Raw genomic sequence first — 57,671 nt, forward strand, 5'->3', positions numbered from 1 at the left:
TCATGTTTTCGAGCAGGACGACCGGCCTGGTGGGCATGCAAGTACAGTGGTCGTTTCCGATCCATTGGGTGATGTCGGCGTAGATACGGGCTTTATGGTATTTAATCCGCCCAATTATCCGAAGCTTACCAAGTTTTTTGCTGAGCTGAATGTGCCGCTGACCGAGCATTTCGGTGGTTTCAATTTCTTCGATGTCGATGCTGGTACCTATTACGGCACGGAGGAATTTGAGAAGGATGAGGCTTATGTTCGGGCGAATTATGGGCCGGAATTCATTTCCGTCTGGGAGCAGGCGGATCGCTTGCTGAGAGAGGCGCCTCGCCATATCATGGAAGGCAAGTGTCAAATTCCATTGGAAGAATATCTCCGTACCTATGGGTATACTGACGACTTTATCAATGGTTACATGATCCAGATTTCCTGCTCGTACTGGTCTGTGCCTGTTGAAGTTACATTGAATTCTCCCGCGGTCATGGTCATCGGTATGTTCCTCAATCATGGCAAGGACGGCCTTGGGGGCAAGGGTGTGAAGTGGCTGGCTGTCAAGGGTGGCGCCAAGGGCTATCTTGATATCCTGATTGGTGGCCTCAAGCGTCCACCAAGGTTGAATGCGGTGGTAACGTCCGTGCGTGCTGTTGCAGGTGGTGTAGAGGTTGAAACCGGCGGAAGCTGGGAAAAATTCGACTATGCCATTGTCGCCACTCATGCCGATCAGGCTTTGAAATTACTCGACAATCCAAGCGCCAAACAGCGCGAAATTCTTGAGACGTTTCGTTACAATCGTTGCCGCACAGTTCTCCATACCGATTCATCCGTGATACCTGTGCCGCCGGACAGGTGGAAAAGTTGGAACTACGGTTGTCTGACGGTGAATGGCAGACGGCAGCCCTATCTCATCTATCATATGAATTCGATTCAAGGGTTTAAGGCGGAGCGGGACTATTTCGTATCGTTGGATAGTCCGCTGCCGATCGATCCTGCCAAGGTGATCAAGACGTTCGATTACGAGCATCCGATCATTACCATTGAAAGCAGCAAAATGCAGGAGCGCCTGCCGTCAATCAATGACGATGGTCCGATTTATTTTGCAGGTTCATACTTCTCTGTCAGAGATCTCGGTCCGGATTTCGTCGGCTTCCACGAAAGTGGCGTCTATTCCGGCACACGGGCGGCGCGCATTGTGAAGCGCCATGCCTCAGCTCCAACAGGAGCGACGGCGTAATCCATCGAGGCGCATAGTCTGCAGGACTTCGCCTTTTTCGCCGAGACAGGATTTTCACCATGAGACGCAGACCTGAGGGGGTGCGTCTTGCGAGAGGTCATGTATCGTCAAGTGGTAGACAGTATGTCATTTTTATATCTTAAGATATTGATATAATGAGATATTTTGGTCCTTTAAAATGATGCTCTAACGGCATTGAACGCCCTCAGCCTGTTTTCGGGAATGGAAAACTATGCCGTTAGGGTCGTCCGCCAGGGGCGGCAAAACAATAGTCACGTTGCGACAGTTGAAAGCTGGCATGTAGCCGGATGTCGCAATCATTTCGGGTGCCGGACGCTGACTTGCGTCTGGCAATGGTATTGCAGGATGAGCCATGTCGGAAGTGCTCCTGTTCACTCATGTTTTTGCCGCAACAATGTTCCTCGGTAATATTGTTGTAACAGCCGTATGGAAAATGATTGCAGATCGAAGCAGTGATCTTGCTATACTGAGATATGCGATAAAATTGGTTTTTTTGACCGATTATGTATTTACATTTGGCGGCGCTGTACTCTTGTCTGCGACTGGCGGATACATGGCTCGCAGCTACGGTATGAGTTTCCTCGACACGCCGTGGTTGCTGTATGGGGTGGGCTGTTTTCTCCTGTCGGGCCTGTCCTGGATGTTGGGGCTGATCCCCAACCAGATCCGCCAGCGAAGGCTTCTCAACCAGGCATCGGATTTCGATGCGATTGCCAAGCCGTTCCGCGCCTTGGCCAGGCGTTGGTATTTCTGGGGAACCCTCGCCAATCTTTTCGCGATCTGTGCCTTGTTTTTCATGGTCACGCGGTGACGTGGCCGATTTTTAAAAATGCATTTCAACGCAACAAAGGGTGACGAATAATGTCTGACGTTCAAACCAAGTTCAGCTACGCAGAAGCCAAGACCTGGCTGGTCGAAAAATTCGCCTACAAGCTCTCTGTGCCTGCATCGGAAATCGATGTGAACAAGATCTTCACCGATTTCGGCCTGGATTCCACCGAGACATTGGTGCTCGCAGGGGAAATGGAACAGTGGCTCGGCTTCGAATTGCCGCCGACGGCCATGTGGTACCACCCGACAATCGAGAAACTGGCCCATTACCTCGTCGAGGCGAAGGATCTCTTCGAAAAAGGCGAACTCTGAAGCCCAGAAGCCACAATCCAGCGAGGTATGGCCAGCGAGGTATGGCGAATGGATATGCCGAAGTCTGCAAGTGAACTTGCCCATCGTGACAATGCCGGGATGACAGTGGTTTGCGTCCATCCCGGCGGAATGCCCATCCGCAGTTACATACAGCTTGCAGAGCGGATGACCGGTTATTCCTGGCACCTGGTCGAGCTCTCTCTCAACAAGCGCTACGCCTCGGCGCTGGGCAAGACCGATCTTCCCGAAGGCATTCTCGGGGAGATCGCCGATGAGGCAATCGCCGATTTGGGAGAGGTTTGGAACACCGAGCGGCTCTGTCTGCTGGGTTGGTCTTTCGGAGGCGTGCTGGCTTGCGAGATGGCAAGCCGGCGTACGGACGGTGCTTGCGGCGCAGTCCTGCTCGACAGCATCGCGCCACGCTTGTTCAATGGCGTGATGGATGGGACGCAGACAGAGCGGTTGATAACCCTCAGCCGTTCACAAGTGGTCAGGGTCCGCTGGTTCACGGACTATATGCGGGCGCTGAAACGGGTCGTCTGGGAAGTGGCAGGCAGCGATGCCCATCGCCTGGCGGAAGACGATCTGATCGAGCTGATGCGTCTTCAATTGATCGCCAATGGCGGCCTGCCCGAAACCACCAGCTTTGTCGGATTTTCCAAAGTCTACCGGGAATTTTCGCGGGGGATGAACCGCAATATCGCGATCATTCTTGCCCATAAGCCGCAATCCTACGGTTTTCCCGTGCATCTGGTGCGGTCGGATTACCCATTATACGAAATATTTCATCTGCATGAAGACATGGGATGGGGGCAATTGGCGCCCAATCTCTCGGTCTCGAACCTGCCGCTGGGCCATTACGAAATGTTGCTGGAGCAACAGGCCCTGGATCACATTTCAACACATATTGAAAATATATCGCACCGTTTGATTTGAAATATATTGACGTAAACCTTTTGGAAGGGGCCGAATAATGGACGGGTTCTCGCAGCGCGTATACGATGTCTTTTCTCCTATCGCTATTGTTGGCGTAGGAGCTTTATTTCCGGAAGCTAAAAACGCTGATGAATACTGGACCAATATTGTCAAAGGCAAGGATTGCCTGAAGGATGTGCCGGAGACCCATTGGAAGATCTCCGATTATTACGATCCAAATCCTTCAACGCCTGACAAGACCTATGCGCGCCGCGGCGGTTTCATTCCTGAAACGGCCTTCAATCCTGTCGAGTTCGGTCTGCCGCCGTCTCAGCTCGATGTCACCGATATTCTACAAATCCTCAGCCTCAGCGTCGCCAAGCAGACCTTTTTGGATGCGGGTTATGACCATGCCAAGCTGAACCGGGAAAAGACCGGCGTCGTGCTCGGCATTACCGGCGCCAATTCGCTGGTGACACCGCTGACCTCGCGCCTGCAATATCCGCTGTGGCAGAAGGTTCTGGAGAGCCGGGGCCTTCCCAAGGCTCAGGTTGACGATATCGTCGAGACGTTGAAGCTTGCCTATGCGCCTTGGGAAGAAAACTCCTTCCCTGGCATGTTGGGCAATGTCGTGGCGGGGCGCATCGCCAACCGCTTCGACCTTGGCGGCATCAATTGCACGGTGGATGCGGCCTGCGCCAGCTCGCTGGCGGCTATGCGCATGGCCATCGATGAGCTGCACAGCGGTCGCGCCGACATGATGCTGACTGGCGGCTGCGACGCCGAAAACACCATCCTGATGTATATGTGCTTTTCCAAGACGCCCGCCTTCAGCAAGAAGGGGGTGATTTCGCCGTTTGATGAGAATTCCGACGGCACGTTGATTGGCGAAGGCATCGGCATGATGCTGCTGAAGCGGCTGGAAGATGCCGAACGCGATGGCGACCAGGTCTATGCTGTCATCAAGGGTCTCGGTTCGGCCAGCGATGGCAAGTTCAAGAGCATTTACGCACCGCGCGCCGCCGGACAGGTCAAGGCATTGCAACGCGCCTATCAGCAGGCGGGCATCTCTCCCCATGATGTTGACCTGTGGGAGGCCCATGGCACCGGCACGGCGGTGGGCGATGCAACCGAAGTGGATGGTCTCAAGACCTTCCTGAAGAGCTGGGACAATGACGGGTCTTCTTCGCCGATCGCGCTCGGCTCGGTCAAATCGCAGATCGGTCATACCAAGGCAGCCGCAGGTGCCGCTTCCGCCATCAAGGCAGCTCTTGCCTTGCAGCACGGCGTTCTGCCCCCGACCATCAATGTTAACAGGCCGGACCCGAAGCTGGGTCTGGAAGAGACATCGCTCTATCTGAATTCCACGGCGCGTCCGTGGTTCCGCGATCCCAAGACCGCCAAGCGTCGGGTTGGTGTCAGCGCCTTCGGCTTCGGCGGTACGAACTTCCATCTGGTCCTTGAGGAAGCCCCGCAGACAGCGAAGGCACCGAAGCTCCGCAGCGTCTTGCCGCGCCCCATCGTCGTTGCAGCCCCCACGGTCGCTGCTCTGCGCAAGCGTTGTGAAGAGCTTCTCACCGCCACAGGCGAGGGTGCCTGGCCTTTCGATGTTTCGATCCCGGAAAACCATCCGCGCCTTGGCCTGGTGGCCGCAGACGAGACCAGCCGCCGCGCTTTGTTGAGTGAAGCGATCCAATTGCTCGACAGCCGTCCGGCCACATCCGAATGGCGCCATCCAAAGGGTATCACCTTCCGCCCCGGCGCATTTGCAAATGCCAAGCTGGGCGGCCTGTTTGCCGGGCAGGGGTCGCAGCACCCCAATATGGGCCGCATGGCGGCGGTCGCCATTCCAGCGCTCGGCGATTTCGTCGGTGCTGCCGACACTTTGTTTGCCAAGGATGGTGCTCAGCCGCTCAGCCAGGTGATGTTCCCGATCCCGGCCTTTGACGATGCGGATCGCAAGGCACAGGAACAGGCATTGCGTCGCACGCAATATGCCCAGACGGCAATCGGCGCATTGTCGGCAGGTCATTATCGCTGGCTGCAAAATCTCGGCCTCAAGCTGGAAGCGGTGGCAGGCCACAGCTTCGGCGAATTGACAGCGCTCTGGGCCTCCGGGGCCTTGAGTGATGCTGATTTCTCAAGCCTGGCCAAGGCGCGTGGCGATGCCATGGCTGATGTGACCGGCGACGGCGCTGGCACGATGACGGCTGTCAAAGCCGGTCGTGAACAATTGGAAAGCCTGATTGCCGCCACCAAGGGCAGCGTTCATTTCTGCAATCTGAATACGCCGAAGCAGACCGTGGTTGGCGGAGCAGTCGAGGCCATCGAAAAATTCGAGGCCGATCTCAAGGCCGCCTCCATCGGCTTTGTCCGGTTGAATGTTGCCGGGGCGTTTCATACGCCGCAGGTCGAAGGCGCTGTTACCGCATTTGCCAAGCGGATCGACCAGACCAGTTTTGCCGTGCCGCAGATCCCGGTTTATGCCAATCGCAACGGCAAGCCCTATGCCGCTTCGGCTGCGGATGTTGCGGCCCAGCTCAAGGGGCAATTGCGCGAACCGGTCGAGTTCATCAAGATCATTGAACAAATGTACGCCGATGGCATCAGGGTGTTCATCGAGTTCGGCCCGCGCTCGACGCTGTCGAAAATGACCGCCGATATTCTCGGTGACCGGCCCCATCTGGCAATTGCGCTTGACCATGGTCAGCCCGACAAGGCGGATGCAGGTCTTATCGAAGCGGTGGTGGATCTGGCGGTCGCGGGTATTGCGCTTGAAAACCCGGTCGGGACCGCAGGCCTTGCAGAGGCTCCGGCCAAGAAGGGCGAGATCAACCTCAATGGCATGAACTACGTGTCACCGTCCCGCAAGGAGGCCTTTGCCAAGGCGCTGGCCAATCCGGTCGTGGTGGCGCCCAAGCCGGTTCCCACGCCGCCGCAGCCTGTCGCTGCAAAGCCGCTGGCTGCGAGCCCAGCGCCGGTCCGGTCTGAACCACCAAAGCCAGTGGCGGCAAATGTCGCGTTCGGCGCTCCACCACCATCCCAGCCGCCATCAATCAAAGCGGCATCCGTGGAAAAGCCAGCCGAGCCTTTGGCACAAAAGCAAGCCGTTGCCCTGACGGCGCCTGCCTCCAGATCTTCATTTGCGGAGAAACCCATGTCCTTCCTGAAGAATGAATCCTCGTCCGAGCCAGCCGTGGCTTTCGGTGGCGGCGATCTCGTCGCTGAATTGGCGCGGTCCAACGGCGAGCTGCATCGCGAATATCTCAAATTCGAGCAAAGCGCCTTGCAAGCCCTGGTGCATAATGCCGGGGAGTTGAGCGCTGCCCATGTCGATATGCTCTGCGAGATCCACGAGGAAACCAACCTTACCCACCGTGAATTCATGCGCAGCCTGCCGGGCCTGTTTCTTGGTCAGGGCGAACTGCCAGCCGCGCGGGTCAGGACGGTCGAGCATGAGCCTGCAAGGCATGAACCGGTCAAGCGGATGATCGAAACCGCTGTCGCCCATGCCGCACCTGTTGCCGCCGCTAAACCTGCGGTCGCCGCCCCGGCATTGGAGCCTGTCGCCGCTCCGGTTCAGCCCCCAGCCGCCAAACCGGTTTCCGCAGCCCCGCCCGCGCCCGTAGCTGCAAAGCCTGTTGTTGCGCAGGCCGCGGCTCCTGCTGCCGCACCCGCTGCGCCAGCAGCGGTTGTCCGCGATACCTTATTGGCGGTCGTCAGCGAAAAGACCGGCTATCCCGCAGAAGTCATTGACCTCGACATGGATCTCGAAGCCGATCTCGGCATCGACTCGATCAAGCGTGTGGAAATCCTCGGCTCCCTGAAAGAGCGGCTGCCGCAGATGGCGGAGCTCTCCCCTGATCGTATGGGTGAGCTGCGCACACTGGCCCAAATTCTCGAACTGGCAGGCTCTGCGTCCCCGGCGCTTCAAGCCTCTGCCACTCCGGCCGCGCAGCACGCTGCTGCGTCCATCGTCGCCCCGACACCAGCGGCATTCGCCCCGGCTGTCGCGGCCGGAGCCATCCGGGAAACCTTGCTGGCGGTTGTCAGTGAAAAGACCGGTTATCCCGCCGATGTCATTGATCTCGAGATGGATCTCGAAGCCGATCTCGGTATCGACTCGATCAAGCGCGTCGAAATCCTTGGCTCGCTGAAAGAGCGTCTGCCGCAAATGGCCGAACTTTCTCCTGATCGCATGGGTGAGCTGCGCACGCTGGCCCAAATCCTGGAACTGGCTGGTTCCGCCGCTCCTGCTCCGGTCGCACAGCCCGCCGCCGTCTCTATCGCTACTCCCGTATCGGCGGCGACCTCTCCTGCTGTTGCGGCCGGAGCTGTGCGGGAAGCCCTGCTGTCGGTTGTCAGCGAAAAGACCGGTTATCCTTCGGATGTGATTGACCTGGACATGGACCTCGAGGCCGATCTCGGTATCGACTCGATCAAGCGTGTGGAAATCCTTGGCTCTCTGAAAGAACGCCTGCCGCAAATGGCAGAACTTTCGCCTGACCGTATGGGTGAATTGCGCACGCTGGCCCAAATTCTGGCGCTGGCCACCGAGGGTGCCGTCACGGATGTGCCTGCTGCTTCTGTGGCTGCACCGGTCCCGGCATCTGTCGTCGTCCCGGCGCTCGCTCCGACACAGGCACTTGTTCCTGAACCTGCCGGGTTGCCCGTGGGCGCTGTCCGCGAAGCACTGCTTGCCGTCGTCAGTGAAAAAACCGGTTATCCAACCGATGTCATCGATCTCGATATGGACCTCGAGGCTGATCTCGGCATCGACTCGATCAAGCGGGTGGAAATCCTCGGCGCCTTGAAGGAGCGCCTGCCGCAAATGGCGGAGCTTTCCCCGGATCGTATGGGTGAATTGCGCACCCTGGCCCAAATCCTGACCCTGGCCGAAGGTGAGGCTTCAAACGCTGGGGAACCCCAGCAGAAAGAGGCAGCTCTCGCTTCTTTTAAGGATGGTGACGATCTGATCGGGCGCGGTGTCGTCACCCTTTTGCCAGCTCCGCTCGATCTGGTGACGCAACAGGCTTTTCAGAAGGGGGCAAAATTTCTACTGACCGGTACCGATGACGCCCTGATCCTTGCCCTTCAGAAGGGTTTGAAAAGCAAGGGTATCGAGGCTGTCTGGCTGCGGTTCGAAGGCAAGGTTTCCTCGAAGGCTGGTCCGCAATTGGCGGCTGGCAAGGACGAGGCCGAGCTGAAACAGCAATTCGAAGCTCAGGGTCCTTGGGATGGGGTGATCTATGTTCACCCCAAGACAATCGACAACGCGCTTCCCGGCGCTGAAAGTGATGCCTCGGTCCTCTGGCTGAAACGAGCCCTGCTGCTTGCCAAGCTGTCGATCACGCCGCTCACGGCGCGGGCTGCCCAGGGTCGCACGGTGTTCATGACGCTGTCGCGGATGGATGGAGCCCTCGGCTACCGGGATGGCAGCCTTGCAACGGTCGCGGCTGGTGCCTTGTCCGGCCTGGTCAAGACCTATGCCGCCGAAGCACCGCATATCTTTGCCCGCGCCGTCGATATTGCGCCGCAGATCGAAGATGCTGCCGCTGCCGATCTGCTGGTGCAGGAAGTGTTCGATGCTCGCCACAGCATTACCGAAATCGGTCTTGACGGGCAGGGGCGCTGGAAGCCTTCCATTGAGGCGATTTCCTCCAGCGATGCCGTGACCGTTGCCGATCCTGATGAGTTGTTCATCGTCACCGGTGGTGCGCGGGGCGTGACGGCCGATTGCGTGCTGGCCCTGGCTTCTGCCGCTCCTCGTCGCTTCCTCCTGCTCGGTCGCTCCGCGCTTGAAGCCGAACCGGCTTGGGCCACGGGTCTCGAAACCGACGCGCAATTGAAGGGTGCAGCCCTTGCCGCACTGCGCGAAGGAAAAGCGCCGGTGACACCGAAGCTGATCGATCAGACCGTGCGTGGCGTTCTGGCGGGCCGTGAAATCCGCCAATTGCTGGCAGCCCTGGAAAAGCTTGGCAGCCATGCCAGCTATCTGTCGCTCGATATTTCCTCCCCGGCGATTTCCAGCCTCGGCGATCACCCCGAAATTCAGAAGGCCGCGAAAATCAGCCTTGTACATGGGGCTGGTGCGCTTGCCGATGCGGCCATTGCCCAGAAGAAAATCAGTGAAATGGACCGTGTCTTCACGCCGAAAATTTTCGGTCTGGCCGGTCTGATCAAGGCGCTGACGGGCAAGCCCTTCCACCGCGTCCTGCTGTTTTCCTCGGTAGCCGGTCTGTTTGGCAATCCGGGTCAGGCCGATTACGCCATGGCCAATGAAATGCTCAACCGTTTCGCCGCCAGCCAGTCGGTGAAGGGCGCGGATGTCCGGGCGATCAATTGGGGCCCGTGGCTTGGCGGCATGGTGACACCCGAAATCCGCGAGATCTTCATGAAACGCGGCGTTCCGATCATCCCACGCGATATCGGTGGCCAGTTCTTTGCCCGGGAAACCGCCATGCCTCTGCCAGCAACCGGCGCAGTGCTGGTGGGTGGGTTGACGCCGATCAATGCCCGCTTCGTCCCCTTTGCCGAATTGCCGCAGGCACCGAGGCGGCTTGCCCTGAGCGGTCACGACTGGACGAAGTCCTTGCTCCTGGCCGATCATCAGATCAAGGGACGTCCCGTCGTACCCGCAGCCTTCGTGCTTGGCCTGGTGGCGGATGGATTGGAAAGCCTGCTTCCAGGCTGGACATTCTCGGGCTTTGATCAGTTCAACGTGTTGAATGGCCTTGTCATCAACAAGGATTGGCGCGGTGATTTCGAACTGTCGCTCAGCGCTCTCCGCGCCGAGACAGCAGAAACCATCCGGCTGGATGTGATGTTGGCCGACGGCTCCGGACGTCCACGTTATAAGGCGGATAATATTCTGCTGCGCAAGGCCGCCTTCATGCCGCCACAGCCGGGCAAAGCTCTGCCTTCGCTGGAACCCTCGACGCCTGCCAATGGCTTCTATACGGACGGCACGCTGTTCCATGGCGAGAGCCTGCAAATGCTCAAGACCTACAGGAAGCTGGAAACTGCGAGCTATCTGTTCCGCATCGCCCAGCCCGCGGCCATCCATAGTGCGGCACTGAACGGATTTGCAGACAGCACATTGCTCGATGCCGTCTCCGTCGATGCGGTGCTGCAAGCAGCGCTGGCCGCAACGCGGCTGGAAGCCGATAGCCCGAGCCTGCCGATGCGGCTTGGATCGGCGACGCTGACGAGCCGGCCTGAGCCGGGCTCCGATTGGCTGATTGCCGCCCGCCTCAAGGCCAGCCGCGCCCAGGAACTGGATTGGGAACTGACCGGCTATGACCTCGATGGTCGCCTGCAGATGCAATTGGTCGCCACCACGGTCAAGCGGGACGAGGCACCGTCTGGCTCGCAAGGCACAAAATCCGTCGAGGCCGTCAAATGAGCCGCATCGCGATCACCGCCCTGTCGCTCTGCTTTCCAGGCGCCAACGACCTGGACAGTTACTGGCGCAACCTCCTTGCAAAAAACGACTCCCGCTCGACGGGCGGGGTCAAGGACTTCCGGATCGACCCTTTCTATCTCAGGGATAGTCAGGAGGATGTCGATCAAGTCCGCTGGCTCCGTGGCGGCTTCGTCGATCTGGACGAGGTGACCAAGGAGCTTGCAGAAGACGCTGGCAACGGCCTCGATCTGCCTTGGAAATTGGCCCGGCGCGTCGCCGAAGAGGCCTTGCAGACCAGCAGGCTTGGTGAGCGCGTGGATCTGGGCCGGGTTGGCATGGTGCTCGGTAATTATACCTTCCCGACCTTTGCCTCCAACAATGCCGTTGTGCCGGTCTGGGAGCGGGAAATTGCCGCAGGGCTGGAAGAGGGGCTAGGAATTGCTCCGGGAACGCTTTCCGACCAGCCCTTGACGGCGCCGCCCGCCGAACATGGTGTGCTCAGCGCCGATGGCATCTATGCCGTAACACGAGGCTTGAGCCTCGGCGGCCCGAGCTTCAGCCTCGACGCCGCCTGCTCTTCCTCCCTCTACGCCATCGAACTTGCATCCAGTTATCTGCGAAGCGGACATGCGGATGCCATGCTGGCGGGCGGTGTTTGCCTGCCGGATCCCTGGCTGATCCATGTCTCCTTCGGCGATCTCGGCGCTTTCCCGGATAATGGCGTCAGCCAGCCCTTCGATAGCACGTCGGATGGCATCGTCACGGGCCAGGGCGCCAGCGTCGTCGTGTTGCGGCGGCTGGAAGATGCGCTGCGCGACAATGACATCATCCTCGCTGTCATCGAAAGTGTCGGCCTCTCCAATGACGGCACCGGCCAGCATATGCTTGTCCCCAACGCCGATGGCCAGCGGCTGGCCTATCAGCGCGCCTATGCCCGGACCGGCGTGCAGCCTGAAGAGATCGATTACGTCGAATGCCATGCCACGGGCACGCCGCTTGGCGACCGCACCGAACTGACATCGCTGCAACGCTTTTTTGGCGCGGATAAGCAGCATTTCCCACTGATCGGTTCGGTCAAGGCCAATGTCGGCCATCTTCTGACAGTGGCAGGCATGAGCAGTCTGGCCAAGGTTATCCTGGCCATGCAGGAAGGCACTATTCCGGCTACGCCCGGCATTGGAAAATTGCAAAAAAGCATGGACGCGCCGGGCATGGAGCAGCGGCTGGTTGTCGAAAACCAGAGCTGGCCGACACCGGCCGGCAAGCGTCACGCGGCCATTTCCGCCTTCGGCTTTGGCGGCACCAATGCGCATATGATCGTCTCCGATGACCGGACGCTGTTAGCCGAGCGGGCGAAGGAGGATAACGGCGCGGCAAAAACCCTCCAACCACCGCCGCTGGAAATCCGGGGCATGGCCGCTCATTACGGCAATGCCGCCAGCCTCCAGGCCTTTGAAGCGGCGTCTTCCGGCGGCGAACCTGTCTGGGCGGAACCGTCCAGCCGCCGCTGGCGCGGCGCGGCGATGACTGCCGATGCATCGCCTCAGGCTGCGATCAATGCCTATGATATCGATTTTCTACGCAATCGTATCCCGCCTGCGGAAACGGAAGCCTTCAACGCCCAGCAGGGACTGGTGCTGAAAGTGGCCAATGAGGCACTGTCCGACGCTGGATACGGTCGTATCGGCGAAAAGCGCTCCGCTCGCCCGGTGGCGGTACTTGTGGTGCTGGAACTGGATCTCAGCGCCCATCTGCGCCGGGGCCGCACGCTGGTGCCGGATTGGATCGATCAGGCGCTGGCCCGGCAAGGTCTTCACCTTAGTGAGGAAGAGCGCCAAGGCCTGATCGAGGCCTGCAAACGCGCTGTTTTGGGGCCGCTGCGCTCCACGGAAATCACCAGTTATATCGGCAATATCTGCGCCAGCCGTATTGCCTCGCAATGGAATTTCACCGGACCGGTCTTCACGCTTTCTGCCGGTATGCTCGGCGTTGCCTATGCCATGGAACAGGCCGGGTTGATGATTGCCGATGACAAGGCGGAGGCGGCGCTGATTGTCGCGGTCGATCTCAATGCCGGGCTGGAAGCCTATGCGCTGGAACAGGTCAGCTCTCCGGCTGCTAAATCCCAAGCTTCTAAATCTTTGGGTGATGGCGCAGGCGCGATCCTGCTGGCTCCTGCCGGTTTGGGTGCAGGCGCTGCACCCTATGCGGTTCTTGATCACATCTCCATCCGTCATGTGGGTAATGGTGAGGACAGTGCCGTTGCGGTTGCCCTGGCGACCATTGCCGATGGATACAGCCTTGATCTGATGGACATGGCCGGACAGGTCGGCGGCAATGGTGGAGAACTGGCGGCGGTTGCCGCCCATGCGCCCGGTGCCATCGTCTCCGGCGTTGAACATTTGAGCGGCCATTGCAAGGTTGCTCAACCGATGGCGGCTTTGATCCGGGCGGCGCTATGCCTGTCGGGCCGCTATCTTCCTGCCACGCCATCGGCCTGGCTGAATGCGGCGGCAAACCAGCCTCTGGCTGAGGCTGTCGAACAGGCCGGGCTCGGGCTTCTGGCTGAAAGCGTACCGTGGACACGCCAGGAAAGAAGCCGTCCGCTTGTGGCGGGCGTGGGCGCTGCTGGACCGTTCGGCAGCTACGCCGCCTTCCGTCTCAGCGAGGCGGTGGTGGAAACCCTGCGCCAGCCGGAAGCTGATTATCCACCCTTCCTGCCGGTCGCAGCCGAGAGCCGAGAAGTCCTGGTGGGTGTTCTGGCTACGGTCATCGCGGCACTTGAACAGGGAACGCCATGGCAGGCATTGCAAACCGAAGCCTTGGCCAATCTTCGTGAAAGGCCCAGTGAACGGGTGTTGGTCCTGTCCGGTCGAGATACGGCGCAATTACTGACCGAAGCGCGTCAGGCGCAGAAATTCCTGGGTGAAGGCCAGGGCGTCGAGTTCCAGACACCGGCTGGTAGCTATTTTACCGACCGGCCCCAGGGCGCAGATGGCAAGATCGCCTTCATGTATCCCGGCGGCTTCAACAGCTATCCGCATCTGGGACGGACGCTATTGCGCCGTTACCCGGACAGCCTGCGCGCTTTCGAGCAATTCGTCGATGATCCGGCGGCAACGCTCTGCCATGACCAGCTCTATCCGCGCCACAAGCCCGGGCAGGATGCGACCGTGCGACTGATGCAGACCGAAGCCGGGATGCAACAGGATATCGCGGCGATGATGAAAACCGGTGTCGGTTTTGCCCTGATGTATACCGCCTTGCTGCGGGACCAGTTCGGTGTGCAGGCCCATGGTGCGCTTGGCTATTCCATGGGCGAAGTCAGCATGTTGTTTGCCAATGGCATTTGGCCAATAGACCAGCATGGCTTGCGCAACGACCTGCCACTGTTTGAAACCTCGATTGGCGGTCCCCGTCAGGCGGTGCGTGACACATTCGATATTGGGCCTGATATCCGCGACAATCAGGTCTGGTCGAGTTATGTGCTGCTCGCCCCCGTGGAGACGGTGCGCGATGCGATTGCCCCCCGTGCCGATGTGTTCATCACCCATGTGAATGGCCCCAAGGAAGTGGTGATTGCCGGTCTGCCCGCAGCGGTAACAGCAGTGGTCAAGCAATTGGATGGCTATTCCGCCTATCGCAGCCCGGTCTCGCATGTCCTGCATGTGCCGTTGCTGCAAAGGGTCGCGCATCAGATTTCAGCCCTGCACGATCATCCGACCACAGCGCCACCGGACAATCTGCATCTTTATACCACCTCGACCTATGGGCGGATGACGGATTTCAGCCGTGAAGGCCTGTCACGCACCATTACCGATGTGATGTGTTCCGAGGTGGATTTCGTGCGGCTGGTCGATAAGGCCTATGACGATGGCTACCGGATCTTCATCGAATGCGGTCCTTCCGCCACATGCAGCCGCTGGGTGAATTCATGCCTTGCAGGTAGGGATTATCTGTCTGTTAACCTCAACCAGCGTGGCGCTGACGATGGGCGCAGCCTGCTTGCAGCTCTTGCTCGGCTGGTTTCTCACGGTGTCAGGGTCGATCTCTCCAGCCTTGTGCCTGGGGTGAAGGCCGAACGCTCCAAAACGGTTATCAGCCTGCAACCGGGCGGTGCCGCTCTGAGGGCGACGGCCAGCGATACGATCAGGCCGCTTGAAACCAAACCCGCTGTGGCGCAGCCATTTAAGCCCAGCACTGTAGCAAAGTCTGTTGCTTGGGGACCGACGGCAGCCTTCATCCTCGAAGGCAATAGCCTGGTCCACGAATTGTTGGATGACGACACCCAGGACGAAATCCAGCCGGACTATCAGCCAGCAAGACCAAGTCCCGGTCTTGCCTCTCTTTCCCCGAAACATGTCGAAGCGGATCAACCAGTCATGGCCAAGAATATGACCATCAGCCAGGATAAGTCTCAGCGCATCGCCCAGGCTGTCGAAGCCTTTTTGCAGCGCCAGCGCCTCGGCCATCAAACGTTCCTGCAAACCCAGTCCGACCTCGTGCAGATCTGGCGCGAGCATGCCGGAAATGGGGCAAATGGTGTACGGCCAGCTCAGCGCAGTCTGCCCCAACCGACAACCATCGATGCCGGGTCTGCCGTATTGGAGATCGATAGGCACCAGCCAGCGACCGTTGCGCCTGCGCCCGTGCGCATACCAGCGCCAGCACCCGTTGCCGCAGCCCCCGTGCTGCCCGCCAGCGCCCGTGAAAAACAGGAAAAGGGCTGGTTTCTGGATGAACAGGATCTATTGACCTTTGCCAGCGGCAAGGTCGCCGATGCCTTGGGCGCGCAATTTGCGCCCATCGATGATTATCCGGTCCGGGTTCGTCTGCCGGCGCCGCCCTATTTCTTCGTGTCGCGCGTCACCAAGGTTGATGCCAAGTTCGGGGAATACAAGCCTTGCTCGCTGACAACAGAATATGATGTTCCAGCCGACGCCTGGTATCTGATTGACGGTCAGATGCCGCCGGGCATTGCCGTGGAATCTGGCCAGTCCGATTTGCTGCTGGTCGCGTTGCTGGGCATTGATTTCAAGAACAAGGGTGTCCGCAAATACCGGCTTCTGGATGGGCGGTTGAGCTTTTACGGTCGCCTGCCGCAGGTAGGCAGCACGCTGCGCTTTGACATCACCATCGACCGGTTCGTCTGGCAGGGCGATGGCCTGCTGTTCTTCTTCCGCTATGACGGCTATGTCGATGGCGAACTGGCTCTGCAATTGCACAGCGGTTGCGCCGGTTTCTTCACCGAGGACGAGCTGAATGCCGGTGGTGGCGTTGTCATCAAACAGCCGCCCGCAGCCCCGCTCACCCTGGTCAAACCCCTTCTGCCACGGGTGCGTGACACGCTGGAAAAATCCGATCTGGTGGCACTGTCCGAGGGCCGGATCGGCGAGATTTTCGGCCCCGGTTCGCAGCATCCGGAAAGCGGCAGCTCCATTCGCCTGCCGCCCGAAATGCTGCTGATGATCGACCGCGTCACCGATATCGGCTCCTGGCAGGGCGAACACTATGTCATGGAGGCCGAAAAGAGCTTTGATGCCGATGGCTGGTATTATACCTCGCATTTCGTCGATGATCCGGTTCTGCCGGGGTCGCTGATTGCAGAAGGCGCAACGCAACTGCTCAAGGTCTATCTGATCGCCAATGGCATGCATCAATGCTTTGCCGATGGGGTGTTCGAGCCGGTCACCCACCGTGAAATGCAGATCACGGTCCGTGGCCAGATCACCCCTGACGTGAAAAAGGTCCATTACAAGCTGTTCATTCAGGAAAGCGCTCTGCTGCCGCGCCCCTATGTGATTGCCGATGTGCTGATCTATGATGAGCATGGCAAGCCGCTGGTGCGGGTCTCCAATCTGGGCTTGCAGGTGGTGGAAAAGCCTGGGGTCTCGGTCGAGCCGCGCTTTGGCGATCCGACCTGGTTCAGCGGACGCAAAACCAAGAGCGGTGAAAAGGTCGTGCTCAATGAAATGAGCATGCACCACGCCGCCAAGGGCGAATTGCGCATCGGTCTTGGCCCGGAATTCAGCATTTACGGCGAGGAATTGCGGGCACCGCATATTCCCAACGGTTGCTTCCAGTTTGTTGACCGCTGCCTGGAAACAACAGGCACGCGTGGCAAATTGGTGCCCGGTGCCGTGATGGATACTGAATATGATGCGGCTGCCGACAGCTGGTATTTCCAGGAAAACAGCCATCCGCATATCCCGAATTTCGTGGTGCTGGAATCGGCGCTTCAGGCCGCCATTCTCAATGGTTATGCGCTGGGGCCAACCCTGAAATACCCCGACAAGGAATATTCGATCCGCAATCTGGATGGTACGGCGGTCTATCTGTCCGACCCGGATGTGCGCGGCACGACGATCCGCCACAGCCAGAAACTGCTCAGCAATGCCATGGTGACGGATTCGATCCTGCAAAACTTCGACTTCAACCTGAAGGTCGATGGCCAGCCTTTCTACCAGGGCCAGTCTTCTTTCGGCTACTTCACCAAGCGGGCGCTGGAAAACCAGCTTGGCCTTGACCAGGGCAAGCTCAGCAAATTCTGGCTGGAGGAAAACAGCGCAAAAGCCGAGGACATCGACCTTTTGAGCCCGGCCTCCGCCCATCTGTTCGCCGGCACAGCGGACAAGCCCCATTGGCGTCTGCCGCCCGGCCATCGGTTCCGGCTGCTGCATCAGGCCAGCCTGGTACGCGAGGGCGGAAAGTTCGGCCTCGGCTATGTCAAGGGCGAGCGGACGATTGATGCGGGCGAATGGTATTTCACCAACCATTTCCACCGCGATCCGGTCATGCCCGGCTCGCTGGGATTGGAGGCGATCCTGCAAGCCATGCAGCTCTTTGCCATCCGCACCGGTCTGGATGCGGGGATTGCCAATCCGCGCTTCGGCATCGCGGTCGGCGTGCCGGTCAACTGGCGCTATCGCGGCCAATTGCTGCGCACCGACAAGCGCATGGGCCTGGAAGTGCATATCAAGGAAATCCGCCGGGAAGGCGGGGGTCTGGTGGTGATTGCCGATACCGATTTGTTCAATGACCGGCTGCGTATCTATGAAGCGCTGTCGATGAGCATTTCCATTAAACCGGCTTAATCCAAGGAGGATATCATGACAATCAATGCACGATTTGAAGACGCCTCCGCAACGCCCGATATTGTCTGGGATACCCCGTCAATCCGTCGGCAATTGCAGAACCTGGACCAGCCCGGCTCGGTGGTCAGCGATGGCACCCGGCTTGGGGTGACCTCGGAACTGGAGCCGTTGGAAGCCGGTTTCAAAGTGGTCTGCCGCTATCCCGCCCTGACGCCGGGTGCGCTGGGGGACCCGGATTTCCTGGCGCGCTACAATCTGCGCTTCCCCTATATGGCAGGCGCGATGGCCAATGGCATCGCCTCGCCGGATCTGGTTATTGCGCTGGCACACCAGGGCTTTCTGGCAAGCTATGGCGCAGGCGGTGTTCGGCTGGAGCAGGTCGATCAGGCACTGGCCAAGATTACCTCGGCGCTCCAGGGTGCGCCGTTTTCAGTCAATCTCATCCATAGCCCCAGCGAACCGGCCATGGAAAACGGCCTGATCGATATTCTGCTGCGCTATGGTGTCACCATTGTCGAAGCCTCCGCTTTCATGGGGTTGACGCCTGCACTGGTGCGTTACCGGGCGCTTGGCCTGCGCCGCCGGGAGGATGGCGGCATCGATATCCGCCATCGGCTGATCGCCAAGGTTTCTCGCTCGGAAGTGGCCTCGGTCTTCATGGAGCCAGCGCCGGAAAACATCTTGAAAAAGCTGCTGGCCCAAGGTGCGCTCAGCGAGGAACAGGCCGCATTGGCTGCCCAGGTGCCGATTGCCGACGACATTACGGCTGAAGCCGATTCCGGTGGGCATACCGACCGCAGACCGCTGGTCGTGCTGCTGCCGATCCTGCTGCGGCAGGCGCAGAAAGTGGCCGAGAAAAACGGGTATGCCAAGCCGATCCGCATCGGTGTCGGCGGCGGGCTTGGCTCGCCCAAGGCAATTGCCGCCGCCTTTGCGACGGGTGCCGCCTATGTGGTGACCGGTTCGGTCAATCAGGCATGTCAGGAATCCGGCTCATCGCCTTCGGTGCGCGCCCTTCTGGCCAAATGCGGCTTTGCCGATACCACCATGGCGCCCGCCGCCGACATGTTCGAGCTGGGCGTGGAGTTGCAGGTCTTGAAGCGTGGCACGCTGTTCGCCAGCCGCGCCAAGATGCTCTACGATCTCTATCGCCGCTATGACAGTCTGGATGCCCTGCCGGAACCGGTGGTGCAGGAGCTGGAGCAGAAGCTGTTCAAGCAAAGCCTTGCCGATGTCTGGCGGATGACGGCGGATTATTTTGTCGGCCGCGACCCCAAACAGGTCACGGAGGCGGAAGCCGATCCGAAACGCAAGATGGCACTGGTGTTTCGCGCCTATCTCGGCAAGGCATCTCATTGGGCCAATGCCGGGGAAGAGGGACGTCAGATCGACTATCAGATCTGGAGCGGCCCGGCGATTGGTGACTTCAATGAATGGACGGCGGGCACCTATCTGGAACAGCCGGAGGGACGCCGCGTGGTGGATGTCGCCACCCATCTGTTGCAGGGCGCGGCCTTTGAGACGCGGCTGCATTGGCTGGCCATGGCGGGTGTCCGTTTCCCCCATCCGATGTCCTATGAGATTGCGCCGCTATGACAACATCTGCCTCCTATCTTAACCGGTTGCGGGTGCTGTTGGGCGATCCGCTTGAAGACGAACACCCCTTTTCCTTCGCCACTGCCGTGAAAGCCGATCTTGACGGCGATAGTCTCGACCTCCAGGCCAAGGCTCTGATCGAATCCGGTTTTATCCGGCAGATTATTCCCGCCCATTGGAATACGGGCGGGGAATTGGTGGATCTGGAAGCGGTGCTTGAAATGGCGCGCCTTCTGGCGGGTCGTAATCCATCGCTCATGCCCCGGCTGATGTATTCCATCGGAGCAATCACGGTGCTCGATCTGGCTGGCACCGAGGCGCAGCGCAAGACCCTGTCGGACTGGCTGCTTGCGGGCCACAGCGTTGCCCTTGCCGTCAACGAACCCGGAATTCGCAGCGATCTGATCAACAACCAGACGAAGGCGGAACGTCAGGGTGACTGGTATGTGATCAATGGCCGCAAATGGCTGGTTGGTCAGGCCGAAAAGGCGCGAGCCTTGATGGTCATGGCCAAGACGGGTGCAGGCGGACCGGCGGCCTTCTCGCTGTTTCTGATCGACCGGCAACCGCAATGGGAATCCACTCTGCCACATCCGCGCGCAGAACTGTCCGGCATGCGAGGCATCGATGTCGCCGATGTCGATATCGACGTGGCCTGCGTCAATGCAGCTAACCGGGTGGGTGGCGAAGGCGAAGGCATCGAACTGGTGTTTCGCGCCGAATCCGTCATCAAGCTTCTGTCGATCGGTGCCATGCTCGGCCCCTGCGAGAGCGCCTTGAGGCTCACCTATGGGGAGATAGCCAAACAGGCCAATGGCGGCCATCCGCACCAGCATTTCCTGCTGGCCGGTGCCTATGCCGATTACCGGATCATGGACAGCGTTGCCAAGGCTGCGGCCCGCTTCGCGTCTTTCCGCCCTCAGCATTTTCCCGTGGCGGCGGCGGTTGCCAAGCAGATCGCCCAGGAATTCAGCAGCCGGATTTTCACCAGCCTGATGGCAGCATTGGGTGCCCGGTCCGTCCTGGCGGAGGAGCCAGTCTCGGCGATCCTTCAGAAATTGCGGCGCGACGGTGAAGTGGCGCAATATATGGATATCAATCCGCAGGTTAACCTCGGCATGCTGGCCAATCAATTGCCCAGTCTGGCCAAGCGCCGCGCCAAACTGGAACCTGGTCTTGCCGATGCGCTGTTTTCGCAATTGCAGGCGGAATTGTCACCGTCTTCGCCTTGCCCAGCCATGGTGCTTGCCAAGGTGCCGATGCTGAACAGGGCTGGCGAGCCGTTGACGGATCTGTTGCCCGGCCTTGCTGATCGCTTTGCCAAGGCGGCATCCGAGCAAGATCGTGCGGTGGTGGACGCGCTCCATGAGGCAGAAGCACGCTTTGCCAGCCTGGAAGAGGGCATGGCTGAACTGCTGGCCCTGCGCCAGGGCGAAAGGCCGGAAGCCGTCAATGCCGGGGCGCAATTTGCACGGCTCTATGCCGTGTCCTGTTGCGCGCTGTCGGCACTGGCTGAGGGCGGGGATGCGCTTCTACCCTTCATGTTGCAACGCCTGTTGGCCGGTGATCGCTATGCCTTCAGCGGAGAAGATCAGTTCTACCAGGCGGCCTGGCATAGTCTCGCTGACGCTATGGGGGCCGGTGAAGAGGTTTACGACGATGAAAGACGGCACGCTGCGGTTTAGCAGCGGTCGATGATTTTTCTAGTTTTTTCAGGTGGCTTCCACAGGGCCATGCAAGACATTTTGATCAGGAGTTTCAGATGCTATTTCCCGAGGTAAAGAAAAAAGGGTCTGCCGAGGTCCTGGCGACATTACGGCAGCTGGATCTGGCCATGGGCGATCCGTGGGATACGGCAGCACCGGCCTCTTTCGCGCAGATCATGGCCGATGACGAAGCGGAGCGGTTTCCCGCCCGGCCCTATGATGCGCTGGTGGGCGAAAGCATCAGCCAATGGCTGGTGCCGGAAGGTGCTGGCGGCATGATGTTTTCCTATCCGGAATCCCTGCAAATGTACCGGGCCATTGCCCGCCGCGATATGACGCTGGCAACCATCGCCATCCTGCCCTTCATCGGCTATCTGGCGATTGTCACCTGCGGTACGGAAGAGCAGATCCGGGAATATGGACGCTTCGTGGCCTCCGGTGGCTCGATTTCCTGGGGGTTGAGCGAAGGCCGCCATGGCAGCGACCTTCTGACCAACGAGACCACGGCAATCAAGGATGGTGAGTTCTACCGCGTCAATGGCGAGAAATGGCCGATTGGTTTTGCCGACCGGGCCGGTGCGATGATCGTTCACGCCCGCACCGACGAGGCAATTTCGCCGGTTTCCCACACCATGCTGATCGTTGACCGCAGCCATCTTGAACGCAAGAACTACCGGGTTCTGCCCAATGAGCGTCTTTACGGCGTGCGCGGCCTGCCGCTGGGTGGGGTGCGCTACGAAGATGCCAAGGTACCGGTTGGACAGGTGCTGGGCCGCGAAGGCGCAGGGCTGGAAGTGTCGCTGAAAAGCCAGCAATCCCTGCGACTTGGCGTGGCCGCCATGTGCCTCGGCGCTGTCGATACCGGCTTGCGGCTGGCCTATGGCTTTGCTGCCAATCGAAGCCTCTATGGCAACCAGAAAGTGATCGAATTGCCGGTCAGCCGTCGCCAGATCGCCGATGCCTATGCCGATCTGATGATTTCGGAAATCATGGTCGCTTCCGCCACCCGGCTGGTGCATTGCCTGCCCCGCCAGCTTTTCCTCTATTCCTCGATTTCCAAATATCTGGTGCCGAAGCGGCTGGAGCAATCGCTGCAAAGCCTGGCAACCGTGATCGGCGCCCGCTTCTACATGCGTGATGGTTTCGGCCACGGGGTCTTTCAGAAATTGCTGCGTGATATCGGCATGACCGGTTTTGTCGATGGCAATAGCTATGTGAACATGCGCGTCGTCGGCAGCCAGATGGAGCTGGCGCTTGGCAAGGCGCTGGCCGCTCGTGAACAGCCGTTCGATGCAGCGCGCCGGGCGCTGCTGGACGATATCTACGATATCCGCCGTCCGATTGGGCCGCCGCGCTGGAGCAAGCTTGGCCTGTCCGGCAATGGCGATGATATCAGTCTGGCAGGCCTTCCCGATGCATTGCGCGAGTTGAAGCCGCTGGTGTCGGAGAGCGAATATGCGCTGGCATTGAGCGTGTTGGATGAGGTCGTCAAACTGGATCAGGCCCGGCGCGACGCCCAGGCGAGACTTGGTCGCGGGTTTTCCAACAGCGCCAATTTCTATGCATTGACGGACCGTTATTGCAGCCTGAATGCTGCCGCCTGCTGCATCCAATTTGCCGTGGCCAATGCCGGTGGCATGCCTGCTTCCCTACCGGACGGATCGGGCTGGCTTGGCTATTGCCTGAAGCGGATCATGCACTGGATGTACCCGACCGAATTCCTGCCGGAGCCGGAAGACGTGTCGGGCCTGATCGAGGTGATCGGTGATCTCTATCAGTCCAACCGGGCCTTCTCAGTCTTCCCCTTCGAATATGCGGGAAGCCGTGAAAGCATGGAACAGGGCGGCAAGCTGCTGACCAATAGTTGATACGCGAAGACATTGATGAAGGCTACGTTGCGGCCTTCATCATGCCATCAGGCAAAAACGATCCGGGGGAAATAAAAGCTCACCACCCAGTTCGGCATATCGACCACTTCGCTGATCCTGAGATCGCCGCAGACCGAGCAAAGCATATAGGCATCGACCGGGGCCATGCCGTGTTCGGCGGACAGAAGATCGACCATCCGCATCACCGCCTCGCGGGCGCCGGTCATCAGGTCAGGGCCGATGCCGGTTGTCACCTCATAGCCCGCGCCGTCCAGATGCCGGGTGACGGGTTCTGTCACGGTGAAGCGCGGGCTTTGCAGCGCCATGCCCTTCACCAGTTCCAGTGTCAGTTCCACATCCATCCGGCTTTCGATGGCGGTGCCGCACACTTCCCCATCGCCTTGCGCAGCATGGGTGTCACCGACCGAAAACAATCCGCCCTCGACCTCGACCGGCAGATAAAGCGTCACGCCCGCTGAGAGATCGCGGATATCGAGGTTGCCGCCAACCCTGCGCGGTGGCACGACTGAGTGCGGACCGGGGTCGGCTGGCGCAAGCCCGATGGTTCCGGCGAAGGGTTTCAGCGGCACCTTGCCGCCAGGGCCGTAAAGGGCAGGGGTCATGGAATTGGCATCGTAGTGCCAGACATGCAGGGCCGGGTCCTTGAACTGATCGGCGAGCAGGCCGAAGCCCGGAATATTGGCGGTCCAGCCGAGACCGGAGGGATGAAACTTGCGGATGGAGACCTTGACCACATCGCCAGGCATGGCGCCCTCGATATAAACCGGGCCGGAAACCGGGTTGATCCCGGCAAAATCCAAGGTCGCAAGGCTCGCAGGCGTTGCATTGGCGCCGAGCTGGCCGCCGGAGGCATCCATGCATTCAAACAGGATTGTTTCGCCGGGTTTTGCAACCAGTGCCGGTTTGAAATCCTTGTCCCAGCCGAAGTGATGCTGGGCGCGGTGGATGGTGTGGGTGCAGGCGATGCACATGGCGGGCTCCCTTTTCTTCAATCCAGCGGAAAATGACAGGCGACCTTGCGCTCTGCCGAGACAGGCGTCAGCGGTGGCCGCAGGTCGCGGCAGATATCCTTTGCATAAGGACAGCGGGTGGAAAACTTGCAGCCGCTCGGCGGATTGAGAGGGCTGGGAATTTCGCCCGACAGCAGGATGCGTTCGCGCTTGTCGCGCTTATGCGGCTGCGGAATGGCCGACAGCAGCGCCTGTGTGTAGGGGTGGCTGGGGTTGGCATAGAGCGCATCCGTTTCACCGATCTCGACAATGGAGCCGAGATACATCACCGCCACCCGTGTTGAGACCTGCCGCACCACGGCCAGATCATGGGCAATGAACACATAGGTGAGGTCGAGTTTTTCGCGCAACTCGCTGAACAGGTTGACGATCTGCGCCTGCACCGACACATCAAGCGCCGAGACCGGCTCGTCGGCGACAATCATCTTCGGCTCGACCGCCAAGGCCCGGGCGATGCCGATCCGCTGGCGCTGGCCGCCGGAAAACTCATGCGGATAACGATCCAGATATTCGCGCCGGAGCCCGACGAGATCCATCAGCTCGGCCAGCCGGTCCTCGATAGCGCCACCCGCGCGGATCTTGTGAACCTTCAGCACTTCGCCCAGCACATCGCGCACCTTGCGGCGCGGATTGAGCGAGGCGGAGGGGTCCTGGAAGATCATCTGCATCTTGCGCCGCACCAATTTCAGTGCCTTGCCGTCCACCCTGGTAATGTCCTGCCCGTCGAAGGTCAGCGATCCGCCGCTGACATCATAGAGGCGTGTCAGACAGCGTCCGAGCGTCGATTTTCCGGAGCCGGATTCGCCTACAAGCCCCAGCGTTTCGGTCGGATAAACGTCGAGGCTGATGCCTTCGACGGCGCGCAGCAGTTTGCCGGAGCCGGGCCGCATGGTCTTGCCGACAGTGAAACTCTTGGTGAGATCCTGTGTCGAGAGCAGGGGCGTGGGGTGGGATGTCTCGCTCATGCCAGGGTCTCCAGCGGCAGGATGTCTTGGCGAAGGGCCTCACGTTCCGGCCCGTCCAGCACGCAGAGCGCCGATTGCTCTCCCATGCGCCGCAACGGCGGATGTGCTGCGCAGCCCTCCCGTGCAAACATACATCGCGGTGCAAATCCACAGCCCTCCGTCAGGCTGTCTGGAGTGGGCGGCATGCCGGGAATGGATTTCAGCCGCTTCAGGCGTGGCCCGGTCAAAGGCGGGATCGAGGCCATCAGGCCCCAGCTATAGGGATGCATAGGTGTCGAGAAGATTTGGTCGGTCGTGCCGCGTTCAACGATGCGGCCCGCATACATCACCGCCACCCGGTCGGCGACTTCAGCGACCACGCCCATGTCATGGGTAATGAGAATGATCGCCGAGCCGAAATCCTTGCGCAATCGGATCAACAAGTCGAGCACCTGCGCCTGGACAGTCACATCCAGCGCTGTCGTTGGCTCGTCGGCCACCAGCAGCGCCGGGCTACAGGACAGCGCCATGGCGATGACGACGCGCTGGCGCATACCGCCGGACAGTTGATGCGGATAGCGGTCCACGGCCTCGCCCGGATTGGACAGACCCACTTCGCCCAAAAGCTCGATGGCCCGCAGCCGAGCCGCCCGTGCCGAGATCGGCTCATGGGCGCGGATCTGTTCGGCGATCTGCCAGCCCACTGATTTCACCGGGTTCAGCGCCGTCATCGGGTCCTGGGAAATCAGGCCGATCTGCTTGCCGCGAATGCGCCGCATCTGGCTTGCCGACATCTCCAGTATGCGCTGGCCGCGAAAGGTGACGATGCCGTCCACCCGCGTGGTTTTGCGGTCATGCAGGCCGAGCAGCGACAACAGCGTCACGGATTTGCCGGAGCCGGATTCGCCGACGACAGACAGGATTTCGCCTTCGCGCACGCCGAAGGACACATCGCGCACCGCCCGCACATAGCCGCGATCGGTGGCGAAGGAGACGCTGAGGCCGTTGACATCCAGCAGCAGGGGCCGGTCTTTAATGGTGTCGTTCTGGTTCATTTTCAGCTTCCCCGCACGCGCGGATCGATCAGCACATAGACGACGTCAACCAGGGCATTGGCGATGACGACGAAGAAGGAGGCGTAGATGACAGTGCCGAGGATCATCGGCAGGTCGAGATTGAGCAGGGCCTGATAGGTCAGGCGTCCGACGCCGTTCAACCCGAACACCACTTCCGTCAGCAGCGCCGAGCCGCCGACCAGCGCGCCGAAATCCAGCCCGAACATGGTGACGAATGGAATGAGCGAGGTGCGCAGCGCATGGTGCAGCATGACGCGCGATGGGCTGAGACCCTTGGCGCGGGCGGTGCGGATGAAATCCTCCTGATAGGATTCGACCAGCGTTGCCCGCAGCACCCTTCCATAGATGCCGATATAAAGTGCTGCCAATGTACACCATGGGATAATCAGCGTCTTGAACCAGCCGGCGGGGTCGGTGAAAAACGGCTTGTAGCCAAGCGACGGAACCCAGGAAAAGAAGATCGTGTCGTGGAAACGGTTCTGGGAAATGAGGTTCATCACCTCGCCCAGCCAGTAGACCGGCATGGAGACGCCGATCAGCGCCAGCACCATCAGCCCGCGGTCCAGCGCGGTATCACGCGCCATGGCGGCAATGACCCCGACTGCGATACCGCCGATCACCCAGAGTACGGCAGCTCCGAACACCAGCGACAGGGTAACGGGGGCAGCGGCGGTGACTTCCGGCACGACTTTCATGCCGCGATTGACGAAGGAGGCGAGATCCTGGGTGATGAACAGCCGTTTCATCATGATGCCATATTGCACCGGCAGCGGCCGGTCGAAGCCGAATTCCTTGCGGATCGCCTGCACGGTTTCCGGCGAGGCATTGCGTCCGGCAATCCGGGCGGCAGGATCGGCGCCGGGCGTGGCGAAAAAGATCAGGAACACCAGCGCCGAAATGCCGAACAGCACGAAGATCATCTGGACGAAACGTTGAATGAGGGCATAAATCATCGGGCGGCTCCTCAAATCACTTTGGTGCGCGGGTCGAGCGCATCGCGCACGCTGTCACCCAGCACGTTGAGCGCCAGCACGCAGAGCACGATGGCAATGCCCGGCGCCAGGGCCACCAGCGGGCGGGTGTAAAGCAGGCCCTGGCCATCCTGGATGATCGTGCCCCAACTGGCATCCGGGGCCTGTACGCCGATGGAGAGGAAGGACAGCGAGGATTCGGTGATGATGTTCAGCGCCATCATCAGCGGAATGAACACGATCAGCGTGGTCGAGACATTCGGCAAGATGTCCTTGATCAGGATACGCCATTTGGGAATGCCAAGGCCGATGGCGGCCAGCACGAATTCGCTGTTTTTGAGCGAAAGCACCCGACCGCGCACCGGACGCGCCACGTAAGGCACGTAGATAATGCCGATAATGCCGATCGGCAGCAGCAGGCTGCTGGAATTGATCTCGATGGGACCGATGGTAATGCCCTGCGAAATCAGCACGATGGACAGCGAAATGGCCAGAAGATAGACCGGGAATGCCCAGAGAATGTCGAGAATGCGCGAGAGCACCATATCGGTGACACCGCCAAAGAAGCCAGCCGAAATCCCGACGATTGCGGCCAGCACCAGACAGATCAAGGTTGATGATGCGGATATCAGCAGCGAATTGCGTCCGCCATAGAGCAGGCGGGCAGCAACATCGCGGCCCTGGCTGTCGGCGCCAAGGAAGTATGGGCCTTTGAGGGTCGGTCCTATCGGGGTAACGCCAAGGCCAAGGCCTTCGGTCGACGCCTGCATGACCTTCACCCGCTGACCGTCGATCGTCACCCGGCCGCTGAGATTGGAGCGGAAGGGGTCGGTGCCCGATACCATCGAGGCATAGAGCGGGGCGGCGAGGCTGGAGGCGATGATGAGCAGCAGCACGAAAGCCGCCGCAATGGCCGATTTATCCCTGCGAAGCAAACGCCAGGCACGGTGCCACGGGCTGGCGCCACCCGCTTTTCTGGGGGCCTGCGGGTCAGGCTCTCGATTGGATTGGGCATGGTTGGCCATGCCTTCCGACACATCGTTCATCTGCGCTTCTCTTCAAGCTCGGTCATGGAGGGGGGATGGAGAGGGGCGTTGGGAAGAAACCCCTCCCCAACCCTCCCCCTTGTGGGGAGGGTGGGGAGGGGCTTTTCACGCCTCGCCCCTGATGTACCGGCTCACTTCACCCAGGATTGCGAGATCACCCAGCGGTTCTGCTTGTTGAACAGATAATTGCCGAGCCGTGCCGAAGTGAAGTTGACGCTTTTTGGCGTGAACAATGGAGCAAGCGGAGCCTGTTCCATGAAGGCTTTGTCGATTTTTGCCCAATTGGCGTCGGCCGCTTTGGGGTCCTTGATGGACAGTGCCATCGTATCCTGCATCTGCTTGTCCAGTTCCTTGTTGCAGTAACCGGCGATATTGATGGAGGAATCGCTGCCCGGATGGATGCTGTCGCAAGACAATAGCACGTTGATGAAGTCCGAGGCTGCCGGATAATCCATGTACCAGGAGGTGACGCTGATCTGGACATTGTTATTGGTGTTCTGGATATAGGTGAACTCGATATTCGGCGAGATCGCCTTCAGCGAGGCGTCATAACCCAGCTCGTTCAACAGGCTCTGCACATAGGTGCCGATGCCGCGACCAACGGCATTATCCTCGGCAATGATCGTTACCTTCTGACCGGCGGTGCCGCTTTCCTTGATCAGCGCCTTGGCCTTGTCCATATCAGGCTCGCTCCAGCTTTCGCCGGGGTTCTTGGTGTAAAGGCAGTTGGGAGCATAGCCGGGGAAGTCAGGCGGCAGGATCTGGCAGGTCGGGGAGGCCAGCGCCTCGCCGCCGAATAGGCCAACCAGCGCGTCGCGGTCCAGTGCATAGTTTACCGCCTGGCGCACCTTGATATCGTTGAACGGCGCCAGATTGGTATTCATCGGCAGGTACCAGAAGGCAGCCAGCGGATCGATATGCATCTGCTTGGCATATTTCGAGCCCAGTTCCGGCAGGCGGTCGGCGGGCGGCGTGTCGAACATCCAGTCGACCTGGCCGTTCTGGATGGCGTTAATTGTCGCCTCTTCGGTCATGCCGAACTGGTAGACGATTTCATCCGCGTAGCCATCCGGCTGCGCATCGACGCTCCATTCCTTGAAATGCGGATTGCGCTTCAACACCATTTTTTCATTGGGGTTGTAGCTGGCAATCATATAGGGGCCGGTGGCGGGAAGCGGCGTGGTGCCAGCGTCCTTGGCGGGCGTGTCTGCGGGCAGGATGCTGGCATGCGGCACGGCCATCTTGTCGAAGAATTCCGAATCCGCCTGGGTCAGGTGAATGGTCACGGTGCCCGCCGCGTCATCGGCAATCACGCCGCCTTCAAGCGTGCAGTTTGCTGCATCGGCAATGCATTTGTCGGCCCCGACGATGCCGTTGTAAAAGCTGCCGGTGGTTGGACCATTGACCTTGAAGATACGCTGGAAAGAGGCGGCCACATCCGACGGCTTCAATTCCTGTCCGGTCGAGAACATGATGCCCTTGCGGATCTTGAACACATAGGTCTTGCCATCGTCCTGCGGCTCGGGAATGGCCTCTGCCACATCAGGAACGATCTTGAAGCCCTCGGTACCGGCGGCCTGCTTGAACTTGACCAAACCGTCATTGGTCATCTGCAAGACCTGCCAATATTGACCGGTATAGTTGATGGCAGGGTCGATGGTACCGGCTGCGGAAACGGCGGCGAGCGTCATGGTGCCGCCGCGATGCTGGGCCATCAGCGCGGCCCGGTCCTCTGCATAGGAGATACCGGAAAGTGCTGTCTGGGCGAGAAGGCAGGTTGCGAGAAATGTGCCTGCCTTACAGGACAAGGCTTTGATCGATCTGGTCATGAAGTTCATTCCCTCTGGTTCTTATTGGGTCGGTTGATTGTGGCGGCTCTTGTCGGGGCCGTTATCAGGGAGCTTTCTGGTCAAGGAAGGTGCTGACTTCCGCCATGCAGGCATCGCGCTCTTCCACATGCGGCATGTGGCTGGACTGTTCGAAAATCCGCCAGCGAACATCTGGGATCTCATCGGCGAAGGGCTGCACGCAGGCTTCGGTCGCCTCATCGAACCGGCCGGAAACCAGCAGGGTCGGGACGTTGATGGTCGAGAGCCTGCCCTCGATTGTCCAGTCCTTCATAGTGCCGATAACGTGGAATTCATTGGGGCCGTTCATCGTGTGATAAACGGTCGGATCGGCGGCAATCGCGTCGAAAGTGCGCTGCACTTCAGGCGGCATCGGCACGACGCGGCAGACATGGCGCTGGTTGAAGACATCGGTCGCCTTCATATACTCTTCGCTGTCGGTGGTTTCCGCTTGTTCGTGGGCCAGCAAGGTCGCCTGCACATCAGCGGGCAGCGCTTCACGCAGCCGGTTTGCTTCTGAGACCCAGGTGCGCAGCGAGGCGGGCGAATTGGCGATCACCAGGGCTTTCAGCCCTTCGGGCTGGTCCACGGCAAATTCAGCGCCGAGCATGCCACCCCAGGATTGGCCGAGCAGGCAATAGGCGCCGCGAATGCCGAGATGGTCGATCAGGTTGTGCAGTTCCGCCTTGAAGAACGCCACCGTCCAGAAGTCGCCGCCCTTATCGGGCAGATGGGTGGATTTGCCATTGCCGACCTGGTCGTAATGAATGACGGCGCGGCCCGTTGCGGCAATGTCCTTGAAACTGTCGACATAATCGTGGGTGCAGCCGGGACCGCCATGGGCCACGATCAACGGCGGCTTGCCGGAGGTGAGATCACCGGTGATCCGATACCAGGTCTGATACCTGCCGTAGGGGGCGAAACCTTCAATAGTCGACACGCAAAAACTCCTTATGGACTGCAATTCTGTTTCAGTTGGATTTCGGGATTGGAAACTCGCCGATATGCCGGTCGTTGCGGCAGATGGCCTCGGCGGCATCCTCGATTGTCATGCCCCAGTCCATCGCCACCATGCGCAATCTGCGCCAGGCCTCGGCCTCGGTGCAGGCGCCCTGCCGCAGCAGTTCCAGCACGGCATGCACCACGACCGGTCGCTGCCGGACGCGGTTTTCCAGGTTACGGATGTCATCGGCCTGGCTGCGGGCTGCCTGATAGGCATGGGCAGCGATCAACAGGGCGCTATAGGCACCGGTGGAACCGACTGGTTTTAGGAGATGGGCATTGGAGCCTTGCGACAGCGCCCATTCGGTTCGCCCCGGGGTTTCCGAGCCGATCAGCGCAATCATCGGCATTGGCGCAAAGCCCGCTGGCCAGGGAAATTGACCGTCATGACCCATATCGGCATCGAAAAGCACGATGTCAGCACCGGCATGGCTCTCGTCCAGTTGCGGCCAGGCAATCGTCACCCGGATATGCAAGAGTTCGAGCTGGCGTTGCAGCGCGTCGACGGAAGGATGCGGGCGATGCAGGATGATCGCATGCCAATTGGCAAGCAGGGGGCGATCGGACCGCTTCATTTGATCACCTTCAGCGATGGTGAGGTCTGGGGTTTAGGCGTGGGTGGAGTGTCTTCCATTCGCTTTGGTTGGCTGCGCACCAGATAAGGATCAGCCTCAATGGGCGCCGCCGCACTCTGAAACAGCGTGAAGGAACCATCGTGGTCCGAAAGCGCGATATGCGGACGAAGCGCGGCGTGCTGGGTGCGGGGGTCGATTTTCAATGGCCCAAGCGGGGTGTGAAACAGCCGGTTCGTGGCGGCATGGCGCACGGCCTCCGGCATGTCGCTGCCCACATCGGCAATGGCCTGCGCCAGAACCATCACAGCGGTATAGGCCGACACGAAAGGTGTGGTCAGGCGGCGGTCCTGCCCGTAACGCCGTGCGATTCCTGCCTTGAAGTCCTGGTTTTCTTCGCTCTCCAGTCCCTGGAAATAGACAGATGTGGTGATATGGCCAATCCGGGCGGATGGCTCCAGAACGGCGAGATCCGTTTCGCAGAGATTGCAGGCGGTGACAGGACAGTGTTCCGGGCCGAAAGCGGGATCTTCGCGCCGCAGGGCGTCATAGGCGGCCAGAAAGGCGGCAGCCGACTGGCCGACGAGATTGCTCAGGATGAAATCGGGCCGCTTCTGGCGGATTTCGGCAATCAGGTGATTGACCTGGGTAGAGCCAAGCGGCATATACCGGTCCGCGACGACCTGGCCGCCGCTGGCCTCGGTCAGTTCCCGGGCGATCCGGCTGACTTCCCATCCCCAGATATAATTGGACCCGACAATGAAAGGCCGTCGCCCGAACCGTGGCAGGATATGCGCAAACAGCGGCAGAAGATGCTGGTTGGGACAGGCGCCGAGATAAAGCGCGCTGTCGCTTGCTTCATAGCCTTCATAAGGAAAGGCATACCAGAGCAGGGTACCGGAGCGTTCGACCACCGGCAGGATTTCCTTGCGGCTCCAGGACGTGATGGCGCCTATGATATGCTTGCAGCCATCGTCGCGGGTAGCCGCTTCCGCCATCAATCCATAGCGCTCGGCATTGCCACCGGGATCGGCCAGTTTCGCCTCGATTTGAAGAGCATATGCCGTATCGGTATTGATCTGCGCAATGGCCGCCATCGCTCCATCCACGGCTTCCCGACCGAGTGCCGCATAAGGCCCGGTGGTCGAGAACAGGATCGAAATCGGAACGGTCATCCTCGTCATGCAGTCACTCTTGCCTTGCGATCGATCTTTCCTTGCGGTCGAAATCGCGCATAAAAAAAGCCCCGGCCCGTCCGTGAAGACGAGTAGCGGGGCGTGTTTGCCTGCGGCATCAAAGCCATGTGTTCGGCGGCAAGGACGATAAACTTTGTCCTGTCGCCAGTTCTCTCCAAAATCCCTGGAGGGTTGTTGGAAGGTCACTTGCAGGCTATGCCCAGGTTAAAATATAGTCAACAGGAATTTTCGCCCATTTAATAGGCTTTAATGGTTGCGCGCTTATGCCTTCTGCAACGAGTACGCTTAACGGAGCGATAGAGCCGAAATGGGAAAATCATCACCCCAGGCAGGACTTGGAAGGCGTGGAAAAATCTGGCAATTCTGCCGGGGCGGGGATGAACGGGCATGCACATAAAAGCGCTGATCTATTTCGATGAACTGGTGCGGACCCGGTCGATGCGGGCGGCTGCCGAGCGTTTGAACGTGCAGCCCACCGCCTTTGCCCGACAGATCGATCAGTTGGAGCATTATTTCGGCACGGTGCTGATCGAGCGGTCGAGCCGGGGCATCCAGTTGACGGCGGCGGGCGAGTTGCTGGCGGCAAGAGCGGGCAAGACATTGCGCGAGCTGAACCATGTTCATCAGTTGATCGACGATCTCCAGGGCTTGAAGCGCGGTCATGTCACTATCCACGCAAACGGTGCGACGGTGGCCAATCTGCTGGCACCGGCACTGGCCGATTTCAGCCTGATCTATCCCAATATCCGGTTTTCGGTGACCATTTCCAGCGCCGGTCAGGCGATGGAGGCCTTGTCGAGCGCCAAGGCGGACATGGCCGTTACCCTGTTTTCAGAGCCTGATCCGGGCATAAGGGTGCGGGCACGGGCGCAGATCGTTTATGATGTCATCGCCGCCAGCCATCATCCGGCAGCGCGCCTGGCGGAAATGACCGTCACCGAGCTTGCCCGGTTTCCGCTGGCGGTGCCGGATGGGTCCTTTGGTGCGCGCCGCGCCTTCGATGCCTGGTTTTCCAGGGCCGGTCTGGAGCTTGATCCGGTCTTCGTGACGGGATCGCTGGAAATGCAGCGGGAACTGGTATTGCGTAGTGCAGCCCTGACGCTGCTGCCAGCCCAGACGGTGGCGCGCGAGCGCCGGTCCGGCGAACTGGTGGTTATCCCGATTGCCGGTGGGGCTGGCATCCGCACACCCATCGATCTGTGCGTCGCCGGGGACCGGCAATTGTCGTTTGCGGCGTCAAAGCTGGTGGATGCGGTTGAGCGGTTCATGCGCGAACAGATGGGGAAATGAAGACATGCGTGTAGCGTTTTGCGCTCCACGCAGAACACAAAAAACCGCATTGTGTGGTTGCTTGCGAGATGACAGTATTTTCGACAATGACGCCACCCGTGGTAAACACGGAAAACGAGCGTTCACGAAGGGGAATTTGACGATGGTTCATGCACGCTTTTTCAAGCCGGGCACTTGGCGTCGCATCGCGGTGATGACGATTGCGGTGACGACGGTGTCGCTTGTCGGCCCCGGCCTGGCGACGGCGGCTCAGAGGACGCTGACACTTGGCATGAATATCGAGCCGACCGGGCTTGATCCGACGGTGGCAGCCCCTGTGGCAATCGGCCAGGTGACCTGGCAGAATATTTTCGAAGGGCTGGTTGCCATCGACCGTGACGGCAAGATCGTGCCGCAACTGGCGAAAAGCTGGGCGATCTCCCCCGACGGTCTCACCTATACATTCAAGCTCCAGGAGGGCGTGACCTTCCACGATGGCGAGGCATTCGATTCCTCCGTGGCGAAATTCACGCTCGACCGGGCGCGTGGCCCGGACTCGACCAATGGCCAAAAGCGGTTTTTCAGCGCCATCGACAGCATCGAGACGCCCGACAAGACAACGCTGGTCTTGAAACTGAAGGAACCGGCGGGCTCGCTGCTCTACTGGCTGGGCTGGCCCGCCTCCGTGATGGTTGCCCCGAAAACCGCTGCTGATGACAAGACCAATCCCATTGGCACCGGCCCGTTCAAATTCGTCAGCTGGGCCAAGGGCGACCGGGTGGAGCTTGCTGCCAACCCTGATTACTGGAACAAGCAGGTAAAGCTTGGCCTCGACAAGGTGGTGTTCCGCTTCATTCCCGATGCCCAGGCCCAGGCGGCAGCGCTGAAATCCGGCGGTGTCGATGCCTTTCCAGAGTTTAGCGCGCCGGAACTGATGGACAGCTTCAAGGACGACGCCAAGCTTGCGACTGTTGTCGGCAATACCGAGCTGAAGGTCGTGGCTGGCATGAACAATAGCCGCAAGCCGTTTAACGACAAGCGCGTGCGCCAGGCGCTGATGATGGCCATCGACCGCTCGACGCTGGTGGAAGGCGCCTGGTCCGGCTACGGCACTGTGATCGGCAGCCATTATACCCCGAACGATCCGGGTTATGTCGATACCACCAAAGTCCTGCCGTATAACCCGGAAAAGGCCAAGGCGCTTCTGGAAGAAGCGGGCTATCCGAACGGGTTCAGCTTCACCATCAAGACCCCGCAAATGACCTATGCGCCGCGCAGCGCCGAAATCATGCAGGCCATGCTGGCCGAAATCGGCGTGACGATGACCATAGAGCCCACCGAGTTTCCCGGAAAATGGGTGTCGGATGTGTTCAAGGGTACGGATTACGATATGACCATCGTTGCCCATGCCGAGCCAATGGATATCGATATCTATGCCCGCGACCCCTATTATTTCAACTATAAGAACCCGGTCTTCAACGAGACGATCAAGAAGATCCAGGCCACATCCGATCCGGCGGCCCAGGCCACGCTTTACGGTCAGGCGCAGCAGATTCTTGCCGAGGATGTGCCAGCACTCTACCTGTTCGTCATGCCGAAGCTTGGTGTCTGGAACAAGAAGATCAAGGGCTTGTGGGAAAATGAACCGATCCCCGCCAATGTTTTGACGGATGTGCATTGGGAGGATTGATCCTGATCGGCGATGGCCTGAAACGGTCATCGCCGTCCCGAGGTGAAGGCGCATTGGCCTGATACAAGTGCACGTGGGATTGACTGCTTCGTCCTTGCACGGAGCCGGTCCCTAAAAATCCGTGCGGAAGGAAAACCAGAAATGCTTGCCCTTATTCTCAGGCGGCTGGGTGGCCTTGTCTTGACCCTGGCTGCCGTGTCCATCCTGATCTTTGTTTTGATGGATGTGCTGCCCGGCGATCCCGCCGCTGTCATGCTCGGCACCTCGGCAAGCCCCGATACGCTGGCGGCGCTGCGCCATGAGCTTGGCCTCGATCAACCGCTGGCGATCCGCTATCTGCACTGGCTGGCAGGTGCCGTGACGGGGGATCTGGGGCAGTCCTATACCTATGGCGTGCCGGTGGCTGGCTTGATCGGCGAGCGCCTCACCGTCACGCTGCCTTTGGCGGTGATGGCGATCCTTCTGTCCATGGCAATCGCCATCCCGATGGGTGTCGCTTCGGCCTCCCGCCGCAATAGCAGTTTCGATTATGCGGCTGGCTTTCTGTCGCAACTGTTTATCGCCGTTCCGGGCTTCTGGGTCGGACTGTTGCTGGTCCTCGGCTTTTCAGTAAAACTCGGCTGGATGCCGGCTGGTGGCTTCGCCGGGTGGCAAGCAGGGTTCGGTTCGGCACTGCTGTCGTTGACGCTGCCGGCCATCGCATTGGCGCTGCCACAGGCAGGCGTATTGACCCGCGTCACCCGCTCGGCGGTGCTTGACGTGATGAACGAGGATTTCGTCCGCACCGCCCGCGCCAAGGGCCTGACACGGCGGGCGGCTTTGTGGCGTCATGCGGTGCCGAATGCGCTGGTGCCTGTCATGACCATTCTCGGCCTGCAATTCACCTTCCTGATTGCCGGGGCCATCCTGATTGAAAATGTCTTCAACTTGCCGGGGCTGGGGCGGCTTGCCTATCAGGCGCTGAACCAGCGCGACATCATCGTCATGCAGGATGTCGTCCTGTTCTTTGCTGGCCTGGTCATCATCATGAATTTCCTTGTCGATCTCTCTTATCTCGTGCTGGACCCAAGATTGCGGGGGAGGGGCAAATGACCACGACCGTGACAATTTCAAAACCGTCTACCAGGCGGCTCGCTCGTCTCTTTCTCCGTCCGACTTTGCTGATCGGCGGGCTGATTATCATCCTGCTGGTGGCGATTGCCCTTCTGTCGCTGGTCTGGACACCGCTGCCGCCGACCCGGATGCAGATCGTCTACAAGCTGAAACCGCCGCTGGTGCATGGCCTGCTGGGAACCGACCAGCTTGGCCGCGACCTGACCTCCATGCTGATGGTTGGCGCCTGGAACTCTCTATCGACCGCCCTGGCGGCGGTGGTGCTTGGCGCAGGCATCGGCACGCTGTTCGGCGTCACGGTTGCGGCGCGGCGCGGCATGGTCGAGGCGCTGACCATGCGGATCAACGATGTGATCTTCGCTATTCCTCCGATCCTGTCGGCCATGATGCTCGGCGCTCTGCTTGGCACGGGGCGGTTTACCGCCATTATCGCTATCGCCGTGTTCATGGTGCCAGTTTTTGCCCGCGTCACCGCCAGTGCTGCTCTTCAGGTCTGGTCACGGGATTATGTGCTGGCGGCGCGTGCTGCAGGCAAGGGTCAGGTGCTGATCACCATCGAACATGTCTTGCCCAATATTGCCAGCCAGATCATCGTACAGGTCGCCATCCAGCTCGGCCTGGCCATTCTGACCGAGGCGGGCTTGAGCTTTCTTGGTCTCGGCATGCCGCCACCGGCACCGACCTGGGGGCGGATGCTGGCCGATTCCCAGACCTATCTTGCTGCCGCGCCCTGGCTTGCCATCCTGCCGGGCCTTGCCATCGCGCTTACTGTGCTTGGCTTTAATATGCTGGGCGATGGGCTGCGCGATCTTCTCGACCCGCGTGAAAAGGGGCGTTCATGAGCGAACAACCGTTGCTCTCGGTTCGAGACCTGTCCATTGCAGTAGATCTTCCCGATGGTCGTTGCATGCCCATCATCGATGACCTGAGTTTCGACCTGCGGGCTGGCGAAACGCTTGGCATTGTCGGTGAAAGCGGCTCTGGAAAATCACTGGCATCGCTGGCAATTATCGGACTTCTGCCCCGCGTCGCCCGCCCGACCGGCCAGATCCTGCTTGACGGAGAGGACCTGTTGAGCGCCAGCGAAGACCGGCTGTGCAAGATCCGTGGCAACCGGATCGGCATGATCTTCCAGGAACCGTTGACAGCGCTCAACCCGGCGATGACCATCGGCGACCAGATCGCCGAAGGCCTGGTCTGGCATCGCGGTCTCAGTTGGCGTCAGGCGCGCCGCGAGGCGGTGGAGCTTCTCGATCAGGTCCGCATTCCCCATGCCAAGCGCCGGGCAGTGACTTACCCGCATGAAATGTCGGGCGGCCAGCGCCAGCGCGTTGGCATCGCCATCGCGCTGGCCTTGAAACCGGCATTGATGATCGCCGACGAGCCGACCACGGCGCTCGATGTGACGGTACAGGCCGAAGTGCTGGATATTCTCGATGATCTCGTGCGCGAATATCGGATGGCGCTGATCCTCGTCAGCCACGATCTCGGCGTCATCGCCCGCATGTGCGACCGCACTCTGGTTCTCTATGCCGGAAGGCGGATGGAGGAAGGTCCAACCCACGATGTTCTGACCACCCCGCTCAATCCTTATACGCGCGGCCTGCTGTCTGCCGTGCCCAAGCGGGTGCCTGGAAAGGACGGCGAGGAAGGCAGGCTTGCCACCATTCCCGGTACGGTTCCAGGGTTTGCGCAACTGCCGCAAGGCTGCTGCTTTTCCGACCGTTGTCCTGATGTGGTGACGGAGTGTCGTCTCACCGCGCCGGGCTGGTCGAGGCATGGCGAGGATCGCGGCGTGCGCTGTCTGCGCGCTGAGCAAGGGGAGGTCAGCCAATGACCGACAACAGTCTTCTCGATATTCGCATGCTTGCCCGCGACTATATCAGCCGTCCGCTGTTCGGGAAGCCGCATACCAGCCGGGCGCTGGACGAGGTATCGCTGACGGTTGGGCGCGGCGAGATCTATGGCATTGTCGGCGAAAGCGGGTGTGGCAAATCCACCCTTGCCCGGCTGGTGATGGCGCTCGACCGTCCAACCTCGGGCCATGTCCTGTTCGACGGTGACGATCTGTTTTCGCTGTCGTCCAAGGCATTGAAGCGCAAGCGGCAGGCCTTCCAGATGGTGTTTCAGGACCCGTTCGGCTCGCTCGATCCGCGCCAGACCATCGGGCGGATTATCGCTGAACCCTTGCATGTGCTGACGCCAAGGCCGGGTAAGGCCGCGATCCGCGACAAAGTCGCCGCCATGCTGGAAAGCGTCGGCTTGCAGGCCAGCCATGCGCAGCGCTATCCGCACGAGTTTTCCGGCGGCCAGCGCCAGCGGATCGCCATTGCCCGTGCCCTGATCACCGAACCGAAACTTGTCGTGGCCGATGAGGCGGTCTCGGCGCTCGATCTCTCGGTCCAGGGGCAGGTCCTCAACCTGTTGATGGATCTGCGCCGCACACGCGGGGTCAGCTTTCTGTTTATCACCCATAATCTGGCGGTGGTGGATTGTATCGCTGACCGGGTCGGGGTGATGTATCGCGGCAGGCTGGTGGAGCAGGGACCGGCCCATGCGGTTTTCGAGCAGCCACTGCATCCCTATACGAAAATTCTGGCCGATGCCGAGCCGAGCGTTCACCGTTTCGGCAGGCCGCAAAAGCCCGCCCCTCTGCCTGATATCAGCGGCGATCCGGATATTGGCTGTGCGTTCCGCGCTCGCTGTCCGCTGGCGCAGACACGCTGCACCATTGAGCAGCCAGTGCTGCGGGAAATCATGCCCGGACGCCAGGCGGCCTGCCACCGTGCCGAGGTGATGGCCGGGACCGATACCTTCATCCGATAAAGATCAAAGATATAGAAAGCCAGGAATGACCGATCTTGTTGATTTGACCATCCGGGAGCTGATTGCCGGTTTCAGCGCCAAGACCCTGTCTCCGGAAGACTATTGGAACGCCGTCGAGGCCCGGATCGATGCTTTCGAGCCCTCGGTTCAGGCGCTTTACCTCTACGATCCCGAAAGCGCCCGCGCCCAGGCCCGTGCCTCCACGGATCGCTGGCAGCGCGAGGCACCACTCGGCCCGCTCGACGGCATTCCCGTCTCGCTGAAGGAGCTGATTGCCACGAAAGGCCAACCGGTGCCGCTTGGCACTGCCGCCGTTGATCTCGTGCCTGCTGCGGCAGACGCGCCGATTGCGGCACGGATGCGTGAGGACGGCGCGGTGATCTTTGCCAAGACCACCTGCCCGGATTACGGCATGCTGTCTTCGGGCCTGTCGAGTTTCCATCCTCTCAGCCGCAATCCCTGGGATCTCAGCCAAAACCCCGGCGGCTCCAGCGCCGGTGCGGCGGCGGCGGGGGCTGCCGGGTTCGGCCCGCTGCATATCGGTACGGATATTGGCGGATCGGTGCGCTTGCCCGCCGGATGGACCGGGCTGTTCGGCTTCAAGCCCAGCCATGGTCGCATCCCGGTCGATCCCTATTATGTCGGGCGTTGCGCCGGGCCGATGACCCGCTGTGTGGATGATGCCGCCTATTCGATGATGACCTTGGCGCGCCCTGACTGGCGTGACGGGACCAGTCTTCCTCCAGAGAAAATCAGCTGGCTGGACGAGGATATCGATATCAGCGGCATGAAAATCGGTGTCATGCTGGATGCTGGCTGCGGTCTTGCTGCCGAGGAGGAGGTGCGCGAGGCAATTATCGCTGCCGCCAGGCGCTTCGAGGCGGCAGGGGCCGAGGTTTTCGAAGTTGGCCCGGTGATGAACCGCGCCATGCTGGATGGGCTGGATGTGTTCTGGCGGGCAAAGTTCTGGGGCGATATTGCCGCCCTCAGCACGGAAAAACGCCAGATGATCCTGCCCTATATCTATGAATGGGCCGAGGGTGGGGCCAGCGTCAGCGGTGTCGATGCGGTCAAGGGTTTTGGCCAGACCATCGAGATGCGCAAAACCTGCGGCGCGCTGTTTACCCGCGTCGATGCGGTTCTGTCGCCGGTCAATCCTGTCGTTTCCTACCCGGCAGAGTGGGCCTCGCCGACCAATGATCCGCAAAAGCCTTTCGAGCACATTGCCTTCACGGTGCCGTGGAACATGTCGGAACAGCCAGCGGCATCGATCAATTGCGGCTTTTCAAACAGCGGCATGCCAATAGGTTTGCAGATTGTTGGTCCGCGATTTGCTGATCTGACCGTGCTGAAACTGTCGAAACTGTTTGAAAGCTGGACCGGACGGATCAGCACTTGGCCGCAGCCTTGATGGGTCCAGAAAGTGCGCGACAGTTTCGATATCTCGGCTTCGCCGCCCCCTTATCCCGCTGCCGCGACCTTCTCCCCGCTGGGGAGAAGAGGGATAGAGCCGCAGATTTTTGGGACCTCCTCTTGGGTGAAGGCAATCTCTGGCTCTGCCGGGTGCTCTGAGCGAAAACATTGAAATGCTTTATTGCAAGCTGGCGATATACGCCCGCCAGCCACCCAAATGCGTAATGTCTTCAGCACCTTCCAGGGCTGAAGGCTCGACGAGAAAACCCTTGGCGCTCGAGCCGTCGTCGAGGAAGACCGTGCCGATACACATCGGCGAAGGGATCATGTTGACGAACTGGCCGAAGCCTGCGGGTGTCAGTTGCCAGATTTCCACGGCAATCGCGGCACCTTGCTCGACCCGAACCAGGCCGGGCTTGGGCGGTGTCTGGTTGGGCAGGGCAAACAGTTTATAGTTGGTCGATGTTGTGCCAGCCCGCAGGAACCTGGCGTTAAGGCTGGTCAGTTGGTGATTGAGTGGCATGCCGGACAGATGCGCGCCGACAACGATGACAGGGATCAGGCTCTCGGCCTTTTCGACCGGTTTTTCAGATGCCGGTGGAAGCGGCCAGCCGGTGGCGCCGACGGTGGTGCCAAGGCGGTTGTGCAAGGCAGAACCCAGCGCTGCGGTCAGGCCATCGGCACCGAAGGGTGCGAGCAGCGTGACGCTGGAGGGCAGGCCATCGCCGCGCTTGCCGGTCGGCACGGCAATGCCGCACATGTCCAGAAGGTTGACGAAATTGGTATAGGTGCCGAGGCGTGAATTGGCCTTGATCGGCTCATCTTGCAGATCGGCCAGCGTGTAATGGGTGGGTGCTGTCGGCACGCAGATCACATCGACGGAGGCGATTACCGGGGCCAATTGCTGCTTCAGCGCTTGCAGGCGGTACATGCCGGAAAAGGCATCGGCGGCAGTCAGGGTTTTCGCTGCGCTGTAGATCTTGTGTGTGACCGGATGGAAGCTTTCGGGCTTCGCGTCGAAAAATTCCTTGACCGCCGCATAGCGCTCGGCCACCCAGGCGCCTTCATAGAGCAGGTTTGCAACCTCAAAGAAGCCGGAAAACGGCAGGTCCACGAGCGTGTGGCCCATGGCCGACAATTCCGCCAGCGCCTTATCGAAAGCGGCTTCCATAAGGCCGTCGCCGAAGAATTCACGGTCGGCCTTCGCGGGAACGCCAATGCGCAGGACTGGAGCGGACGCCAGGGCATGACCTGTCGGCATAGGGCGGGAATAAGCATCTGTTGCGTCGGGTTTAGCGGCGACGGCGAAGATCTTATGGGCATCTTCCACCGTCAGCGCAAAGATCGATACGCAATCGAGGGTGCGGCAGGCGGGAATGACACCAGTGGCAGACAGCGCGCCGACCGAGGGCTTCAAGCCGACAATATTGTTCAGCCCGGCAGGAATGCGACCAGAGCCTGCCGTGTCGGTGCCGAGCGCGAAGCTGACAATGCCCTGCGCCGTTGCCACCGCCGAGCCTGAACTGGAGCCGCCGGGGACCAGCGTAGGATCGATCGCATTGCGGGGAATGGCATGGGGCGTGCGTACGCCGACCAGGCCGGTGGCGAATTGGTCGAGATTGGTCTTGCCGATCACCAGGGCACCCGCTTCTTTCAACAGGCGCACCACAGTCGCATCGGTTTCGGGCGTATAGGCATAGTCCGGGCAGGCGGCGGTGGTCGGCAAGCCCGCGACATCGATATTGTCCTTGACGGCAAAAGGAATGCCCCAGAGCGGCTTTGTCTCCGGTGAAAATGCTCCGAGCGCTTGCGCCTGATCCAGCAGCTCCGCCTTGTCGGCGAGTCTGAGGAAAATACCGGGATCGTCGATGGCGGCGATGCGAGAAAATACCTCTTCGATCATTGCCTGTGGCGTCCAGCCAGAGGCATAGGCGGCGTGAAGCGATGCAATATCAAAAGCTTGAGAAAATGCCATGGATCAGTTTTCCAATAGTGTTACGGGGCGATCCCATTGGATCAGGACGGTGCAGCCATCAATGCTCCACACGGAATGTTCGGTGCCTGCCGCATTGACGATATAGGAGCCGGTGCCATAGGTGCCGGTCTCGTCCGACTGACTGCCTTCCAGCACCAGAATGGTTTCCAGCCCTTCGTGGCGGTGGCGGGGAACCGAGGCTCCGGCCTGATAGGCCAGAAGGGCAACGCCAGGCTGGTCGCCCTCAAAACGTCGTATCCAGTGAATGGTCACGCCCTTGCGGAAGGGCTCATAGGTCAGGCTTTTCCAGCCACCGGCCAGCATATTGTCACGGGTCGTTTCAGCCATGGGCAAGCGCCTCCAGAAAGGGGTCGAGATGGGCGGTCCAGCCGACAATTCCGCCCTGAGCGCGGATCATCTCCAGGGCCGCTTGCTTGAAGGCCGGGAAATAGCTGGCGGTGGCTTCTTCGATCAGCAGGCAGTCATAGCCCCGGTCATTGGCCTCGCGCATCGTGGTCTGCACACAGACTTCGGTGGTGACGCCGGCAAAGATCAATTGGGTAATGCCGCGCTTTGAGAGCTCTTCGCCGAGATAGGTGGCGTAGAACGCACCCTTGCCGGGCTTTTCGATCACCAACTCGCCGTCGACAGGCGCAAGTTCCGGCAGAATGCCGGTGCCGTATTCCCCTGAAATCAGGATGCGGCCCATCGGCCCGGGATCACCGATCCGCAAAGTGGGATTGCCGCGATTGCGCTTGGCATCCGGCAGGTCGGAGAGATCGGGCCTGTGGCATTCCATCGTGTGGATCACGGTAAGACCGTGGGTGCGAGCCGCCTCCAGTAGGCGTTTGACATCCGGCACGATGGCGCTGACGAGGCTGACATCATTGCCAAGTGTTTCGCCAAAGCCGCCCGGCTCGGTGAAATCACGCTGCATGTCGATGATGACAAGCGCCGCCTGGTCCAGCTTCAACGGGAAGGCGAAGGGTTGGGCCTCGATATCCACCATCATGCATGTCCTGCCATATGGGCGCCGATCACGGCAATGTCGGCACCGCGCGCCGGGGTCTCGTAAACCAGCCTGCCATCCGACATCACGACAATGCGGTCGGACATTTCCATCAACTCGTCCAGATCCTCGGAAAACAGCAGCACGGCGCTGCCATTGTTGCGCGCCTTCATGATCCGGGCGCGGATTTCGGCGACGGCGGAAAAATCCAGACCAAAGCATGGATTGGAGACAACACGCAGATCGACATCGCCGGTCAGTTCCCGCGCCAGCACGGCGCGCTGCACATTGCCGCCCGACAGCGAGGCAATCGGCGAGGCGGGCGAGGCGGTCTTGACCTTGAAATCGGCAATCAATCGCCCGGCTGTCTCGCGCATGGCCTTGGCATTCAGCCAGAACCGGGTCTTTCCCCTGGCATCCACATCGAAATCACGAAAACTCAGGTTTTCAGCTACTGACATTCTCGGCGCGCAGGCATTCAGCAGCGGTTCTTCCGGGATGAAACGGACATTGGCGGCCCGCGTTTCCTGTCGGGTGGCCGTATAGGGCCGGTCCTTGACCGTGATGTCGCCCGCCTCGGCAGGTCGTTGCCCGGCCAGCACTTCGGCCAGCTCCTTCTGGCCATTGCCGGAAATACCGGCAATCCCGACGATTTCGCCAGCTCTGACGTTGAGATCATCCACCTCGATACTCTTCAAGCCGCTGCGGTCGCGGGTTTTCATCCCCCGGATCGACAGGATGGAGGGGCTGGCGTCCGCAACCGGCAAGCGGCTGTCGAGTTCGGCCAGTTTGACATCGCCGATCATCATTGCCGCCATGTCCTGCGTCGTCAGGTCTGCTGTGCGGCCCGAGCCGACCAACTTGCCACGCCGCAGCACCGAAACCGCATCGGCGAACTTTTGCACCTCATGGAATTTGTGGGAAATCATCAGCACGGTCAGTGCTCCGCGCTCGGTCATGCCCCGCACCAGACCCAGCATGTCGTCTGCCTCGGCAGGTGTCAGCACCGATGTCGGCTCGTCGAGGATCAGGAACCGGCGTCCAAGATAGAGCTGTTTGATGATTTCCAGCTTCTGCTTTTCACCCGCCGACAATTCCCGCACCGGACGCTCCAGCGGGATCTGGAAGGGCATGGTCGCCATGAAATCGTTGAGCGCCTGACGCTCTCGCCGCCAGTTGATCATCGCAGGCACGGCATTGCGGCTGATGACCAGGTTTTCCGCGCCGGTCAGTGACGGCACCAGAGTGAAATGCTGGTAGACCATGCCAAGTCCCAGGGATGCCGCATCGCGGGGCGAGGCGATCTCCACCTCCCGGTCCTCGACCAGCAATTGACCCGAGGTTTGGCGGTAAAAGCCCATGATGCATTTGACCAAGGTTGATTTGCCCGCGCCGTTTTCGCCCAGCAGGGCATGGAAAGATCCGGCCTGCACCTTGATGGAGACCGCATCGAGGGCGGTGAAGCTGCCGAACCGCATGGTCATGGCGGCGGTCTCGATGCTGATGGCACTTCCGCTGGGCTTCATATCACATCCTCCCGCTCGACAATAATTGCCACCGGCCCGCCGCCGGGCGGTCCCTGATGTTCGGCTCCACCAGACACATACAGGTCCGTTTCCCCGAACACGCCAGCCAGCACGCCGCCGACAAAGGCGCGGGCATGGCGGGTGCCGGAAATGTCGCTATCCTCAAGCATGGTGTGGCGCTTGCCCCGCACGATGCCTCTTGGATCGGGTTCGGCCTTGGCCAGCACGGCGCTCAGTTTTCCAAGCGGCATGTCGGACCAGGCGGCCCGCACGCTCGGCGCATCCATGGCGTCGAACATCACGGTATGGGTCATGGCAAATGGTCCGCTCCAATGATCGCTCATGCCGAGAACGATGATTTCGTGATCGGTCAGCTCCACGCCCGCCGAGGTGGAGGCGCGGGCGGAATAGAGGTCAAGCGTGCGGCAGATGTCGGTGTCCTTGATATCGTCCATGTCAAGCTCGCCCAGTGCCACGGCGACGCCCAGCGCCGAGGCGCCGCGTGAATAGCCCATGGATTTCAGCGTCTCAGTAATAACCGTGCGTTTTCCACGCGCCTGGGCCTGTGCCACCCGCGCCGATGTCAGTAGCGGGCATTTGATCTGCACGAAATGCACATCCGCCGGATTGTCTATCCCGGCATCAGCCATGGCAGTGCGCACGCCCTGGGCGACCAGATCCACCTGTTCCTTGCGGCCCAGATGTTCGGGCAGGAGCGAGGCGGTACGGGCAACGCCGATGGCGAGCGAGCGGTTCGGCGCTGCCTCCACCCGTTCACGCGCAAAAATCGTCCAATGGGGCGACAGCGCCCCTTCCGTGCCGCCGGACATGACGATGGAAACACCTGTCACACCGAGGCGGGCAAACAGCTGTTCGAATGTGGCGGTGGCAAAACCACGGGTGAAATCGTTGACACAGCCATTGCCCTCGGTCTTGCCCAGCACCGCGACGATGCTGTGCGGATCGAGGCCGCCGGCAATCATCGCTTCGACGCCGGATATGTCATCCGGGGCTGAGGCGGCAACGCGGTAAACCGAGGCGCGAAAGCATGGGGTCACGGCAGGGCCTCGATCAGGTCTTTCGAATTGGACACCGCGCCGAACACGCCGCCCTGCATTTTCACCATCTTGATGGCGGCGAGGTGATTGCCGTAATCAGTCGCGCCGCAGCAATCTTCCAGCAACAGGCATTCAAAGCCCCGGTCATTGGCCTCGCGCATCGTGGTATGCACACAGACATCGGTGGTGATGCCGGTCAGGATGATATTCTGGATGCGCTTCTGGTTGAGGATCAGTTCCAGATCGGTGGCGCAGAACGAGCCTTTGCCGGGCTTGTCGATAATGGTTTCGCCATCCAGTGGGGCCAGCTCTTCGATAATGTTCCAGCCTGGTTCGCCACGCACCAGAATGCGACCGCAGGGGCCGGGATCACCGATGCCGGACTTGATCCGCTGCGAGCGCCAGCGCTTGTTGGCGGGCAGGTCGGCGAGGTCAGGGCGATGGCCTTCGCGGGTGTGGATGATGTGGTAGGCTTTGGCGCGCATGGCAGCCAGAACCGCTTTGATCGGCTCAATTGGTGCGCGCACCAGCGACAGATCATAGCCCATGTGATCGACATAGCCGCCGGGGCCGCAGAAATCGGTCTGCATGTCGATGATGATGAGCGCGGTGTTATCAGGCCGCCAATCGCCATTATAGGGCCAGGGATAGGGATCGGCAGCGAGGGTATGGATCTTGGTATCGGTTAGCGTATCCATGAAAATCTCCTATTCGGCGGCGGATTTGGCCGGGGCGCCATAAAGGCGGGTCGGCTTGTCGAAGCCGCAGACCGTACCGTCGGTGATCTTGACTTGATCCTCCCAGGGCAGGCGATACTTGCCAGCCATCAGATCGTGCATGTAAGTGTAGGGCACATCCTGCGCGCCACCGGCGACCGCGACATAGCCGCGATGACCGAGCTGGTAGATGTTGTTTTCCACGCCCCAGCCCAGCCGCGCCTCTCGCACCAGATCGGGGCGCACTTCGGCGGTGATGATCTCGTTGACGCGGCCTGATGTGCCGTGGGCGATGATCGAGCCATCGAAATTGCAGATCATCCCTTCGCCCATGCTGTCGAATGTGCCGTCCGAACCGCACATGCAGACATTGGCTGTGACCATCAGATTGCAGAAGGCGTTGGACTGGTTGGTGAAGCGCCAGGATTCGCGGATCGGTGCGGTATAGCCCGCCGTGCGGATCATGATTTCCGCGCCCTTATAGGCGCATTCGCGGGCCATTTCCGGGAACATGCCATCATGACAGATGATCAGCGCCAGCTTGGCGCCCTTCGGCCCGTCGATGACGGGAATGCCGAGGTTGCCCGGCTCCCATGGCTCGACCGGCACCCAGGGATGCATTTTGCGGTAATAGAGTTTCAGCGCGCCGGTGTCGTCAATGATAATGCCGGAATTATAGGGCATCCCACCGGGATTATATTCCATGATCGAGAAACAGCCCCAGATGCGGTTCTGTTTGCAGGCGGCCTTGAAGGCGGCCACTTCCGGGCCGTCCATCCGGCACATGATCTCGGGGTTAATATCCATCGACAGGCCGTGCAGGGCATATTCGGGAAATACCACGAGATCCATGCCCGGCTGGTTGCGCCGGGCTTTGGCCACAAGATCGACGATCACCTGGGTCTGGCGGGCCAGATCTTGCGGCGTGACGGTGACGGGGAGCTGCAATTGCACGAGGCCGATACCGACGCCGTGTTCCGATTTGTTCAATCCGCCCAATCCGTTCATGGGAACCTCCTGTGGCTATTTGGTCAGCGACAGCGCCGCCGGTGCGCCGGACAGCGCCCGTGTCGGTGACGATGTGATGATGAGAATGATCAGGGTCAGCACATAGGGTGCGGCGTAAAACAGATAATAGCCCTCGCTAACGCCGACCGATTGCAAAGCCGGGCCGAGCGCACCGGCCCCGCCGAACAGTAGAGAGGCCAGCACGCAGCCAAGCGGGTTCCAGCGCGCGAAAATCACCAGCGCCACGGCCATCAGGCCTTGGCCGGACGAAATCCGCTCGTTCCACGAACCGGGATAGAACAGCGACAGATAGGCGCCGCCCACTGCCGCCAGCGCCCCGCCTGCCATGGTTGCCAGCAGGCGCACGGTGTCCGGGTTGATGCCCATGGCACGCGCCGCATCCGAACTGTCGCCGACGACCCGCAGGATCAGGCCGATCCGGGTATTCTTCAGCGCCCACCAGAGCACCAGCGCCAGTACAAGGCCGATGACGAACAGGATGTTGATGGTCAAAGCCGCCTGGATTTGCGGCAGATGCGACCAGAAGCCAAGCGAAATCACCGGCAGTTTCGGCGCGACCGGTTGGATGAAGGGCTTGCCGAAGAAGAAGGCGAGACCCAGCCCGAACTGCATCATGGCGATACCGATGGCGATGTCGTTGACCTTCGGAAACTTGCAGATAAAGCCATGCAGCAGGCCAAACAGTGATCCAGCCACCATGGCCGCGGCCACGCCAGCCCAGGGCGAACCGGTCATGACAGCCACGGCATAGGCCGCCATGGCGCCGAATACCAATGTGCCTTCAAGGCCGAGATTGATGCGGCCCGACCGCTCCGTAAGAGTTTCGCCAAGGCTGACGAAGATGAAGGGGGTGGAGACGCGGATGGCACCAGCCAATATCGCCAGCGGCACGCCCCAGAGGCCAAGCGCGCTATCGTCCATCACGTCTCTCCTTTTTCTGTGACCGGTTGCTTCCAGAGGTCCGGATTGAAGATGCGAAACCGGCCATACAGCGTTTCGCAAAACAGGATGACCACGAACAGCGTGCCTTGAAGCACCAGCACGGTGGCATCCGGCAGGCCCATGCGGCGCTGGATCAAGCCGCCGGAGGCGGTGATGCCGCCAAGAAAAATCGCAACGGGAATGATCGCCAGCGGATTTTGCCGGGCAAGGAAGGCGACGAGAATGCCGGTATAGCCATAGCCCGCCACCAGCGCGCCATTGGCGCTGCCCTGCACGGCGGCCACTTCGATCATCCCGGCAAGGCCTGCAAAACCACCGGCTAGCGCGGTAAAGCCGACGATCAAACGCCCAACCGGCAGGCCCTGGATCTGTGCGGCGCGCATATTGCCGCCCGCGATCCGTGCGGCAAAACCGATGCTGGTCCATTCGATAACGATATAGGAGAGAATGCAGGCGATCATGCCGACCGCCAGGCCCCAATGCACATCCATGCCGGGGATCTTGCCAATCATGTCGGCGGCGGGAAGGGGCAGGGTCGAGGGCTTGTTGAGGCTGGCCGGATCGCGCAGCGGTCCTTCGATCAGGTGGTTCATCAGCGCGATGGCGATATAGGCCAGCAGCAGCGAGGAGATGGTTTCATTGACGCCGCGATAGTGGTTCAGCGCTCCGGCAAAGCCGATCCACACGCCACCAGCCAGCATGGCGCACAGACCCATGACCAGCCAGAGGGCAGGGGGATTGAAGGCCGGAGCCAGCGGAACGGCGATGGCCGCTGCCGCCAGGCCGCCCAGCACCAGCGCGCCCTCCGCGCCAATGATTGTCAGGCCGAGCCGGGCGGGAAGTGCCACGCAGAGCGCGGTTAACAGCAGCGGGGCTGCCCGGCTAAGGGCATTTTGCAGCGAAAACCACGAGCCGAAGCCGCCCGCAAACATCAGCTGGAACAGTTGCAGCGGCGATTTGCCGATGGCGGTGATGAACAGGCTGAACAGGCCAAGCCCGATCAGCACGGCCAGCAGCGTGATTGCCACCGGCTCGGCGCGGCGGGCCAGCCATTCCACGAACGGACGTAGCGCATGATGTCCCGCAGACTTGGGCCGCGAGCCATGCGGCAGATGTGTCCGGCTTTCAGCTGTCGTGGTCATGGCCCGCGCCTCCATTGGTTCAGCCCATCGAACCCATGACGCCTTCGACCAGGTAGTTCATGCTTTCCAGCTCGATGGCATCTTCGGCATAGTCCTTGCCCGAGGGTATAACGACATTGCCCTTGTTGTCCTTCTGGCCGCCCTTGAAGACGGAGAAGCCGCCTGCCTTCATGGCGGCAAGCGTGGCTTCAAACTTGGTGCGGGCCTCAGCGGAGACGCCGGGGCCAAGCGGGCTCATCTTGACGAACCCGTCCTTCAACCCGCCGCGCACGAAATTGCCGAGCTTTTCACCAGCCTGCGCCTTCTTGACGAAATCGGTATAGACATTGCCCCAAGCCCATTCGGCGCCGGTCAGATATTTTTCAGGGGCCAGCGGGCTCTGGTTGGCATGATAGCCGCAGACGAAAGCGCCACGGCCAGCGGCGGTCTGCACCACGACCTTCGGGCTATCGACATGGCATGTGATGACATCAACGCCCTGATCGACCAGCGCATTGGTGGCTTCTGCCTCCTTGACGGCCAGCGACCATTCACCGGTGAAAATCACCTGGCAGGTGATGGAGGGATCGACGGAGCGGGCGCCGAGCAGGAAGGCATTGATATTCTGCACCACCTGCGGAATGGGCTTGGCGGCGACGAAGCCGATCTTCTTCGACTTGGTCGCATAGGCGGCGGCAATGCCGTTCAAATATTGGCCCTGGAAGATGTAGCCGAAATAGCTGCCGGTATTGTCGGGGTTCTTGCCCTTCTGCCAGAGGCCGCCGCAATGGCGAAACTGCACGTCAGGATATTTCTGCGCGACTGCCAGCATATGGGGGTCGAAATAGCCGAAAGAGGTCGGAAACAGCAGGCTTGCGCCATCCAGATTAATCATCGATTCCATGGTCTTCTGGACATCGACGGTCTCAGGCACGTTTTCTTCCTCGACGACAGTTACGCCGGACAAGGCCTTAACCACGGCAGCGCCCTCGGCATGGGCCTGGTTATAGCCATAATCATCCTTGGGGCCGACATAGATAAAGCCGACGGTAAGGTCCGCAGCCTGCGCGGAACGCAGCATGCCGGGAGCAGCGATGGCGGTAGCGGCACCCAAAGCGGAGGTTTGCAGGAAATGGCGGCGGGTAAAGGAAGGCGATCTGGTCATCGATAGGTTCCCCTGTTTGTTCCGGCTCTTGTCCGGTGCGGATGATTTGAGAAAGTGTATGCAATCACCATGCCAAACAGAAAAGCCATGACGCGAGGAGGATTTTGCGCAGGGCTCGTTCTTTCCGTCTCATCTGTATGCACTTTTAAAATTCAGATGAATAATTTTTAAGCGAGCTCATTAATTCAGCTAAATCTACTGGAGAAAATTTCGTTGAATCGCATGAAAGTTGTGCTGATCGGAAAATTCCTGCTTTGATATCAGCGCGACTGTGCGATAGTCTGGCAAGACAAATGGCTTTTTAAAACTGCATACAGACAATAATAAAACTGGGAAATCGCAATGAACCAGCCGAGGGTGCGCGAACTTGTTCGTGCCGGCAATACGGTCGAACAATTGGTGCGCGCCATTGCCGACCTGATTATCGTCGGTGACTTGAAGCCGGATGATAAACTGGATGAAGGATCGCTTGCCACCCGGTTCGAGGTGTCACGCACGCCGGTGCGCGAGGCGCTGCGGCAATTGTGCGCCATGGGGCTGGTGGAGCGCAAGCCGAACAAGAGCGCTGTTGTCACCAACGTCACCGGCCAGTTCCTGACCTCGATGTTCGAAGCCATGGCGGAGCTTGAGGCCGTTTGCGCCAGGCTTGCGGCAGAGCGTATGACGCTGGAGGAGCGCCGGGCGCTGGAGCGGATGCATCGCTCATCGATCCGCATCGTGCAGGCCGGGCAGACGGAGGATTATTCCGCCTATAATATCGAATTTCACAACCGGATCTATCAGGGCGCCCATAACCAGCATATTCTGGAACTGGTAACGCAAACCCGGTCGCGGCTGGCGCCCTTTCGCCGCGCCCAGTTTCGCTTGACGGGTCGCTTGTCCCTGTCCTTCCAGGAGCATGAGGCCATCGTCAATGCCATCCTGCGCGGTGAAAAGACTGCCGCCGCCGAAGCGGCCTATCGCCATGTCGAAATTGTCGGCGATGCCAGCAGCACATTGACCCAGCACACGGGCAGCAGGGACTGAACCGGAAATCCAGGCCTCATGGATTGATGCGGTAGGTCCTGACCAGTTCTGGGTCCTGTTGCAGCGTATCGAGCCAGGTCGGGTCGAGTTTCGGCACCGAAGAAAACAGCAGTTTGGAATAGGGATGCTGCGGGGCAGCAAGCTGTTGCGGTGAGATCTGCTCGACCTTCTTGCCCGCATACATCACCACGATTTCGTCGCAGATCGCTTCCACCACCGACAAATCGTGGCTGATGAAAATATAGGACAGGCCGAGTTCACGCTGCAATTCCTTCAAAAGTTCGATTACGGCGGCAGCCACTACGGTGTCGAGCGCAGAGGTGATTTCGTCGCACAGGATCAGCTTCGGTTCCGCTGCCAGTGCGCGGGCGAAATTGACCCGCTGTTTCTGGCCGCCTGATAGTTCCGAGGGGCGGCGCTGGCGCAGTGATTGCGGGAGATGCACCATGTCGAGCAATTGGTTGATGCGGGCATCGCGGGCCTTGCCCTTCATGCCATGGTAAAAGGTCAGCGGGCGACCGATGATTTCCTCGATGGATTTCGCCGGGTTCAGCGCCGTGTCGGCGGATTGGAAGACGATTTGCATTTCGCGCAGCTGGTCGCGGGTGCGGTCGCGGGCATGACGGCCCAGTTCACGGCCATTGAAAATGATATGGCCCGCTGCAGACGGCAGGAGGCCGGCAATGCTGCGCGCCAGAGTGGATTTGCCGCAGCCGGATTCGCCGATAATGCCGAGGTTGCGGCCATTGCGCACTGTCAGGTTGACGGACTGCACCGCCTGAACGAGAGGCAGGCCATCCGGTTGCAGATCGCCATAGCCAGCAATCAGGTTTTCGATTTCCAGCAAGGGCTTGAGACTCTTGTCTTCGGCAAGCGGTGTTGTGCGGGGTTTGGGTTCAAAGGCAGACAGAAGTTCGCGGGTATAGGGATGTTGGGCATGCGCCAGCAGGTCGGCAGTCGTGCCGCTTTCCTGCACTTCTCCGCCCTTGAGCACGATAATACGATCGGCAATCTGGGCAACGACGGCCAGATCATGGGAGACATAGACCCCGGAAATACCGTCCTTGCGCATCACCGACTTGAAGGCCCGCAGCACTTCGATCTGCGTCGTCACATCAAGGGCGGTGGTCGGCTCATCGAAAATCACCAGTTTCGGACCACCGATCAGGGCCATGGCCGCCGAAAGGCGCTGTAATTGGCCGCCGGAGACCTGATGCGGATAGCGTGAGCCGATGGTTTCCGGATTGGGCAGCGACAGCGCCCGAAACAGCGCCACGGCGCGGGTGCGGGCTTCTTCCTTCGACATTTGGTCGTGAATGCGGGTGACCTCGATCACCTGATCCATGATCTGGATGGCCGGATTGAAGGCCGCCGCCGCCGATTGCGGCACATAAGCGACATCGGTGCCGCGAATACGGGCGCGATCACGCTCGGAAAGCGCGGCCATGTCCTTGCCCGCGACATTGATCGTGCCGCCGGTTATACGGCATCCGGGGCGGGTATGGCCCATCAACGTCAGGGCGATGGTGGTTTTCCCAGAGCCACTTTCGCCGATCAAGGCAACGATTTCGCCCTCCGGTATATCCAGGCTGATGCCCTTGATAATCTCGACCTTGCGGCCGGAATCGGTGGTGGCCTGGACCTTGAGGTCGCGGATTTCCACGAGGTTTGCCATCATGCACTCCTGTCGCGGATCTTGCGGGGAAGATTATCGATCAGCATGTTGACGCTGATCGTCAGGCTGGCAATGGCCAGCGACGGGAAAATCACCGCCGGTGCCGCAAAGGGCAGGCCGCCGATATTCTCACGCACCAGCGCGCCCCAGTCGGCATTGGGCGGCTGGACGCCAAGGCCCAGGAAGGAAAGCCCTGAGAGCAGCAACACGATGAAGACGAAGCGCAGACCAAAATCCGCCAGCACCGGTCCGGTAATATTCGGCAGGATTTCAGAGCGGATGATGTAGAAAATATTCTCGCCCCGGATGTGTGCGACGCTGATGAAATCCATGGCATTGATATTGACGGCAAGGGCGCGGGCAAAGCGATAGGCGCCGGGCGTGTAGATCACCGACAGGGTCATGACCAGAACCGGGATCGACGACCCGACGGCGGCGACCACGACGAGGCCGAAAAGCTTGCTGGGAATGGAGTTCATCGCATCGAGAAAACGGCTGAGCACGGTATCGATCCAGCCACCGGCGACGGCGGCGATCATGCCGAGCACGACGCCGGAAAAACAGGCGATGGTGACGGCGGCAAGCGAAATGCCGACCGTGTAGCGCGCACCCATGATGATGCGCGACAGCATGTCCCGACCGAGATAGTCGGAGCCCAGCCAAAGCGTGTTGCTCATCGGTCCGAAATAGTCGAAATCGACGATCTCACCGACCGGATGCGGAATGAGCAGCGGTGCGAATATCGCCACCAGCGCCCAGGCGGCAATAACTGTCAGACCGGCAATGCCAACGGCGTTGATGCGATAGCCGAATGACCGGCGTCTGCGAGCGATTGGTGCTGTTGATGGCGTCGCGTTCGATGGCGTCCCGTTTAGTGGCGTCATAGTCATCGCAGCCTCGGATTGGAGAGAATGGAAACGATATCGGCAATGGTGATCAGCACGAGATAGCCGACGCAGAAGATCATCGCGCAGCTCTGGATCAGTGGCAGGTCACGGGTGGCGACGGCATCGACCATGAGCTTGGCAATGCCGGGATAGTTGAAGATCGTCTCGACGATGATGACCCCGCCGATCAGATAGGACAGCGATAGCGCCATGGCATTGACGATGGGCCCCAGCGCATTGGGCAGCGCATGGCGCAGCACGATGCGGCGGCGTGAGGCGCCTTTCAGCAATGCCATTTCCACATAGGGCGTATCGAGAGTTTCGATCACCGCTGCCCGGGTCATGCGGATCATCTGGGCAGAAACGCCGAAGGTCAGCGTGATGACGGGCATGGCATAGACCCGCACCAGGCCAGCAAAACTGTGGACCTCATTGGCAAAGGACAGCGCCGGCAGCCATTTCAGATAGACCGCAAACAGCAGAACGGCGGAGGTGGCAATCATGAATTCCGGCACGGAAATCACCCCAATGGTTACCACCGTGACGCAGCGATCATAAAGGGAGCCGCGCAGCATCGCCGATGTAATACCCAGCGTCAGCGCAATGGGAACAGCCAGGAGGGCGGTGATGCCTGCAAGCTTCATGGAATTGACCAGACGGCCGGAAATCAGCTCGGCAATCGGCATGTTATTGGCATAGGAGGTGCCGAGATCGCCTTGCAGCAAGCCCGTTGCCCAACGCAGGAACCGCAGGATTGCGGGATCGTTGAGATGCATGGCCTGGCGCAGGCCTTCGACAGCTTCAGGCGTCGCGGCCTGACCAAGCAGCATGGTTGCCGTATCGCCTGGCAACAGTGCAGTCGCCATGAAAACGGCGAGCGACACGATGATCAAGGTGATCAGGGCGATCACCAGCCTGTTGACAACAAGGGAAAAGGCTCGGGCGTTCACGCACATGCTCCAGCTTGGTTAGGCTATTAACCTTCGGCAATCACTCGGGTACTCGGGCACTCGGGTGATCGGAATGCGGCTGACCGTCATAATATGCCGCCAGGCTGGCAAACGGTTTTGCCGCGATGCGCCGGATGAAGCACGCATCGATCCAAAGCCATTTGCCAAGGCCCGCTCGTAGAGGGTCTGCCGAATTGGTATCAGGCTTCCAGCCAGACATATTCGGCGAAGGCATAGCCCATCATGCCACCCAGCGGGCTGGGTTCAAGCCCTTTCAGCTTGGCGGTGATGGCATCGACGTTGGAAAGATAGGCGGGAATGACCGTGCCTGCTTCCTCTGAGATCATCACCTGCATTTCACCGTAGATTTCCTTGCGCTTGGCCTGATCGAGAAGGCCACGGGCTTCGAGCAGCATCTTGTCGAATTTCGGCGACTTATACTGGCTTTCGTTCCACGGAGCATCGGAGGAATAGAGAAGCGAGAACAGGATGTCGGGTGTAGGGCGTGGGTTGATATTGCCAAAATGGATCGGCGCCTTCAGCCAGTATTTGTCCCAATACCCATCGGAGGGAACGCGCTGGACATCGAGCTTCATGCCGATTTCCGCCGCCGATGCCTGGATGATCATCGCCATGTCGATGGAAGAGCTTGCGGCTTCCGATGCGATGACCGGGATGGACTGGCCAAGCACGCCCGCCTTCTGGAAGTGGAATTTCGCCTTGTCGGGATCGAAGGCCTTCGGCTTCAGGTCGGCATTGTGATAGAAGCTGGCAGACGATAGCGGCTGGTCATTGCCGATTTCACCAAGGCCGCGCATTGCCGACTTGATGATCTGCTCCCGGTTAACGATTAGCTTCATGCCATCGATGAAGTCTTTCTTGTTGCCCGGCGCCATATCCATGCGCATGTTGAGATTGGTGTAATTGCCCGACGTCGTCTTCGACAGCACGAAACCGTCCTCGGTATCGACCAGACGCATGGAGCGCGGATTGATGGAGGCGGCCAGCTGGATATCACCCGACAGCAGCGCGTTGACGCGGGCATTATCTTCGCTGATGGCGAAGAATTCGAAACTGTCGACATTCGGGCCGCCAGCTTTCCAGTAATTGCCATTGCGCTTCATGATCGAGCGGACGCCGGGCTCGAATTTTTCGAGAACGAAGGCGCCGGTGCCATTGCCCTTGGAGAAATCCGTGGTGCCATCGGCAACGATCATGAACTGATGGATGGCGAGAATGGACGGCATGTCGGCATTGGCATGTGCCAGGGAGATTTCCACGGTCTGCTTGTCGACGGCCTTGATGCCAGTCATCTGAGCGGCGATCTTGGCAACCTTGGAGCCGGTGGCGGGATCGAGATGGCGCTTCAGCGAATAGACCACGTCGTCTGCGGTCAGCGTCTTGCCGTCATGGAAGGTCACGCCGCTTTTCAGCTTGATCGTCCAGACCTGAGCGTCCTTGCTTTCAACCGATTCTGCCAGCTCCATCTGCGGAGCACCGGTTTTATCGAGAATGGTCAGGCGGTTATAGAGCGCGCAGCAACGCACATAGTCGGTGGAGAGCGAGGCCTTGGCCGGGTCCAGCGTATCGGCATTGGATGCAGAATAGCCGGCGGCTTTCAACGAT

At 60.1% G+C, this 57,671-nt stretch carries 40 protein-coding genes (2 of these 40 running past the window's edge); 17 read left to right on the top strand and 23 right to left on the bottom strand.

The genetic code is table 11. The features are described 5' to 3' along the window. The 9 genes from V6582_RS25380 to V6582_RS25420 all read left to right on the top strand — a co-directional run. Positions 1-1,222 carry the 3' portion of an FAD-dependent oxidoreductase gene (locus V6582_RS25380; protein WP_197434259.1) on the top strand. The gene continues 77 nt to the left of window position 1, outside the view, so the window shows 1,222 of its 1,299 coding nt (coding positions 78-1,299); its start codon lies beyond the left edge, outside the window; its stop codon occupies positions 1,220-1,222. 373 nt (positions 1,223-1,595) lie between these two features. Continuing rightward, a complete protein-coding gene (locus tag V6582_RS25385) occupies positions 1,596-2,054 on the top strand; it encodes a DUF2269 family protein (RefSeq protein ID WP_156630010.1) in 459 nt (152 codons plus the stop codon). A gap of 50 nt (positions 2,055-2,104) precedes the next feature. Beyond that, a complete protein-coding gene (locus tag V6582_RS25390; RefSeq protein WP_070165427.1) occupies positions 2,105-2,386 on the top strand; it encodes an acyl carrier protein in 282 nt (93 codons plus the stop codon). A 54-nt stretch (positions 2,387-2,440) separates the two neighbouring features. Continuing rightward, entirely contained in the window at positions 2,441-3,322 is an 882-nt protein-coding gene (locus V6582_RS25395; RefSeq protein WP_197434258.1) for an alpha/beta fold hydrolase, read from the top strand. 37 nt (positions 3,323-3,359) lie between these two features. Next, positions 3,360-10,706, top strand: a complete 7,347-nt coding sequence (locus V6582_RS25400; protein ID WP_156630007.1) for a type I polyketide synthase — start codon at positions 3,360-3,362, stop codon at positions 10,704-10,706. Continuing rightward, positions 10,703-17,800 carry a beta-ketoacyl synthase N-terminal-like domain-containing protein gene (locus V6582_RS25405; protein ID WP_156630005.1) on the top strand — a complete coding sequence of 2,366 codons (7,098 nt, stop codon included), beginning with the start codon at positions 10,703-10,705 and terminating at the stop codon, positions 17,798-17,800. Before V6582_RS25400 ends, V6582_RS25405 begins: the two co-directional genes overlap by 4 nt. A 15-nt stretch (positions 17,801-17,815) precedes the next feature. Next, on the top strand, positions 17,816-19,396 hold the full coding sequence (locus V6582_RS25410) for a PfaD family polyunsaturated fatty acid/polyketide biosynthesis protein (RefSeq protein WP_156630003.1): 1,581 nt from the start codon (positions 17,816-17,818) through the stop codon (positions 19,394-19,396). Then, positions 19,393-21,081, top strand: a complete 1,689-nt coding sequence (locus V6582_RS25415) for an acyl-CoA dehydrogenase family protein (RefSeq protein WP_156630001.1) — start codon at positions 19,393-19,395, stop codon at positions 21,079-21,081. Before V6582_RS25410 ends, V6582_RS25415 begins: the two co-directional genes overlap by 4 nt. Positions 21,082-21,158: 77 nt before the next feature. Then, a complete protein-coding gene (locus V6582_RS25420; RefSeq protein WP_156629998.1) occupies positions 21,159-22,970 on the top strand; it encodes an acyl-CoA dehydrogenase family protein in 1,812 nt (603 codons plus the stop codon). Positions 22,971-23,017: 47 nt separating this feature from the next. Here V6582_RS25420 and V6582_RS25425 read toward each other — a convergent pair whose 3' ends face one another. The 9 genes from V6582_RS25425 to V6582_RS25465 all read right to left on the bottom strand — a co-directional run bounded on the left by V6582_RS25425 (position 23,018) and on the right by V6582_RS25465 (position 32,643). Continuing rightward, complete coding sequence (locus V6582_RS25425) at positions 23,018-23,962, bottom strand: acetamidase/formamidase family protein (RefSeq protein ID WP_156629996.1); 945 nt, start codon at positions 23,960-23,962, stop codon at positions 23,018-23,020. A 17-nt stretch (positions 23,963-23,979) separates the two neighbouring features. After that, the gene (locus tag V6582_RS25430; RefSeq protein WP_156629994.1) at positions 23,980-24,966 is read right to left on the bottom strand and encodes an ABC transporter ATP-binding protein; all 987 of its coding nucleotides are present in this window, start codon (positions 24,964-24,966) and stop codon (positions 23,980-23,982) included. Further along, the gene (locus tag V6582_RS25435; protein WP_156629993.1) at positions 24,963-26,000 is read right to left on the bottom strand and encodes an ABC transporter ATP-binding protein; all 1,038 of its coding nucleotides are present in this window, start codon (positions 25,998-26,000) and stop codon (positions 24,963-24,965) included. Before V6582_RS25435 ends, V6582_RS25430 begins: the two co-directional genes overlap by 4 nt. Positions 26,001-26,002: 2 nt before the next feature. Then, positions 26,003-26,974, bottom strand: a complete 972-nt coding sequence (locus V6582_RS25440) for an ABC transporter permease (RefSeq protein ID WP_156629992.1) — start codon at positions 26,972-26,974, stop codon at positions 26,003-26,005. An 11-nt stretch (positions 26,975-26,985) separates the two neighbouring features. Beyond that, entirely contained in the window at positions 26,986-28,017 is a 1,032-nt protein-coding gene (locus V6582_RS25445; RefSeq protein WP_197434272.1) for an ABC transporter permease, read from the bottom strand. Between the two features lie 152 nt (positions 28,018-28,169). Continuing rightward, a complete protein-coding gene (locus tag V6582_RS25450; protein ID WP_234889717.1) occupies positions 28,170-29,867 on the bottom strand; it encodes an ABC transporter substrate-binding protein in 1,698 nt (565 codons plus the stop codon). Positions 29,868-29,931: 64 nt separating this feature from the next. After that, positions 29,932-30,825, bottom strand: a complete 894-nt coding sequence (locus V6582_RS25455) for a proline iminopeptidase-family hydrolase (protein WP_337739296.1) — start codon at positions 30,823-30,825, stop codon at positions 29,932-29,934. A 31-nt stretch (positions 30,826-30,856) separates the two neighbouring features. Then, entirely contained in the window at positions 30,857-31,462 is a 606-nt protein-coding gene (locus tag V6582_RS25460) for an ANTAR domain-containing response regulator (RefSeq protein ID WP_156632470.1), read from the bottom strand. Beyond that, positions 31,459-32,643 carry a transporter substrate-binding protein gene (locus V6582_RS25465; RefSeq protein ID WP_156632469.1) on the bottom strand — a complete coding sequence of 395 codons (1,185 nt, stop codon included), beginning with the start codon at positions 32,641-32,643 and terminating at the stop codon, positions 31,459-31,461. Before V6582_RS25465 ends, V6582_RS25460 begins: the two co-directional genes overlap by 4 nt. 399 nt (positions 32,644-33,042) lie before the next feature. On the opposite strand from V6582_RS25465, the gene V6582_RS25470 reads away from it, so the two are divergent. The 7 genes from V6582_RS25470 (at position 33,043) to V6582_RS25500 (ending at position 40,964) form a co-directional block, all read left to right on the top strand. Further along, complete coding sequence (locus V6582_RS25470) at positions 33,043-33,945, top strand: LysR family transcriptional regulator (protein WP_156632468.1); 903 nt, start codon at positions 33,043-33,045, stop codon at positions 33,943-33,945. A 193-nt stretch (positions 33,946-34,138) separates the two neighbouring features. Then, on the top strand, positions 34,139-35,614 hold the full coding sequence (locus V6582_RS25475; RefSeq protein WP_234889721.1) for an ABC transporter substrate-binding protein: 1,476 nt from the start codon (positions 34,139-34,141) through the stop codon (positions 35,612-35,614). A 141-nt stretch (positions 35,615-35,755) separates the two neighbouring features. After that, positions 35,756-36,706 carry an ABC transporter permease gene (locus tag V6582_RS25480; protein WP_156632466.1) on the top strand — a complete coding sequence of 317 codons (951 nt, stop codon included), beginning with the start codon at positions 35,756-35,758 and terminating at the stop codon, positions 36,704-36,706. Continuing rightward, positions 36,703-37,569 (top strand): ABC transporter permease, encoded by an 867-nt coding sequence (locus V6582_RS25485; RefSeq protein ID WP_156632465.1) that lies wholly within the window; start codon positions 36,703-36,705, stop codon positions 37,567-37,569. Before V6582_RS25480 ends, V6582_RS25485 begins: the two co-directional genes overlap by 4 nt. Next, complete coding sequence (locus V6582_RS25490; RefSeq protein ID WP_156632464.1) at positions 37,566-38,564, top strand: ABC transporter ATP-binding protein; 999 nt, start codon at positions 37,566-37,568, stop codon at positions 38,562-38,564. The genes V6582_RS25485 and V6582_RS25490 overlap by 4 nt, the downstream gene beginning before the upstream one ends. Beyond that, complete coding sequence (locus V6582_RS25495) at positions 38,561-39,553, top strand: ABC transporter ATP-binding protein (protein WP_156632463.1); 993 nt, start codon at positions 38,561-38,563, stop codon at positions 39,551-39,553. The genes V6582_RS25490 and V6582_RS25495 overlap by 4 nt, the downstream gene beginning before the upstream one ends. A 25-nt stretch (positions 39,554-39,578) precedes the next feature. Continuing rightward, positions 39,579-40,964: an amidase gene (locus V6582_RS25500; protein ID WP_156632462.1), complete on the top strand. Its 1,386-nt coding sequence runs from the start codon at positions 39,579-39,581 to the stop codon at positions 40,962-40,964. A gap of 180 nt (positions 40,965-41,144) precedes the next feature. Here the strand turns inward: V6582_RS25500 and atzF are convergent, their stop codons facing one another. The 10 genes from atzF to V6582_RS25550 are packed head-to-tail and all read right to left on the bottom strand — an operon-like array spanning position 41,145 to position 51,507. After that, positions 41,145-42,941, bottom strand: a complete 1,797-nt coding sequence (atzF, locus tag V6582_RS25505; protein ID WP_156632461.1) for an allophanate hydrolase — start codon at positions 42,939-42,941, stop codon at positions 41,145-41,147. Between the two features lie 3 nt (positions 42,942-42,944). Next, on the bottom strand, positions 42,945-43,289 hold the full coding sequence (locus tag V6582_RS25510) for a cupin domain-containing protein (protein ID WP_156632460.1): 345 nt from the start codon (positions 43,287-43,289) through the stop codon (positions 42,945-42,947). Continuing rightward, positions 43,282-43,950, bottom strand: coding sequence for a cysteine hydrolase family protein (locus V6582_RS25515; protein ID WP_156632459.1), 669 nt, complete (start codon positions 43,948-43,950; stop codon positions 43,282-43,284). The genes V6582_RS25510 and V6582_RS25515 overlap by 8 nt, the downstream gene beginning before the upstream one ends. Continuing rightward, complete coding sequence (locus tag V6582_RS25520) at positions 43,950-45,476, bottom strand: ABC transporter ATP-binding protein (protein WP_156632458.1); 1,527 nt, start codon at positions 45,474-45,476, stop codon at positions 43,950-43,952. Before V6582_RS25520 ends, V6582_RS25515 begins: the two co-directional genes overlap by 1 nt. Then, entirely contained in the window at positions 45,473-46,534 is a 1,062-nt protein-coding gene (locus V6582_RS25525; protein ID WP_337739295.1) for a ring-opening amidohydrolase, read from the bottom strand. The genes V6582_RS25520 and V6582_RS25525 overlap by 4 nt, the downstream gene beginning before the upstream one ends. Then, a complete protein-coding gene (biuH, locus tag V6582_RS25530; RefSeq protein ID WP_156632457.1) occupies positions 46,531-47,232 on the bottom strand; it encodes a biuret amidohydrolase in 702 nt (233 codons plus the stop codon). The genes V6582_RS25525 and biuH overlap by 4 nt, the downstream gene beginning before the upstream one ends. Before the next feature lie 9 nt (positions 47,233-47,241). Beyond that, on the bottom strand, positions 47,242-48,258 hold the full coding sequence (locus V6582_RS25535) for a formamidase (RefSeq protein WP_156632456.1): 1,017 nt from the start codon (positions 48,256-48,258) through the stop codon (positions 47,242-47,244). Between the two features lie 15 nt (positions 48,259-48,273). Further along, positions 48,274-49,200, bottom strand: a complete 927-nt coding sequence (locus tag V6582_RS25540; RefSeq protein ID WP_012653985.1) for an ABC transporter permease — start codon at positions 49,198-49,200, stop codon at positions 48,274-48,276. After that, positions 49,200-50,363, bottom strand: coding sequence for an ABC transporter permease (locus V6582_RS25545; RefSeq protein WP_197434404.1), 1,164 nt, complete (start codon positions 50,361-50,363; stop codon positions 49,200-49,202). The genes V6582_RS25540 and V6582_RS25545 overlap by 1 nt, the downstream gene beginning before the upstream one ends. A gap of 19 nt (positions 50,364-50,382) precedes the next feature. Further along, positions 50,383-51,507 carry a BMP family ABC transporter substrate-binding protein gene (locus V6582_RS25550; protein WP_156632455.1) on the bottom strand — a complete coding sequence of 375 codons (1,125 nt, stop codon included), beginning with the start codon at positions 51,505-51,507 and terminating at the stop codon, positions 50,383-50,385. 342 nt (positions 51,508-51,849) lie between these two features. Here V6582_RS25550 and V6582_RS25555 point away from each other — a divergent pair, with 342 nt between their 5' ends. Next, positions 51,850-52,533 carry a GntR family transcriptional regulator gene (locus V6582_RS25555; RefSeq protein WP_156632454.1) on the top strand — a complete coding sequence of 228 codons (684 nt, stop codon included), beginning with the start codon at positions 51,850-51,852 and terminating at the stop codon, positions 52,531-52,533. Between the two features lie 16 nt (positions 52,534-52,549). Here V6582_RS25555 and V6582_RS25560 read toward each other — a convergent pair whose 3' ends face one another. From V6582_RS25560 to V6582_RS25575, 4 genes are all read right to left on the bottom strand, one after another. Then, positions 52,550-54,208, bottom strand: a complete 1,659-nt coding sequence (locus tag V6582_RS25560; RefSeq protein ID WP_156632453.1) for an ABC transporter ATP-binding protein — start codon at positions 54,206-54,208, stop codon at positions 52,550-52,552. Continuing rightward, entirely contained in the window at positions 54,208-55,098 is an 891-nt protein-coding gene (locus V6582_RS25565; protein ID WP_156632452.1) for an ABC transporter permease, read from the bottom strand. The genes V6582_RS25560 and V6582_RS25565 overlap by 1 nt, the downstream gene beginning before the upstream one ends. After that, complete coding sequence (locus V6582_RS25570) at positions 55,095-56,051, bottom strand: ABC transporter permease (RefSeq protein ID WP_156632451.1); 957 nt, start codon at positions 56,049-56,051, stop codon at positions 55,095-55,097. Before V6582_RS25570 ends, V6582_RS25565 begins: the two co-directional genes overlap by 4 nt. A gap of 194 nt (positions 56,052-56,245) precedes the next feature. After that, positions 56,246-57,671 carry the 3' portion of an ABC transporter substrate-binding protein gene (locus V6582_RS25575; protein WP_156632450.1) on the bottom strand. Its footprint extends 188 nt past the window's final position, so 1,426 of the gene's 1,614 nt are visible here — the last part of the coding sequence; its start codon lies off the right edge, out of view; the stop codon is at positions 56,246-56,248.

The sequence above is a fragment of the Agrobacterium vitis genome (genome assembly GCF_037039395.1).
Taxonomy (GTDB): Bacteria; Pseudomonadota; Alphaproteobacteria; order Rhizobiales; family Rhizobiaceae; genus Allorhizobium; species Allorhizobium vitis_E.

Bases quoted from the DNA above. Each gene is read 5' to 3' on its own strand.
- V6582_RS25400 (WP_156630007.1), top strand. From the start codon at position 3,360: ATGGACGGGTTCTCGCAGCGCGTATACGATGTCTTTTCTCCTATCGCT.
- V6582_RS25485 (WP_156632465.1), top strand. From the start codon at position 36,703: ATGACCACGACCGTGACAATTTCAAAACCGTCTACCAGGCGGCTCGCT.
- V6582_RS25435 (WP_156629993.1), bottom strand. From the start codon at position 26,000: ATGAACCAGAACGACACCATTAAAGACCGGCCCCTGCTGCTGGATGTC.
- V6582_RS25475 (WP_234889721.1), top strand. From the start codon at position 34,139: ATGACGATTGCGGTGACGACGGTGTCGCTTGTCGGCCCCGGCCTGGCG.
- V6582_RS25415 (WP_156630001.1), top strand. From the start codon at position 19,393: ATGACAACATCTGCCTCCTATCTTAACCGGTTGCGGGTGCTGTTGGGC.
- V6582_RS25395 (WP_197434258.1), top strand. From the start codon at position 2,441: ATGCCGAAGTCTGCAAGTGAACTTGCCCATCGTGACAATGCCGGGATG.
- V6582_RS25460 (WP_156632470.1), bottom strand. From the start codon at position 31,462: ATGAAGCGGTCCGATCGCCCCCTGCTTGCCAATTGGCATGCGATCATC.
- V6582_RS25390 (WP_070165427.1), top strand. From the start codon at position 2,105: ATGTCTGACGTTCAAACCAAGTTCAGCTACGCAGAAGCCAAGACCTGG.
- V6582_RS25550 (WP_156632455.1), bottom strand. From the start codon at position 51,507: ATGACCAGATCGCCTTCCTTTACCCGCCGCCATTTCCTGCAAACCTCC.
- V6582_RS25520 (WP_156632458.1), bottom strand. From the start codon at position 45,476: ATGAAGCCCAGCGGAAGTGCCATCAGCATCGAGACCGCCGCCATGACC.
- V6582_RS25470 (WP_156632468.1), top strand. From the start codon at position 33,043: ATGCACATAAAAGCGCTGATCTATTTCGATGAACTGGTGCGGACCCGG.
- biuH (WP_156632457.1), bottom strand. From the start codon at position 47,232: ATGGATACGCTAACCGATACCAAGATCCATACCCTCGCTGCCGATCCC.
- V6582_RS25495 (WP_156632463.1), top strand. From the start codon at position 38,561: ATGACCGACAACAGTCTTCTCGATATTCGCATGCTTGCCCGCGACTAT.
- V6582_RS25385 (WP_156630010.1), top strand. From the start codon at position 1,596: ATGTCGGAAGTGCTCCTGTTCACTCATGTTTTTGCCGCAACAATGTTC.
- V6582_RS25420 (WP_156629998.1), top strand. From the start codon at position 21,159: ATGCTATTTCCCGAGGTAAAGAAAAAAGGGTCTGCCGAGGTCCTGGCG.
- V6582_RS25540 (WP_012653985.1), bottom strand. From the start codon at position 49,200: ATGGACGATAGCGCGCTTGGCCTCTGGGGCGTGCCGCTGGCGATATTG.
- V6582_RS25565 (WP_156632452.1), bottom strand. From the start codon at position 55,098: ATGACTATGACGCCACTAAACGGGACGCCATCGAACGCGACGCCATCA.
- V6582_RS25545 (WP_197434404.1), bottom strand. From the start codon at position 50,363: ATGACCACGACAGCTGAAAGCCGGACACATCTGCCGCATGGCTCGCGG.
- V6582_RS25425 (WP_156629996.1), bottom strand. From the start codon at position 23,962: ATGTGCATCGCCTGCACCCACACCATCCACCGCGCCCAGCATCACTTC.
- V6582_RS25535 (WP_156632456.1), bottom strand. From the start codon at position 48,258: ATGAACGGATTGGGCGGATTGAACAAATCGGAACACGGCGTCGGTATC.
- V6582_RS25480 (WP_156632466.1), top strand. From the start codon at position 35,756: ATGCTTGCCCTTATTCTCAGGCGGCTGGGTGGCCTTGTCTTGACCCTG.
- V6582_RS25515 (WP_156632459.1), bottom strand. From the start codon at position 43,950: ATGGTGGATATCGAGGCCCAACCCTTCGCCTTCCCGTTGAAGCTGGAC.
- V6582_RS25570 (WP_156632451.1), bottom strand. From the start codon at position 56,051: ATGTGCGTGAACGCCCGAGCCTTTTCCCTTGTTGTCAACAGGCTGGTG.
- V6582_RS25440 (WP_156629992.1), bottom strand. From the start codon at position 26,974: ATGATTTATGCCCTCATTCAACGTTTCGTCCAGATGATCTTCGTGCTG.
- V6582_RS25560 (WP_156632453.1), bottom strand. From the start codon at position 54,208: ATGGCAAACCTCGTGGAAATCCGCGACCTCAAGGTCCAGGCCACCACC.
- V6582_RS25405 (WP_156630005.1), top strand. From the start codon at position 10,703: ATGAGCCGCATCGCGATCACCGCCCTGTCGCTCTGCTTTCCAGGCGCC.
- V6582_RS25410 (WP_156630003.1), top strand. From the start codon at position 17,816: ATGACAATCAATGCACGATTTGAAGACGCCTCCGCAACGCCCGATATT.
- V6582_RS25445 (WP_197434272.1), bottom strand. From the start codon at position 28,017: ATGGCCAACCATGCCCAATCCAATCGAGAGCCTGACCCGCAGGCCCCC.
- V6582_RS25490 (WP_156632464.1), top strand. From the start codon at position 37,566: ATGAGCGAACAACCGTTGCTCTCGGTTCGAGACCTGTCCATTGCAGTA.
- V6582_RS25450 (WP_234889717.1), bottom strand. From the start codon at position 29,867: ATGACCAGATCGATCAAAGCCTTGTCCTGTAAGGCAGGCACATTTCTC.
- atzF (WP_156632461.1), bottom strand. From the start codon at position 42,941: ATGGCATTTTCTCAAGCTTTTGATATTGCATCGCTTCACGCCGCCTAT.
- V6582_RS25500 (WP_156632462.1), top strand. From the start codon at position 39,579: ATGACCGATCTTGTTGATTTGACCATCCGGGAGCTGATTGCCGGTTTC.
- V6582_RS25430 (WP_156629994.1), bottom strand. From the start codon at position 24,966: ATGAGCGAGACATCCCACCCCACGCCCCTGCTCTCGACACAGGATCTC.
- V6582_RS25465 (WP_156632469.1), bottom strand. From the start codon at position 32,643: ATGACGAGGATGACCGTTCCGATTTCGATCCTGTTCTCGACCACCGGG.
- V6582_RS25555 (WP_156632454.1), top strand. From the start codon at position 51,850: ATGAACCAGCCGAGGGTGCGCGAACTTGTTCGTGCCGGCAATACGGTC.
- V6582_RS25510 (WP_156632460.1), bottom strand. From the start codon at position 43,289: ATGGCTGAAACGACCCGTGACAATATGCTGGCCGGTGGCTGGAAAAGC.